This is a genomic window from Schumannella sp. GW821-FHT10F01 (assembly GCF_058809295.1).
Genome location: NZ_JBXASM010000015.1, coordinates 22,860 through 67,711, shown reverse-complemented (window position 1 = coordinate 67,711; position 44,852 = coordinate 22,860). Strand labels below are relative to the sequence as shown.

Sequence of the window (44,852 nt, the reverse complement as noted above, 5' to 3'; positions counted from 1 at the left end):
GAGGCCGGCGTCGGCGGCGTGCTCGACCGGGCCGTCGGCGCGCAGCTCGACGACCGCTACGCCGCACCGCTGCCGGGGCCCACGACGGGGCGGCGGCGGTGCCGTCGGGCGCACTCGCCTCGGCGACCTGCTCCGGCGCTGCCGGGGCCTCCTGGTCGGGCTGCTGCTCCGTCGACGGGACGGGCGCGGACTGCTCGGCCGGCGCGGGCGCCCAGCTCGGCGCGGACTGCTCGGCCGGAGCCCAGCTCGGGGCGGCGGTGGCCGACGTGGGCACGGCGGACGGCGCCTCGGCAGCCGGAGCGGGCTGCTCGGCCGGGGTCTCCTGGGCCGGAGCGGGCTGCGCGGCCGGGGCCTCGGCCGCGGCGGCCGGAGCGGGCTGCGCGGTGGGCTCCTGGGCCGGAGCCTCCTCCTGAGCGGGCTGCTCGGCGGGCGCGGCGGCCTGCTCGGCCGGGGCCTCGGCGGCGGGGGCCGGAGCGGTGTCGCCGCCGCCCGAGCCGTCGCCGATGCGCACGAGGGCGGTGCCGACCTCGACGGTCTCGTCCTCGGCGACGAGGATCTCCTCGAGGACGCCCGCGATGGGCGACGGGATCTCGGTGTCGACCTTGTCGGTCGAGACCTCGAGCAGCGGCTCGTCGACCTCGACGCGGTCACCCACCTGCTTCAGCCACCGGGTCACCGTCCCCTCGGTGACGCTCTCGCCGAGTGCCGGCAGGCTGACGGATTCGCTCATCGGTGATGCTCCTTAGTGACCTTGAGGTTCAAGCTTAGTTCTGCGTTCAGATGGCGTGGAGGGGCTTCCCGGCGATCGCCAGGAACGCCTCGCCGAGCGCCTCGTTCTGCGTCGGGTGGGCGTGGATGAGGGGCGCGACGTCCTCGGGGTAGGCCTCCCAGTTGACGGCCAGCTGCGCCTCGCCGATCAGCTCGCCCACGCGGGCGCCGATCATGTGCACGCCGACGACCGGGCCGTCCTTCACGCGGACGACCTTGATCGAGCCGGACGTCTCGAGGATGTGGCTCTTGCCGTTGCCGGCGAGGTTGTAGTCGTAGGAGGAGACCTGGTCGGCGCCGTACTGCTCGACGGCCTTCGACTCGGTGAGGCCGATCGACGCGACCTCCGGGTCGGAGTAGGTGACCTTCGGGATGTTGACGTCGGCGACGACGATCGGGTTGAGGCCCGCGATCTCCTCGGCGACGAAGATGCCCTGCTGGAAGCCGCGGTGGGCGAGCTGCAGGCCGGGCACGATGTCGCCGACCGCCCAGACGCCGGGCACGGAGGTGCGGAGGCGCTCGTCGGTCAGCACGAAGCCGCGGTCCATCGCGACGCCGGCCTCCTCGTAGCCCAGGTTCGCGGTGACCGGTCCGCGGCCGACGGCGACGAGCAGGAGCTCGCCCTCGACGGTGGAGCCGTCCTCGAGCGTCACGACGACGCCGTTCTCGTGCTGCGTGACGCTCTGGAAGCGGGTGCCCACCTTGAACTCGATGCCGCGCTTGCGGAAGGCGCGCTCGAACTGCTTCGAGACGGACTCGTCCTCGTTCGGCACGAGGTGGGGGAGCGCCTCGATGATCGTGACGTCGGCGCCGAAGCTCTTCCAGACCGACGAGAACTCGACGCCGATGACGCCGCCGCCGAGCACGACGACCTTCTTGGGCACGAAGTCGAGCTGCAGCGCCTGCTCCGACGTGATCACCCGGCCGCCGAGCTCGAGGCCCGGGAGCGTGCGGGAGTAGGAGCCGGTCGCCAGCACGATGTTCTTGCCGGTGAGCACGTCCTCGCCGACCTGCACGGTCGTCGGGGAGGTGAGCCGGCCCTCGCCGGCGACGGTGGTGATGCCGCGGGCCTTGAGCAGGCCCTGCAGACCCTTCCACTTCGAGGCGATGATGCCCTCGCGGTAGGAGGTGACGCCGGCCATGTCGATGCCGCCGAACTCGGCGCGCACGCCGAACTTCGCGGCGTCGCGGGTGTCGTCGGCGATCTCGGCGGCGTGCAGCAGCGCCTTCGTCGGGATGCAGCCGATGTGGAGGCAGGTGCCGCCGACCTTGTTCTTCTCGATCAGGGCGACCGACATCCCGAGCTCGGCGGCGCGCAGCGCGGCGGCGTAGCCTCCGCTTCCGGCTCCCAGGATGACCAGGTCGTAGTTCTGCTCGGACACTCAGCGGCTCCTCGTGCGTCGATCGCGGGCGCGCGCGAAGCGGGTGTGCGACGGCGCCCGGTATGCGGCACGGGGTCCCGTGCCTCCTCGACCCTACTACGGTGCCCGGCCCGGTTCCGGGCCGCGCACTCAGGCTCCGGGGCGGTCTCCGCGGCCGTCTCCGGCGAGGTCCTCGGCGAGGGCGACGAGGCTGCGAACGGCGACGCCGGTCGGCCCCTTCGGGGTCACGCCCCAGCCGCGTCCGCCGTTGTTCGCGGCGCCCGCGATGTCGAGGTGCGCCCACGGCAGCCGCCGCTTCTCCGACCCCTCGCCGACGGTGCCGACGAAGTGCTGGAGGAAGTGGCCGGCGACCATCATGCCGCCCGCCGGCGCCCCCGGCTTCGCGTTCGCGAGATCGGCGACGTCGCTCTCGATCACGGCGCGGAGCTCGGCCGGCAGCGGCATCGGCCAGAAGATCTCCCCGGCCCGCTCGCCGGCGGCGACGATGCGCGCGCCGAGCTCCCGGTCGCCCATGACGGGGACGGTCCGCTCGCCCATCGCGACGCGCGCGGCGCCGGTGAGGGTGGCGACGTCGACGAGCGCGTCCGGCTCCTCCGCACTGGCGTCGACGAGCCCGTCTGCGAGCACGAGACGGCCCTCGGCATCCGTGTTGAGCACCTCGACGGTCGTGCCGCCGCGCATGGTGAGCACGTCGTTCGGGCGGATCGCGGACCCGGACGGCATGTTCTCCGCGAGGCAGAGGCGCGCGGTCACCCGCAGCGGCAGTCGGAGGCGGGCGGCCGCGAGCACCGTCGCGAGCACGGTGGCCGCGCCGGTCATGTCGTACTTCATGCCGACCATCGACGCCGCCGGCTTGAGCGAGAGGCCGCCCGAGTCGAAGGTGATGCCCTTGCCGACGAGGGAGAGGTGGCGCTCGGCGCCCTCCGGCGCGTAGCGGACGACCACGAGGCGCGGTCCGCGCACGGACCCCGAGCCGACCCCCACGATGCCGCCGTAGCCGCCGTCGCGGAGCGCGTCCTCCTCGAGCACCTCCACCTCGACCGGGAGGCCCTCGGCGAGCTCGCGCGCCCGCTCGGCGAAGCTCTCCGGGTACAGGTCGAGCGGCGACGTGCTCACCAGGTCGCGCACGGTGTGCACGGCCTCCGCAACGGCCTCCGCCCTGGCGATCGCCGCGGCCGCGGTCGCGTCGTCGAGCGCGCCCACGACGGTCACCCGGGCGACCGGCGCCTTGCTCGTCGTCTTGTAGCGCGAGAACGCGTACGCGCCGACGGCCGCCCCCTCGAGGATCGCCGCGAGGACCTCGGGCGCGGCCTCCTCGGGCGCGGCGATGACGACGTGGTCGAGGCCGGGCAGCTGGCGCACGGCCGAGCCGGCCGCGGCGCGCACCGCGTCGACGCCGGCCTCCGGTCCGCCGAGTCCCGCGAGGGCGAGGCCTGTGCCGTCGGCGCCCGGCACGCGCACCAGCTCGTCGGCGGCGCCGCTCACCCCGATCGAGGCGAGGGCGGCCGGGTCCGGCGCGCCGGCGGGCGCCGCGACGAGCACCGGGCCCTCCTCGGTGCGGCGCACGAGCACCACGATGGCATCGGCGTCGGAGGGGATGTCGGTCGAGAGCTCGAGGCGCGGTGCGGTCACCTGCGCCATGCTAGCCAGCCGTGCTGTTCGCTCTGAGCGTGCCGGAGGCGGGCTCCGCATCCCGGCGGGCGGTCGGAGGCCGAACCTAGAATCGACGGCATGCGCGATCCGGCCGAGCTCTACGCCCTGACCCTGGACGCGGCGGACGTGCCCATGGGGCTGCCGCTCGTCGCGGGCCTCACGGGCTTCGCCGACGCCGGCAGCGCCGTGAGCCAGTTCACCCAGCACCTCCGCGACGCGCTGCCCGCCCGCGACGTCGCCGTGTTCGACGCGGATGCGCTGCTCGACTACCGCGCACGCCGTCCGGTCGTCTACTTCGACCAGGACCACCTCGAGGAGTACACGCCCGCCCGGCTGACGCTCGAGCTGGTCGACGACGAGCTGCATGCGCCGTTCCTGCTGCTCAGCGGCTTCGAGCCGGACTTCGAGTGGGACGCCTTCACGGCCGCGGTGCTGCAGCTCATCGACCGCTTCCAGGTCTCGACCGCCACCTGGGTGCACGCCATCCCGATGCCGGTGCCGCACACGCGGCCGATCGGCGTCACGGTGAGCGGCACCCGCGCCGAGCTGACGGAGTCGATGTCGGTCTGGCGGCCGCGCACGCAGGCGCCGGCGAACGCGCTGCACCTCGTCGAGTACCGGCTGACGAAGCGGGGCTTCCCCGTGACCGGCTTCGTGCTGCTGATCCCGCACTACCTCGCCGACACCGAGTACCCGGCGTCCGCGATCACCGCGCTCGAGAGCATCAGCGCCGCGACCGGCCTCATCTTCCCGACCGACAGCCTGCGCGGCGAGAACCGCGACTTCCTGACGAAGGTCGACGAGCAGGTCGCCGGCAACGAGGAGCTCGGCCGGCTCGTGACCACGCTCGAGGGCCGCCACGACAGCTATATGGAGGACAACCCCCTCCCGTCGCCGCTGACCGGGCAGGACGGCACGGTGCCGACCGCCGACGCGATCGCCGCGGAGCTCGAGAAGTTCCTCGCCTCGCGCCGCACCGACGACGACCGCTGACGACCGCGGCCCGCGACGCCGGTCCGGCGGGAGAGCCCCTCCGCGCCGGGTAGCGTGCCTGGTGTGAACTCCGCGCGATCCTGGGTGGTGTTCGCGGGCGGCGCGCTCGCCTACCTCGTCGGCGTGACGCAGCGCACCTCGTTCGGCATCGCGGGCGTCGAGGCCGCCGACCGCTTCGGCGTGACCGCCGCCGCGGTGTCGTCCGTCGCCGTCGCGCAGGTGGTCGTCTACGCCGGACTGCAGATCCCGGTCGGCCTGCTGCTCGACCGGTGGGGCTCGCGCCGGCTGCTCCTCGTCGGCGCGGCGGTCATGGCCCTCGGGCAGACGGTGCTCGCCTTCTCCGACTCCCTCGGTCCGGCGCTCGTCGCCCGCATCCTCGTCGGCGCCGGCGACGCCGCGACCTTCGTGTCGGTCGTCCGGCTGCTGCCCGCCTGGTTCCGGGGTCCGCTCGTGCCGCAGCTCACGCAGTGGGTCGGCATGATCGGCCAGCTCGGGCAGGTGCTCTCCGCGCTGCCGTTCGCGGTGCTGCTGTCGACGCTCGGCTGGCGGCCCGCGTTCCTGCTGCTCGCCGGAGCGGCGCTGCTCATGATCGCCGTCATCGTGCCGACGGTGCGGGAGGGCGTGCTGCCGGTGACCGGCCCGATCACGGTGATCGGCACCCGCCAGCGCCTGCTCGCCGCGATCCGCCGACCCGGAACCCAGCTCGGGTTCTGGGCGCACATGGCGTCGGGCACGCCGGTGAGCGCCATCGCGATCCTCTGGGGGTACCCGTTCCTCACCGCGGCGCTCGGCTACCCGCTCGGGTTCGCGGCCCTCGTGATGTCCATGCTCGTCGTCGGCAACCTCGTGGCGGGGCCGGTGATCGGCTACCTCGTCGCGCGCTTCCCGCTGCGGCGCTCGAACGTCGTGCTCACGCTGCTCGCGATGATCTACGCCATCTGGACGGCCGTGCTGCTCTGGCCCGGGACGCCGCCGGCCGGCCTCGTCATCGCGCTGTTCCTCGCGCTCGGGGCGGCGGGACCGGGATCGGCCGTCGGCTTCGACTTCGCGCGCACGTTCAACCCGACCTCCGCGCTCGGCTCGGCCTCCGGCATCGTCAACGTCGGCGGCTTCCTCGGCGCGTTCGTCAGCATGTTCGCGATCGGCGTCGTGCTCGACGCGATCGCCGCCGCCGGGCGCGCCGCCGGGGGAGCCCCGGACCTCTACGCGCTCGACGCGTTCCGCGTGGCGTTCCTCGTGCCGTTCGCCGTCAGCGCGTTCGCCGTGGCCGGGCTGCTGGTCGCCCGCACCCGCACACGGCGGCTCCTGTTCGCCGAGCAGGGAATATCCGTGGCCCCGCTCTGGGTTGCACTGTTCCGTCGTCGCCGGCGGCGGACCTAGGCGCTCGGAGCCGCGTTCTCGCGGGATCCGCGGTGGAACGGTCGGACCATCCCGTGCGGTGTGCGATACTAGACACCGAAGACCCTGTCTCGACCCTTCTGCTCATCTCCGGATGCGCACCGCGGCCATCTCGTCGCGCGAAGGGGACTTGACAAGGGTCTTCCTACTGCCCGAAACGGCGGGGAAGGGGATCACATGGCCACCCGGACCAAGGCGACGACCACCACCGACGAGGTCGAGGCGCCCGCCACCGCGGCGCAGGCGCCCGCGTCGACCACGAAGGCGGCGCCCAAGAGCGCCGCGAAGCCGGCGGCGAAGACCGCCGCCGGGCCGGCAGCGAAGCCGGCCGCCAAGACCGCGGCCGCCGCGAAGGCGAAGCCCGCCGCGCGCGGCTCCAAGGCCGCGAAGCCGGCCGACGCCGACGATGAGGCCGGCGACGACGAGGCCGTCGAGCCCGAGGAGGGCGAGGAGGCCGAGGCGGAGACGCCCGCCGTCTCCGCCGACGACGCCGACGACTCGACCGACGCCGCCGAGTCCGGCGACGCCGAGGAGACCGAGAGCACCGGCACGGACGAGCCGCTGCCGACCGGCGCCCTCCGCCTGACCATGACGGACGACGAGGACGAGATCCCCGTCTACTCCGCCGCGATCACGGGCGCCACGGCCGACCCGGTGAAGGACTACCTCAAGCAGATCGGCAAGGTCGCGCTGCTCAACGCCGCGGAGGAGGTCGAGCTCGCGATGCGCATCGAGGCCGGCCTGTTCGCGGAGGAGAAGCTGTCGAAGATGGCGAAGGAGGAGCACCGCAGCCAGCTGGGGCGCGAGCTCACCTGGGTCGCCCGCGACGGCCAGCGCGCGAAGAGCCACCTGCTCGGCGCGAACCTCCGCCTCGTGGTCTCGCTCGCGAAGCGCTACACCGGCCGCGGCATGCAGTTCCTGGACCTGATCCAGGAGGGCAACCTCGGTCTCATCCGCGCCGTCGAGAAGTTCGACTACACCAAGGGCTTCAAGTTCTCCACGTACGCCACGTGGTGGATCCGCCAGGCGATCACCCGCGCGATGGCCGACCAGGCCCGCACCATCCGCATCCCGGTGCACATGGTCGAGGTCATCAACAAGCTCGCCCGCGTGCAGCGCCAGATGCTGCAGGACCTGGGCCGCGAGCCCACGCCCGAGGAGCTGAGCCGCGAGCTCGACATGACCCCCGAGAAGGTCATCGAGGTGCAGAAGTACGGTCGCGAGCCCATCTCGCTGCACACGCCGCTCGGTGAGGACGGCGACAGCGAGTTCGGCGACCTCATCGAGGACACCGAGGCCGTCGTGCCGGCGGACGCCGTGGGCTTCACGATGCTGCAGAAGCAGCTCGAGTCGCTGCTCGACTCCCTCTCGGAGCGCGAGGCCGGCGTCATCCGGATGCGGTTCGGCCTCGGCGACGGCATGCCGAAGACGCTCGACCAGATCGGCGACACCTTCGGCGTGACGCGCGAGCGCATCCGCCAGATCGAGTCGAAGACGATGGCGAAGCTCCGCCACCCGTCCCGCTCGCAGTCGCTGCGCGACTACCTCGAGTGAGCCGACGGTGACGGATCCGGCGCGCGAGGACGCGACCGCCAACGAGGGCAAGTCCCTCGCGGTGACCGTCGACGGGGCGCGCTTCGAGCGCGTCCCGCTGAAGACCCGCGTGCTGCTCCTCGGCGACGAGCTCGACCCGTTCGTGCAGGAGTACACGGCCGGCGCGCTCCGGGCCGGCGACTGGCTCTTCGTCACGGAGAAGATCGTGGCGATCTCGCAGGGCCGCTCGTACCCGATGGACGAGATCCAGGCCCGGCCGCTCGCGCACACGCTCTCGAAGTACGTGACGAAGACGTCGCACGGCATCGGCCTCGGCATCCCCGAGACGATGGAGTTCGCGCTCCGGGAGTGCGGCACGCCGCGCATCCTCTTCGCCGCGGCCGTCGCGGCCGTGACGAAGGCGTTCGGCCGCAAGGGCGACTTCTACCGGATCGCCGGTCCGAAGGCCCGCGGCATCGACGGCCCGACGCAGCACACCATCCCGCCGTACAACAACCACGTCGTGCTGGTGCCGGATCGGCCGGCGAAGGTCGCCGAGCACCTGCAGCGGCTGCTCGGGGCCTCGCTCGGCGGTCCGCTCGAGGTGCTGGTCGTCGACATCAACGACTTCGGCGGCAACATCCTCGGCTCGACGCTGTCGAAGGCCGACGAGCGCCTCGCGGTGCGGATCCTCGCGGACAACCCGCTCGGGCAGAAGCACGAGTCGACGCCGCTCGGCGTCATCCGCCGCGCCTAGCCCCGGTTCGGAGAGCCCGGGCGAGCTTCGACAGGCTCAGCCGTCCGGGTGCGCGTGGAGGGTGCTCAGCGCGGCCAGCGGTCGCCGATGATGGCCTTGTAGTGCGGCACCAGGCCCTCCTTGATGCCGGTGATGCTCGGCTTCATCTGGAAGACCCCGGTGTTGTAGTTGCCCTCGACGAGCACCGGGCGCTCGGCCGTGATGGCGACGTCCCAGCCGACGTAGGGGATCTCCGGCACGACGCGGGCGGCCGCGTCGACCGTCTCGAGCACCTGGTCCCACAGCGGGATCTGGAAGTCGGACCAGTCGACGCCCGACACCGGATGGATCGGGAAGATGTGCCCGAACTTGTCGAATGCGGCGTACCGGGTGCGACCGCCCTCGTAGATGGCGGTGTACATGCCGGCGCGGCCGAAGTTGTCGACCGGCTGGCCGTTGCCGGCCTTCACGACGTGCGCCAGCAGGTGCACCTCCGTGCCGTCGAAGTAGGTGATCACCCGGAGCGTGTTGACGCTCGGCGGGTGCAGCCGCGCCATCTCGGGGTGCTGCACGATGAGCTCCTCGACGAGGAACTGGCCGGTGCCGAGCAGCTTCGTGCGCAGCGCCGCCCAGTCCGAGACGCCCTCCGCCTCGACGAGGTCGACGCCCGCACCGGCGAGGGCGTCGGAGGCCTTCGCCATGAAGCGCGGATGCCGTGCCGCGAACGCCTCGAAGTCGGCGGCGTCCGCCTCGCGGAGGTCGAGCCAGTCGCGCCCGATGTACGGGGCGAAGCGGCGGTTGAACTCGCTCTTGTCGGCGAACAGCCGACGGAACTCCGTCGGGTTCAGCGCCTTCGTGAGGTGGTTGGCCTCGGGACGCGTGAGCATCGTGCGGCGCTGGCGCCCGTTGAGCAGGTGGTACTCGAACTCGTGGTAGTCGTAGTACCCGGCGTTGTACCGCGCCGCGCACCACATCATGTCCAGCACGATGACCGCGCGATTGCGGTGGAAGTCCTCGGCGATCTGCGCGGCCTTGTCCAGCATGTTCCGCACGCCGAGATGGCGGAGGCGGTTCAGCCAGTAGCCGACGCGGCCTCCTGCCACGAGCGACCGGCCCGCGTCAGCGGTCGGTGTCCTGGAGGCGGGCGCTCTCGTCGTGCCACTCGAGCGCGCTGCCGGCCAGCTTCTCCTTGAACTTCGCGCCGTGGTGGGCGCAGAAGAGCAGCTCGCCGGACTCGAGGGTGACACGGACGTAGGCCTGCGCTCCGCAGCTGTCGCAGCGGTCGAACGCGGTGAGAGTGGGGGCGTCCAGTTCGTCGACGGCGTCGGTGGTGATCTGCGACATGCTGTCCTCCTGGTCGATCGGGATGAGTCGGGAACGTCACCCGATGCAACCCATTCGACCACACGGATGTTTCCGATCCGCGACGATTGCGGGGCATTTCGCTCAGCGCGGAAGGTCCTGCGAGTCCGCCGTCGAACATGCGCGTGACGTGCCGGGTGTCGTCCGGCCTCCGGAGCCCGTCCGTCCTAGGCTCGCAAGGATGGCGAGCCCCACTGAATACTCCGCACGGCACCTCTCGGTCCTCGAGGGGCTCGAGGCGGTGCGCAAGCGACCCGGCATGTACATCGGGTCGACCGATTCCCGCGGGCTCATGCACTGCCTCTGGGAGGTCATCGACAACGCCGTGGACGAGGCCCTGGCCGGGCACGGCGAGCGGATCGAGGTCGTGCTGCATCGCGATTCGAGCGTCGAGGTGCGCGATCGCGCGCGCGGCATCCCCGTCGACATCGAGCCGAAGACCGGCCTCAGCGGCGTCGAGGTCGTGTTCACTAAGCTCCACGCCGGCGGCAAGTTCGGCAGCGGCTCCTACGCCGCGTCGGGCGGGCTGCACGGCGTCGGCGCCTCGGTCGTCAACGCGCTGAGCGAGCGCCTCGACGTCGAGGTGGACCGCGACGGGAAGACGTGGGCCATGTCGTTCCACCGCGGAGAGCCGGGCGTCTTCGACGACACGGCCGGCATCGGACCGGACTCGCCGTTCACCCCGTTCGTCAGCGGCAGCGAGCTCCGCGTCGCCGGCAAGGTCGCGAAGGCCGTCACCGGCACCCGGGTGCGCTACTGGGCCGACCGCCAGATCTTCACGAAGGGCGCCGAGTTCCAGCTGCTCGACCTCATCGGCCGGGCGCGGCAGACCGCGTTCCTCGTGCCCGGGCTCGGGATCGAACTGACCGACGAGCGCGGCGAGCAGTCGGTCAGCGAGTCGTTCCGCTACGACGGCGGCATCACCGAGTTCGTCGAGTTCCTCGCGCCGGACGCGGAGGTGACGCCGGTCTGGCGCATCACCGGCACGGGCGCCTACTCGGAGACCGTGCCCGTGCTGCAGGCGGACGGCCACATGGTGCCCACCGAGCTGCAGCGCGAGTGCGAGGTCGACATCGCGCTGCGCTGGGGGAGCGGCTACGAGACCGCGGTGCGCAGCTTCGTCAACATCATCGCGACGCCGAAGGGCGGCAGCCACCAGACCGGCTTCGAGCAGGGGCTGATGAAGTCGTTCCGCGCCGAGGTGGAGAAGAACGCGCGCCGCCTCAAGGTCGGCACCGACAAGCTGGAGAAGGACGACATCCTCGCCGGCCTCAGCGCCGTGCTGACCGTGCGCCTCCCCGAGCCGCAGTTCGAGGGCCAGACGAAGGAGGTGCTCGGCACGCCCGCGGTGCGCGCGATCGTGTCGAACGTGCTCTCGAAGGCCCTCGCCGAGCGCTTCGCCTCGACCAAGCGCGACGACAAGGCCGCCTCCGCGCTGCTGCTCGACAAGATCGTCGCCGAGATGAAGAGCCGCATCTCCGCGCGCGCCCACAAGGAGACGCAGCGCCGCAAGAACGCGCTCGAGAGCTCGTCGCTGCCGCCGAAGCTCGCCGACTGCCGCTCGAGCCAGGTCGCCGAGACGGAGCTGTTCATCGTGGAGGGCGACTCGGCCCTCGGCACCGCGAAGCTCGCGCGCGACAGCGAGCACCAGGCGCTGCTCCCGATCCGCGGCAAGATCCTCAACGTGCAGAAGGCGTCGGTCTCCGACATGCTCTCGAACGCCGAGTGCGCCGCGATCATCCAGGTGATCGGCGCGGGCTCCGGCCGCACCTTCGACCTCGAGAGCGCGCGCTACGGCAAGGTCATCATCATGAGCGACGCGGACGTCGACGGCGCGCACATCCGCACGCTGCTGCTCACCCTGTTCTTCCGCTACATGCGGCCGATGATCGAGGCCGGCCGCGTCTTCGCCGCGGTGCCGCCGCTGCATCGCGTCGTCGCCGTCAACAACGGCGCCAAGCCGAACGACATCATCTACACCTACTCGGAGCAGGAGCTGCACTCCGTGCTCGCCCAGCTCAAGAAGCAGGGGCGCCGGTACCAGGAGCCGATTCAGCGCTACAAGGGACTCGGCGAGATGGATGCCGACCAGCTGGCCGAGACGACGATGAGCCGGGCGCATCGCACGCTGCGCCGGGTGCGCATGGCCGACGCCGAGTCGGCCGCGAACGTGTTCGAGCTGCTCATGGGCAACGACGTCGCACCCCGCAAGGACTTCATCATCGCCGGGCAGGGCCTCGACCGGAGCCGGGTCGACGCGTAGCACCGGCCCCGGCGACCGCATCCGGCCGGCTCTCAGCGGCCGGTCCGCGCACGGTCGTAGCATTCCCAGCGTGGCGCGGCACGAGACGGACCTGACGGTGGAGACCGCGTCCGGGACCGTCGAGGGCGTCGAGCGCCGCGGCCTGCGGATGTGGCGCGGCATCCCGTACGCGGCGCCGCCCGTCGGCCGGCGCCGGCTCCGCGCGCCCGCCCCGCCGGTGCCGTGGGAGGGCATCCGCCCGGCCGCCGAGTTCGGCCCGATCGCCCCGCAGGACCCGCGCGGTCCCACCGCCGTGCCCGTGCTCCCCTCGGAGCAGAGCGAGGACTGCCTCACGCTCAACGTGATCGCGCCGCGTACCGCGCCCGCGAAGCTCCGCCCCGTCATGGTCTACGTGCACGGCGGCGCGTTCTCGGTCGGCTCGTCGCGCGAGATGCCCGAGCAGGGCGAGGGGCTCGTGCACGACGGCGGCGTGGTCTTCGTCAACCTCAACTACCGGCTGGCCGCCATGGGCTGGCTCGACCTGTCGCGGTACGGCACCCCCGAGCGGCCGGTCGACTCGAACCTCGGCCTGCGCGACGTCATCGCCGCGCTGCGGTGGGTGCGCGACAACATCGCCGCGTTCGGCGGCGATCCGGACAACGTGACGCTGTTCGGCGAGTCGGCGGGCGCCGCGATCGTCACCACCCTCATGACGGCGCCGGCGGCGCGCGGGCTGTTCGCGCGCGGGATCGCGGAGAGCTCCCCGGTCGAGGCCGTCTACTCGCGCGAGCTGCAGGCCGAGTGGGCCGAGGACTTCGTGCGGCTGCTCCGCGACGTCGTCGAGGCACGGCACCCGGGCGTGACGCGCGGACGCAGCGAGCTCGAGGTGCTCGAGCGCGCCACCGCATCCGCATGGGTGCTCGCCGCCCACCGTTTCGCGACGACCGCCCTCGACCGCACGCCCGGCACGGTGGCCTGGAGCGCCGTGCTCGACGGCGAGCTGCTCCCGGAGCGCCCGACCGCGGCGTTCGCCGACGGCACCGCGGCACCGATCCCGCTCATCATCGGCACGAACGACCGCGAGGGCTCGCTGTTCCGCGGCCGCCTCGACATCCTCGCGACGACGCCGGACCGCATCCGCGCCATCCTCTCGGGCACCGCGTCCGAGGCCGTCGAGGAGCTCACGGCGTCGTATCCCGGCCTCCCGCGCCAGCGCGCGTCGATGGACCTCGCCGGCGATCACGCCTTCTGGTTCCCGTCCGTGGTCGCCGCCTCCGGGCACTCCCGGCACGCGCCCGTGTACATGTACCGCTTCGACATGGCGCCGCGGCTCGCCCGGCTGCTCGGGCTCGACGCGACCCACGGGATCGAGCTGTTCGCGGTGTTCGACAAGGCCCGCTCCGCGCTCGGCCGCGTCATGGGCTCGCTCGGCGGCCTGCGCGAGTTCGAGCGGGTCGGGCGCCGCGTGCGCACGAACTGGCTGCACTTCGCCTACTCGGGGGAGGTCGATCCGGGCTGGCCGCGCTACGACGAGCGGGATCGCCTCACGCTCATCATCGACGTGGACGACCGGATCGAGTCCGATCCGCGGGGCGACCGGCGCCGCGCCTGGGAGCGGTTCGTCCCGCACGTCTGACCGCGGCTAGATCGCGCGCCCGACCGACCCGATCACGGCGTCGAGCATGGCGCCGGAGGCGTCGCGGCGAGCCAGGTCGTCCGGCAGCTGCCGCGTCGCGCCGTCGCCGCCGACCGCCAGGGCCGGACCCGGTCCCGCCCAGGCCACGACGAGCCCGTCCTCGCCCTTGAGCAGCGACTGCGCGCGCACGCCCCCCGTGGCGCGGCCCTTGCCGGGGAACTCCGTGAACGCCGACACCTTCGCGCGACCTGGATCCGCGCCCGGCAGCGTGCCGGCGGCGGTCGACACGGTCACGACGACCGCCTCGGCCTGGTCCTCGACCACGCCGAAGAAGATGGCGGCGGCGCCGTCGCCGAGCTTGATGCCCGCCATCCCGCCCGCGGCGAGCCCCTGGGGCCGTACCTCCCGGGCCGGGAAGTGCAGCAGCTGAGCGGCATCCGTCGCGAACACGAGCTCGGCGTCCTCGCCCGCCGGCGCGGCGCCGACGACCTCGTCGCCCGGCTTCAGCGCGACCGCCTCGAGCTCCGGCCGCACCGGCCAGCCGCCGGGCGCGATCCGCTTCACGACGCCCTGCCGGGTGCCGAGCGCGATCGGGGTCTCGGAGGCGGGATCCACGACCGCGAGCACGCGCTCGCTCCGGTCCGACAGCGCCAGGTACTCGTGGGCCCGGGCGCCCGCCGCGAGCTGCACGGAGTTCGCCGGCACCGCGGGCAGGTCGACGGGGGAGAAGCGCACCAGACGACCCCGGGAGGTCAGGGCGGCGAGCTCGCCGCGCGTGGTCGAGCGGACGGTGGACCGCACCGCGTCGTGCTTCGACCGGCGCGTGGGCCGCGCCACCTCGTCCGAGCCCTCGGCCAGGTCGACGCGCACGAGCCGCCCGGTCGTGGAGAGCACGACAAGGCAGGGCGCGTCGGCGATCTCCAGCGACGCCGCGGCGGCGGCCTTCCGCGAACCGGTCGTCGCGGCGGACGGCCGCGCATTCGTCAGCAGCGTGCGGCGCGGGGTGCCGAAGCGCTCGGCGACCTCGTCGAGCTCGTCGGACACGAGCGCGCGCAGGCGGACCGGGTCGGCCAGCAGCGACTCGAGCTCGGCGATCTCCTCGCGGAGCCGATCGCGCTCCGTCTCGAGCTCGATCCGGCTGAAGCGGGTCAGGCGGCGCAGCTGCAGCTCGAGGATGTAGTCGGCCTGCAGCTGGCTGAGGTCGAAGACGTCCATGAGCCGGGTGCGCGCCTGGGCCGTGTCGTCGGAGGTGCGCACGACCTGGATGACCTCGTCGATGTCGAGGATGGCGATGAGCAGCCCGTCGACGAGGTGCAGCCGCTCCTGGCGCCGCGCCAGCCGGTAGCGGCAGCGCCGCGTGACGACCTCGAGCCGGTGGTCGAGGTAGACCCGGAGCAGCTCGCGCAGCCCGAGCGTCTGGGGGAGCCCGCCGACGAGCGCCACGTTGTTGATGCTGAAGCCGTCCTCGAGCGGCGTCAGGCGGTACAGCTGCTCGAGCACCGCGTCCGGGCTGAAGCCGGTCTTGATGCCGATGACCAGCCGGAGGCCGTGCTTGCGGTCGGTGTAGTCGGAGACGTCGGAGATGCCGTTGATCTTCTTCGCCTGCACGCCATCGCGGATCTTCTCGATCACGCGCTCGGGCCCCACGCCGTAGGGCAGCTCGGTCACGACGAGTCCGCTCTTGCGCGGCGTCAGCTGCTCGGTGCGCACCTTCGCGCGCGTCTTGAACGCGCCTCGGCCGGTCGCGTAGGCGTCGCGGACGCCGTCGAGGCCGACGATCACGCCGCCGCCCGGCAGATCCGGGCCGGGCACGAACGCCATGAGGTCGTCGAGGGTCGCGTCCGGGTTCTCGAGCAGGTGCCGCGCGGCGCCGACGACCTCGATGAGGTTGTGCGGTGCCATGTTCGTGGCCATGCCGACCGCGATGCCGCTCGCGCCGTTGACGAGCAGGTTCGGGAAGGCCGCCGGCAGCACGGCCGGCTGGGTGAGCTGGTTGTCGTAGTTCGGCACGAAGTCGACGACGTCCTCGTCGAGTCCGTCCGTCATGGCGATCGCGGCCGCCTCGAGGCGGGCCTCGGTGTACCGCGCGGCGGCGGGGCCGTCGTCCGGCGACCCGAAGTTGCCGTGCCCGTCGACCAGCGGCACGCGCAGCGAGAAGTCCTGCGCCATGCGCACCAGCGCGTCGTAGATCGCGCCGTCGCCGTGCGGGTGCAGACGCCCCATCACGTCGCCGACGACGCGGGCGCTCTTCACGTGCCCGCGGTCGGGCCGGAGGCCCATCTCCGTCATCTGGAAGAGGATGCGGCGCTGCACCGGCTTGAGGCCGTCGCGGGCGTCCGGCAGGGCGCGCGAGTAGATGACGGAGTAGGCGTACTCGAGGAACGAGCCCTGCATCTCGACGGAGACGTCGACGTCCTCGATCCGCTCCCCGTCGGGGAGCGCACCGGCCAGGGATGAGCCGCCTCCGGGCGGTCGCGAGGTGGGGGGAGTCATAGGATCGCCTGCATGCTACCGGCGCGCCAGCCATCCCGGTTCCGGCTCGCGGACACGCTCGCGGATTGCCTCGCCGCCGTGCTGCCGGATGGCCCCGGGGGCGCCCTGCCGCCGGTGCGGCACGCGATCACGGTGCTCGTCGACGGGCTCGGCGCCGCCGCGCTGCGCGCCCGCTCGGGGCACTCGCGCACCCTCGCGCCGCGGCTCGTGCGCGGCGCGACGGCCGACGCCGGCTTCCCGACGACGACGGCCTCGGCGCTCGCCTCGCTGACGACCGGCGCGGATCCGGGCCGCCACGGGATGGTCGGCTACGCCGCGCTCGACCCGGTCGCCGATCGGGTGGTGAACCAGCTGGGCGGGCTCGACGGCGTCGGCGACGCCTCCGCGTGGCAGCGGATGCCGACGGTCTTCGAGCGCGCCGCCGACGCCGGCGTGCGCGCCGTCGCGATCGGACCGGAGCGCTACCGCGCGACCGCGTTCACCCGCGCCGTGCTGCGCGGCGCCGAGTACCTCGGCGGCGAGACGATCTCGGACCGCGTCGACCGGGCCCGCGAGCTGCTCAGCGGCCGCGAGCGGGCGATCGCGTACCTCTACGTGCCCGAGCTCGACGCCACCGCGCACCGCTGGGGATGGGAGTCGCCGCGCTGGACGTCGGCGCTCGAGGAGCTCGACGGCGAGCTCGGCCGCCTCGCGTCCGGCCTCACGGCCGATCAGGGCGTGCTCGTGACGGCCGACCACGGCATCGTCGACGTGCCGGCGGAGGCGCACGTGATCGTGTCGCCGCAGCTCCTGGTCGATGTGCGGCACGTCGCGGGGGAGCCGCGCTGCCTGCAGCTGCACCTGCGGCCGGGCATCGAGCCGTCGAGTGCCGCTGCGGCCTGGCAGGAGGCGCTCGGCGCCGCGGCCTGGGTGGCCACCCGCGACGAGGCGATCGCCGGCGGGCTGTTCGGGCAGGTCGACCCCGAGGTGGCCCCGCGGATCGGCGACGTGCTCGTCGGCGCCCGCGGGAAGGTCGCGTTCTACGCGGATGCGGCGGACCCGGGACGCGGCATGGTCGGGCAGCACGGCTCGGCGGACCCCGAGGAGACGCGGGTGCCGCGGATCGGCCTCGGCGCGTTCGCCTGAGCCGGCGACCGCGTCAGCTCAGCCGATGACGAGCTCAGCTGTCGACCCTTTCAGCTGTCGTCGGAGGTCCGGGCGCCGAAGACGATCTCGTCCCAGCTCGGCATCGCGGCGCGGGAGCGGCGGGCGCCGCCGACGGCCGACGGGGCGCGGTCGGCACGGTCGGCCGGCTCCTCCGGCTCGGACTGGTCGAGCAGGTCGATCGCCGAGTCGTCGTCCATGCCGTCGAGCGGCACGTCGACGATGCGGATCTGCGGGCGCGGGTCCTCCTCGGGCTCCGGCTCGGGCTCGAACGGGCGCTGGTCGCGCTCCCCGCGGCGGCGGCGCAGCGCCTCCAGCAGGTCGGCGGTCTGGTTCATCGGGGCGGCGTTCTCGGTGCGGGGGCGCGGCGACAGCATCGGGCCGTCGAGGTCGCCCTCCTCGATCCGGAATGCGCTGGAGTCGAACCGCCCGGTCTCCTGGCGGTCGGCCGTCTCCACGGCGCGGAGCCGGGGGATGAGGCTCGCGGGCATCTCGCCCTGCTGCGAGAGCGAGACGGCCTCCGCGTTCTGCGGGGACAGCGAGGCCGTGCGCGGCTCGAACGTCCAGCGCGCGTCGTGCTCGACGCCGCCCGCCTCGAACGTGAGCTTCACGATCCAGCCGCTCTCGGGGTCCTTCCACGACGCCCAGCGCTCGGCGGTGGCGCCGCCGTCGGCCAGCCGGGCGCGGATGACCGCACCGAAGCTCGAGCCGACGGACGGGTCGGTCTCGCCGGCGGTGCGCACGGCGACGTTGAGGGCCGACTCGACGATGTACTCGCGCTCGGCGAGCACGGGTCCCTCGAAGCGCTCGACGTACTCGAGGTCGGCGCCGGTCAGCGTGGCGACGTCGGAGGCCGACATGCCGGCCCGGATGTGCGCCTGGATGTCGCGGGGGGCGACCTTGCGTCCAGGCGTCGGCGCGGCGGCGCCGCGCGCACGGCGGAGCTGTGCGATCTGCACCTCGTCGACCGCGACGCGGTACCGGCTGCCGTCATCGGCGACGGCCACGAGTGCGCCGTTCTCGACGGCGACGACCCTCAGCTCCTGCATGCTCTTCTCCGACCTCTCGGGTGGCGGCTCGGCCGAGCCCAGGGTGCCACGACCGGGGCCCCGAAGCCGGGAATACCGCGGGCGTGCCGCGAGTTCTTCTGGCGGCGCGAGAACCAGGTTCCGCACCGGTTTGCCGATCCAGTCCGGATCGTGCAGACTGACGCCGCCGCGCCGGGGCATCCGGCGCAAAACACAGGGAATGGATGGGAATGGCCACCGACTACGACGCTCCGCGCAAGACCGACGAGGACACCGAGTCGATCCAGGCGCTGCAGGAGCGTGTGCCCGACAAGATGTCGGGCGTCGTGGACGCCGAGGACGCCGACAACCCGGGCAGCTTCGAGCTCTCGGGCCAGGACCTCGCCGACGTCGATCTCGACGTCGTGGTGCTGCCCGCTCAGGCCGACGAGTTCACCTGCGTCGAGTGCTTCCTCGTGAAGCACCGCTCTCAGATCGACCACGAGACCAAGCTGGGCGCAGTCTGCCGGGAGTGCGCGGCCTGATCGGCTTCAGGTGGCGGTGCTCGGTGTGAGCACCGCCGCCAGCCGCTCCGGGTGACGGGTCGAGACCAGCCAGTACGGCGTCGGATCGTCGTCGTCGCGCAGCTCGATCCGCACGACCGGACCGACCCAGCCGCGGAGCAGCAGCCAGGCCCGCGCATCGAGCCGCACCCCGCGCTCGGCGGTGGCCTCCGCCGCGCGGAAGGGCGTGACGTCGCCGACGAGGTCGAGCGGCAGGCGCGCCCGGCCGGCGCGCAGCATGCCGTCGCCCACCTCGATCGCCGGGCTCGTCGAGAGCAGCAGGATCACGATCGCCGCGTACATCGCGATCGCGACGCCGACGCCGACCGCCGGGGCGATGGGCAGGAAGACGATCAACGCGGCGGGGATGACGAGCGCCGTCGCGAGGAAGACCCACGGCGTCGGCCACAGCCGCTCTCGGTACTGCATGCCCCCATTCGACCACGGGCGCGCCTGTAGGCTCGCCGCGTGCCCGACTCCGCCGACCCTCGCGAGATCGACGTGCTGCTGGCGGGGGACGCAGCCCCGGTCTACGCGCATCCCGGCGACGCCGGTGCCGATCTCGTCGCCGCGGAGGCTGTCGAGCTGCGTCCGCTGCAGCGCGCGACCATCGGCACGGGCGTCTCCATCGCCCTGCCCGACGGCTTCGCCGCCTTCGTGGTGCCGCGCAGCGGGCTCGCCGCGAAGCACGGCATCACCATCGTCAACAGCCCCGGCACGGTCGACGCCGGCTACCGCGGCGAGATCCGCGTGACCCTGCTGAACACCGACCCCGAGGTGCCGTATCCTGTCGCGGTCGGCGACCGGATCGCCCAGCTCATCGTCATGCCGGTGACCCGGGCCCGCTTCACCAGGGTGGAGCGCCTGCCGGGCAGCCACCGCGGCGAGTCGGGGTTCGGCTCGACCGGGTACGCCGCCGGAACAGGAGCCTGAGCACGTGACTGACAGCAGCGACGACACCGCCGCCGAGATCGAGACGACCGACGAGAACCTCCCCGTCGACCAGCCGAAGTCGGCGCCGGACGACCGCGACACCAGCGGTCCGCTCGACGAGACCGAGGCGAACCCGGTCCGGCCGTACGTCGACCTGGGCGGGGTCAAGATCCTGCCGCGGGAGGGCCTCGCGCTCCGCCTCGAGATCGAGGAGGGCACGCAGCGCGTCGTCGCCGTCGCCCTCGACTTCGCCGAGTCGACGCTGCAGGTGCAGCCGTTCGCCGCGCCGCGCTCGAGCGGCCTCTGGCACGAGATCCGCGAGCAGATCGCCGACCAGCTGACGAAGCAGGGCGGCCGCGTCGACGAGGCCGACGGCCCGTTCGGCCCCGAGCTCCGCACCGAGATCCCGGCCCCGGCCGGCGCCGAGGGCGGCAGTCGCGCCGCGCGCTTCATCGGCGTCGACGGCCCGCGCTGGTTCCTCCGCGGCGTGATCAGCGGCCGCGCCGCGATCGATGCGGACACCGGCGAGCAGCTCGAGGAGCTGTTCCGCAGCATCGTCGTGGTGCGCGGCTCGCAGCCGATGCCGCCGCGCGACCTGATCCCGCTGCACGTGCCGGCGGGCGCGCAGACCGACGCCTGATGGCGTCCGACCACGACCCCGCCGAGGCGATGGCGGATGCCGCGCGCCGCTCGGCGCTCGGCCACGTCGCCCCGGGCGAGGCGCCGACCGGTACGGCCCTGCTCGGCGCCATGGGCGGCGTCCGCGGCCTGGTCGAGTCGATCCTCCCCGGGCTCGTCTTCGTCGTCGTCTTCACCACGATCACGGCAGTCGCGGGCAAAGACGCCGCGATGCCGATCTCGGTGATCGCTCCGGGCATCGTCGCGCTCGGCTTCATCGTCGTGCGCCTGATCCAGCGCCAGCCCGTGACCACGGCGGTCGCGGGCCTGTTCGGCGTGATCATCTCGGCGATCCTCGCGATCGTCACCGGCGACGTGAACAAGAGCTTCCTGCCCGGCTTCGTGATCGACGCCGTGCTCGCGGTCGTGATGATCGTCAGCCTGCTCGTGCGGCGTCCGCTCATCGGCGTCGTGGCGGGCCTGCTCACGGGCTCGGCGGCACCGTGGCGCACCGATCCGGCGAAGCGCAAGGTCGTGTTCATCGCGACCGTGCTCTGGGCCGCCTTCCCCGCCGCCCGCCTCATCGCGCAGGTGCCGCTCTACCTGGCGGGGGAGACGACGGCGCTCGGCATCGTCAAGCTCGCGATGGGCGTGCCGCTGTACGCCGGCGTGGTCTGGGTGAGCTGGCTGCTGCTCCGCAGCACCTGGACGCCGGAGGACCGCGCCGCGGCCGCGGGCGAGTCGTCGGACGACGACGCCGAGACGCGCTAAACTATCTCGACGTCAAGATAGATCGGACCGCCTCGCCCCGCTCTCCACTGGGCACCGAGGCTTAGGCTTGCCTTGCTGGACCGGCTCGCGCCGACCCGGCCAGGATGGGTCCGAACCAGCGAAGGGGACGGCACGTGTCGAAGATCGACAGTTTCAACTCGAAGAGCACGCTCACGGTCGGCGGCACGGACTACGAGGTGTTCCGGATCGACTCGGTCCCCGGCTCGGAGAAGCTCCCGTTCAGCCTCAAGGTGCTGCTGGAGAACCTGCTCCGCACCGAGGACGGCGCGAACGTGACGGCGGACCAGATCCGCGCCCTCGGCGGCTGGAACCCGCAGGCCGAGCCGGACACCGAGATCCAGTACACGCCGGCCCGCGTGGTCATGCAGGACTTCACCGGCGTGCCCTGCATCGTCGACCTCGCCACCATGCGCGAGGCGGTCGCGACGCTCGGCGGCGACCCGACGAAGGTGAACCCGCTGGCTCCGGCCGAGCTCGTCATCGACCACTCCGTCATCGCCGACCTGTTCGGCACCGAGGACGCCCTCGAGCGCAACGTCGAGATCGAGTACGAGCGCAACGGCGAGCGGTACCAGTTCCTCCGCTGGGGCCAGACCGCGTTCGACGACTTCAAGGTCGTCCCGCCCGGCACCGGCATCGTGCACCAGGTCAACATCGAGTACCTGGCGCGCGTCACCTACACGCGGACCGTCGACGGCGTCCTGCGCGCCTACCCCGACACCTGCGTCGGCACCGACTCGCACACCACCATGGTCAACGGCCTCGGCGTGCTCGGCTGGGGCGTCGGCGGCATCGAGGCCGAGGCGGCCATGCTCGGCCAGCCGGTCTCGATGCTCATCCCGCGCGTCGTCGGCTTCAAGCTCTCCGGCAGCATCCCGACCGGCGTCACCGCGACCGACGTGGTGCTGACCATCACGCAGATGCTGCGCAAGCACGGCGTGGTCGGCAAGTTCGTGGAGTTCTACGGCGAGGGCGTCGCCCAGGTGCCGCTCGCGAACCGCGCCACCATCGGCAACATGAGCCCGGAGTTCGGCTCGACGGCGGCCATGTTCCCCATCGACGACGTCACGCTCGACTACCTGCGCATGACCGGCCGCGACGAGGAGCAGATCCAGCTCGTCGAGGCGTACTCGAAGCTGCAGTCGCTCTGGCACGACCCGTCGACCGAGCCCGTCTACAGCGAGTACCTCGAGCTCGACCTCGCGACCGTCGTCCCGTCGATCGCCGGTCCCCGCCGCCCGCAGGACCGCATCGAGCTCAGCCTCGCGAAGACCCAGTTCGAGTCGGACCTCGGCGACTACGCCGACGCCGACCTCTCCCGGGTCGACGCCGCCATCGAGGGCACGTTCCCGGCCTCCGACCCGATCGGGTTCACGGCGCAGGACGAGGACTCGGCCCACGAGCACTCGCACCACCACACGAGCCACGCGCCGAGCACGGCGACCAAGCCCACGAAGGTCAGCCTGGAGTCGGGCGAGGAGTTCGTGCTCGACCACGGCGCCGTCGCGATCGCCGCGATCACGTCCTGCACGAACACGTCGAACCCGAGCGTCATGCTCGCGGCCGGCCTGCTCGCCCGCAACGCCGCCGCGAAGGGCCTCAAGGCGAAGCCGTGGGTCAAGACCACGCTCGCGCCGGGATCCAAGGTCGTCACCGACTACTACGAGAAGGCCGGACTCACCTCCGACCTCGAGGCGCTCGGCTTCTACACGGTCGGCTACGGCTGCACGACCTGCATCGGCAACTCGGGCCCGCTGCTCGACGAGATCTCGACCGCGGTGAACGACAACGACCTCGCCGTCACCGCGGTGCTCTCCGGCAACCGCAACTTCGAGGGCCGCATCAACCCCGACGTGAAGATGAACTACCTCGCGTCGCCGCCGCTCGTCATCGCGTACGCGCTGGCCGGGTCGATGAACTTCGACTTCGACACCGACGCGCTCGGCACCGGCACCGACGGCGCCGACGTCTACCTCAAGGACATCTGGCCGGATGCCGCCGAGGTGCAGAAGACGATCGACGAGTCGATCACGACCGAGATGTTCACGCACGAGTACGCCGGCGTGTTCGACGGCGACGAGCGCTGGCGCTCGCTCCCGACCCCGGAGGGCTCGACCTTCGAGTGGTCGGAGGCGTCGACCTACGTGCGCAAGCCCCCGTACTTCGACGGCATGACGCTCGAGACCACGCCCGTCTCCGACATCTCGGGCGCCCGCGTGCTCGCGAAGCTCGGCGACTCGGTCACCACCGACCACATCAGCCCGGCCGGCTCGATCAAGGCCGACAGCCCGGCGGGCCACTACCTCGTCGAGCACGGCGTCGACCGCAAGGACTTCAACTCCTACGGATCGCGCCGCGGCAACCACGAGGTGATGATCCGCGGCACGTTCGCGAACATCCGCCTGAAGAACCAGCTGCTCGACGGCGTGGAGGGCGGCTACACCCGCGACTTCACCCAGGCCGACGGCCCGCAGGCGTTCATCTACGACGCCAGCCGGAACTACCAGGCCGCCGGCACCCCGCTGGTGATCTTCGGCGGCAAGGAGTACGGCTCGGGCTCGAGCCGCGACTGGGCCGCGAAGGGCACCTCGCTGCTCGGCGTCAAGGCCGTCATCACCGAGAGCTTCGAGCGGATCCACCGCTCGAACCTCATCGGCATGGGCGTCGTGCCACTGCAGTTCCCGGCAGGGGAGAGCTGGGCGTCGCTCGGCCTCGACGGCACCGAGGTCGTATCGATCACCGGCATCGAGCAGCTCAACGAGGGCACCACCCCGTCGACGGTCCACGTCGTCGCCGCGCCCAGCGAGCAGTCGCCCGAGGGCAAGCAGACGATCGAGTTCGACGCGGTCGTGCGCATCGACACCCCCGGCGAGGCGGACTACTACCGCAACGGCGGCATCCTGCAGTACGTGCTCCGGAGCCTCGTCTGACCATCACCGCCGCCGCCGACGGCTCGGCGCTCGGCAACCCCGGACCGGCCGGCTGGGCCTGGTACGTGGACGACGAGCACTGGGCGGCCGGCGGCTGGCCGCGCGCGACGAACAACCAGGGCGAGCTCACCGCCGTGCTGGAGCTGTTCCGCGCCACCGCGCACCTCGACGACGACCTGCTCGTGTTCTGCGACAGCCAGTACGTCATCAACTCGGTGACGAAGTGGATGCCGGGCTGGAAGGCGAAGGGCTGGCGGAAGGGCGACGGCAAGCCGGTGCTCAACGTCGAGCTCATGCAGCAGATCGACGTTGCGATCGCCGGGCGCCGCTACCGCTTCGAGTGGGTGAAGGGCCACATCGGCCACGAGCTCAACGAGGCGGCGGACACCCGCGCCCGCGGCGCCGCCGAGGCGTACCAGCGTGGCACCGACGTGCCGTCCGGCCCCGGATGGGACGGCGAGGGGCGCACCGTCACGGCGCCGACCGCCGCGGCCGTCGCCGCCGACGCGCCGCGCGCGGCGGTCGCGGAGGCCGATCCGGAGGCGGACGACGACGCGCCCGAGCTGTCGCTGTTCGAGCTCGACGAGCCGGCGCTGGTGGAGGTCACCCTGACGCTGACGCCCGAGGAGCACGCCCGCCTCGTCGAGCGCGCCCGGCGGCTGGGCGTCGCCCCCGCGGACGCGCTGCGCTCCCTCATCTGAGCGCGCGCGGCGCGTACCCTGGATGCCATGTCGCTGCTCGATCGGATCTCCGGACCCCGAGATCTCGATGATCTCGACCGCGACCAGCTCGCGGAGCTCGCCGCCGACATCCGGCGGTTCCTCGTCACCGAGGTCTCGAAGACGGGCGGTCACCTCGGCCCGAACCTCGGCGTCGTCGAGCTCACCATGGCGATCCACCGGGTGTTCGACTCGCCCCGTGACGCCATCGTCTTCGACACGGGCCACCAGAGCTACGTGCACAAGCTGCTCACCGGCCGCAAGGACTTCACGCACCTCCGCGAGCGGCACGGCCTCGCCGGCTACCCCCAGCGCTCCGAGTCGGAGCACGACATCGTCGAGTCGTCGCACGCCTCCAGCTCGCTGAGCTGGGCCGACGGCATCGCGCGCGCGTTCGCGATGACCGGCCAGGGCGACCGCTACGTCGTCGCCATGGTCGGCGACGGCGCGCTCACGGGCGGGATGACGTGGGAGGCGCTGAACAACATCTCCGACGACAACAGCCGCCGGCTCGTGGTCGTCGTCAATGACAACGGCCGCTCCTACGCGCCGACGATCGGCGGCATGGCGCGCTTCCTGAACACGGTCCGGACGCGCCGCGCCTACCGCGACCTCTACCACTCGAGCCGCCGCTTCGCGGGGATGTTCGGGGCCCCCGGCCGCGCGATCTACCGCGGCCTCCGCGGCGGCATGCACGGCTTCCTGGCGCGCTTCTCGAACAACGAGGCGCTGTACTCGAACCTCGACATCAAGTACATCGGGCCGGTGCACGGCCACGACCTGCGCGGCCTCGAGGAGGCACTGACCCAGGCGAAGGACTACGACGCCCCGGTGATCGTGCACGTCATCACCGAGAAGGGCCACGGCTTCGAGCCGGCCGTGCGGGATGCGGCCGACCAGTTCCACAGCGTCGGGCAGATCGATCCCGACACCGGGGAGCCGATCGAGGCGCCGTCGAAGCCGTCGTGGACGAGCGTGTTCGCCGACGAGATCGTCGAGCTCGCCGAGCGCGACCCGCGGATCGTCGGCATCACCGCCGCGATGCTGCGCCCGACGGGCCTGCACCGCTTCGCCGAGCGCTTCCCCGAGCGGGTGTTCGACGTCGGCATCGCGGAGCAGCACGCCGTGACCAGCGCCGCCGGCCTCGCGTTCGGCGGACTGCACCCGGTCGTCGCGCTCTACGCCACGTTCGTGAACCGCGCCTTCGACCAGATCCTCATGGACGTCGCGCTGCACCGCGCCGGCGTCACGTTCGTGCTCGACCGCGCCGGCGTCACCGGGCCGGACGGCCCCAGCCACCACGGCATGTGGGACCTCGCGATCCTGCAGGTGGTGCCCGGCATCCGCCTCGCCGCGCCGCGCGACGCGACCCGCCTGCGCGAGGAGCTCGCCGAGGCGGTCGCGGTCGACGACGCCCCCACCGTGCTGCGCTTCTCGAAGGGCTCCGTCGGCAGCGAGTTCGACGCCGTGCGGCGCACCGACGACGGCGTCGACGTGCTGCGGGAGGCGCCGCACCGCGACGTGCTCATCGTGACGGTCGGGCCGATGGCGAAGCTCGGGATGCAGGTCGCCGAGCGGCTCGGCGCGCAGGGGATCGGCGCCACGGTCGTCGACCCTCGCTGGGTCGTGCCGGTGCCGCGCAGCGTGATCGAGCTGGCCGGGCAGCACCGGCTCGTCGTCACGATCGAGGACGGCACCCGAGTCGGCGGCATCGGCACCCGCGTTCGGCAGGACCTCCGCGACGCCGGCGTCGACACCGCGGTCTCGGAGCTCGGCCTGCCCGACGAGTTCCTGCCGCACGGCTCGCGCGACGGGCTGCTGGCGGAGGTCGGACTCACCGATCAGCAGATCGCCCGCGACATCGTGTCGCAGGTGCTCGGCACTCGCCTGCCGTACGCGCGGCCGCTGCCGGGGGAGCGCGAGCTCACCATCGAGCCCAGCGAGACCGCCGCCCCCCTCGAGGACTGAGCCCGGACGCTCCTCCGCCGTCGGCAGATCGGCGGTTGCGATGTCGGACGTCCGCGATAGCATATGTGGACAGTGTGAACATCGGCGACGGGGCCCGACTCGCGACCGGCGGATGAAATCTCCGTCGGTTCGGGAATCCGTCGCCGATCAGCTGTGTTGCCCCACGAGCCGCGCGGGACTCCATGCCGGAGCCCGCCCAGCCGCCCCGATCTCCCGCCGACCAGAGGAGGACCGCGTGTCCGAGAAGACCGTCGACGACCAGCCGGACACGTCAGCCGTGCCGGTGCAGAGCGCCGAGGCCGTGTCGGCCGCCGCGGATGCCAAGGCCATCGCGCGGCGCAACGCCACCGCGATCGGGCTGCTGCTCGCCTCCGTGTTCGTCGTCTTCCTCAACGAGACGATGATGAGCGTCGCCGTGCCGGACATCATGAAGGACCTCGGCATCACGCCGAGCCAGGGCCAGTGGCTGACGACCGCGTTCGCGCTGACCATGGCGGTCGTGATCCCGATCACCGGGTTCCTGCTCCAGCGGCTCAACACGCGGCCGGTGTTCATCACCGCGATGACGCTGTTCGGCCTCGGCACCCTGCTCGCCGCGACCGCGCCGACGTTCGGCGTGCTCGTCATCGGCCGCGTGGTGCAGGCGAGCGGCACGGCGATCATGATGCCGCTGATGATGACGACAGTGCTGAACCTCGTGCCGCTGTCCGACCGCGGCCGCATCATGGGCCGCATCTCCATCGTCATGTCGATGGCCCCGGCGATCGGCCCGGCCGTCTCCGGCCTGCTGCTGCAGGTCGTGCCGTGGCGCGGGCTGTTCTGGGTGATGCTGCCGCTCGCGATCGCGGCACTGGTCGTCGGCCTGGCCCGCATCCCGAACGTCGGCGATCCCCGCAAGGTGCCGCTCGACGTGCTGTCGGTCATCGTCTCGGCGATCGGCTTCAGCGGCTTCGTGTTCGGCCTCAGCGAGTTCGGCGCGGCGGCCGAGGGCAAGGAGATGCTGCCGGCCGGCATCCCGCTCGCGATCGGCGTCGTGTTCCTCGTCGCCTTCGTGCTCCGGCAGCTCCAGCTCCAGCGCACCGACTCGGCGTTCCTCGACCTGCGCACCTTCACGTCGTCGACGTTCACGAAATCGGTGCTCGTGCTCTCGGTCTCGATGATCGCGCTGTTCGGCGTCGTGATCGTGTTCCCGATGTACGTGCAGACGGTGCTGAAGCAGGACACCAGCGTCGTCGGGCTCATCCAGCTGCCCGGCGGACTCGTCATGGGACTGCTCGGACCGCTCGTCGGCCGGCTCTACGACCGGTTCGGCGCGCGGCCGCTGCTCATCCCCGGCTCGATCATGGTCAGCGCCGCGTTCTGGGTCATGACGACCTTCGGCGCCGAGACGCCGCTCTTCATGGTGCTCATCGCGCACATCATGCTGAGCCTGGGGCTCGCGTTCCTGTTCACCACCGTGTTCACGCTCGGCACGTCGGCGCTGCCGCCGCACCTGTACTCGCACGGCAGTGCGACGATCGGCACCATCCAGCAGGTGGCCGGCGCGGCCGGCGCGGCGATCTTCATCGCGTTCCTCGCGATGGGCACGGCCGCGGCGGGCGCCGCGACCCCGGAGACGGCCACGCCGCTCGAGCTCGCCGACGGCGTGCACCTCGCGTTCCTCACCGGCGCGATCATCTCGCTCGTGCCGATCGTGATCGCGTTCTTCACCCGCACGCCGAAGACGCCCGAGCTGTCGGATGAGGAGCTGGCCGCCCGCGGCGGCGCGCACCACTAGCCGCGGCGAGCACCGCCGGCCCGGCGCCCCGCAACGAGAGAGCCCGGGATCCGCCAGGATCCGGGGCTCTCTCGTGCTCGCGCCGCCCGGTCAGTCGACCCCGACGATGCGCGGGTGGTGGAAGGTGTCGCCGAACACCCGCTCCGAGGCGCCGACGCGGTCGAGGTACGGCGTCAGGCCGCCCATCTGGAACGGATAGCCCGCGCCGAGGATGAGCCCGAGGTCGATGTCCTCCGGCGCGCCGACGACCGCGTCGTCGACGAGCATCCGGTGGATCTCGTCCGCCAGGCCGTCCTCGAAGCGCAGCCGCAGCTCCTCCGCGGTGTACGGGGTGGCGCCCTTCGGCACGTGCCGCTTCACGATCGCGGCGGCCTTCGGGTCGACGCCCTTGACGCGGCCCTTGCCGTCCTTCTCGTAGATGCGGCCGAGCTCCGCGAGCTCGTGCAGCGCCGGGCTGTCGAAGAACCGGTCGGGGAACGCGGCGTGGTGCGTGTCGAGCACGTGCGCGCCGACCGTGAGGCCGACGAGCTCGAGCAGCACGAACGGGTCCATCGGCAGGCCGAACGGCTTCTGCGCCTCGACGACGGTCTCGAACGGCGTGCCCTGCTCCACGGCGTGCATCGCCTCGCCGAGCACCTTCGCCAGCACGCGGTTCACGACGAAGCCGGGGGTGTCCGCGGTGATGATCGCGGTCTTCCGGAGCGCGGCGGCCGTCACCATGGCGGTGCTCAGCGCCTCGTCGGTGGTGTGCACCGTCCGCACGACCTCGATGAGCGGCATCACCGCGACGGGGTTGAAGAAGTGGAAGCCGACGAGCCGCTCCGGATGCGCCAGCTCCGCGCCGATCTGCTCCACCGACAGCGACGACGTGTTCGTCGCGAGGATCGCGTCGGGGGAGATGTGCTGCTCCACCTCGGCGAACACGGCGCGCTTGACGCCGAGCTCCTCGAAGACCGCCTCGATGACCCAGTCGCAGTCGGCGAAGTCCGCCTTGTCGACGGTGCCGCTGACGAGCCCGCGCAGCTTGCCAGCCTCGTCGGAGTCGATGCGCCCCTTCGCGAACAGGGCGTCGATCTCGCCGCGGATGTAGTCGAGCCCCTTGTCGACGCGCGCCTGGTCGAGGTCGGTGATGACCACGGGCACCTGGAGGCGGCGCACGAACAGCAGCGCGAACTGCGAGGCCATGAGGCCGGCGCCGAGCACGCCCACCTTCGTGATGCGGCGGGCGAGCGACTTGTCCGGCGCGCCGGCCGGCCGCTTGCCGCGCTTCTGCACGAGGTTGAACGCGTAGATGGAGGCGCGGAACTGGTCGCCCGAGATGAGGTCGGCGAGGGCCTCGTCCTCCGCGGCGAAGCCGGTCTTCCGGTCGGTGCCCGCCGCGGCCCTGAGCAGCGCGAGCGCGCGGTACGGGCTCTTCGGCACCGTGCCGATGCGCTCCTTGAGCATCTTCTCGGCGACGCCGATCGCGATGGGCCACTTGGTCTTGCGCTCGATCAGACCCGGCTCGTTCTTGCGCTTCACCTTGATCGCGCCGGAGAGCACCTGGTCGGCCCACACCAGCGAGTCCTCGAGGAAGTTCGCCGGCCCGAACATCGCGTCCGCGATGCCGAGCTCGAACGCCTGTGGGCCCTTGAGCATCCGGTTGTTCTTCAGCGGGTTCGAGATGACGACCTCGAGGGCGTTCTCGATGCCGATGAGGTTCGGGAGCAGCCAGGCGCCGCCCCAGCCCGGGATGATGCCGAGGAACACCTCGGGCAGCGCGAACGCCGGCACCGACGAGTCGATCGTGCGGTACGTGGCGTTGAGCCCGATCTCCACGCCGCCGCCGAGCGCCAGCCCGTTGATGAACGTGAAGGACGGCACGCCGAGGTCCGCGAGCCGGCCGAGCGTCTGATGCCCGAGCTGCGCCATCGCGAGACCGGTGTCGCGGTCCGGGATCTCGCCGACCTTCGACAGGTCGGCGCCGGCGGCGAGGATGAACCGCTTGCCGGTGATGGCGACGCCGTCGATCTCGCCGGCGGCCGCGCGGGCCTTCAGCTCGTCGAGCCGCTCGCCGAGCTCGAGCATCGTGTTCGGGCCCAGCGTCGACGGGCGCGTGTGGTCGCGGCCGTTGTCGAGGGTGATCAGCGCGAGAGTGCGTCCGGAGGGGAGGGGGATGTCGCGCACGTAGGAGTGCGTGACCACCTCGTCCGGGTCGAGCTCCGCCAGTCGAGTGAAACGGGGGTCGGTCACGCTCAGCCCTTCTTCTTCCCGGTGTAGTGCGGGTTCTCCCAGATCATCGATCCGCCCTGGCCGAGGCCGACGCACATCGCGGTGAGGCCGTAGCGCACCTCGGGGTGCTCGGCGAACTGGGCCGCGAGCTGGATCATGAGCCGGACGCCGGACGACGCGAGCGGGTGGCCGATGGCGATCGCGCCGCCCCACTGGTTCACCCGCGGGTCGTCGTCGTCGATGCCGAAGTGATCGAGGAACGAGAGCACCTGCACGGCGAACGCCTCGTTGAGCTCGAACAGCCCGATGTCCTCGATCGAGAGCCCGGCCTTCCTCAGCGCCTTCTCGGTCGACGGGATCGGCCCGATGCCCATGACCTCGGGCTGCACGCCCGCGAAGGCGAAGCTGACGAGCCGCATCTTGACCGGCAGGCCGAGCTCCTTCGCGGCGGCGGCGGAGGCGATGAGCGAGACCGTCGCGCCGTCCGTCAGGGGCGACGCGTTGCCCGCGCTGACCCGGCCGTGCGGGCGGAACGGCGTCTTCAGCGCCGCAAGGCCCTCCATCGTCGTCTCCGGGCGCATGCCCTCGTCGCGGGTGGCCAGGCCCCAGCCGGCCCCGCTCGCGATCGCGACGGGGACGAGATCCGGCTGGATCTTGCCGGCGTCGTAGGCCGCGGCGACCTTCTGCTGGCTGCGCATGCCGAAGCGGTCCGAGCGCTCCTTCGTGAGCTGCGGGAACCGGTCGTGCAGCCGCTCGGCCGTCATGCCCATGTTCAGGGCGTCGGCCGAGACGAGCTTCTCGGCGAGGAACCGCGGGTTCGGGTCCGCGTCGAGGCCCATGGGGTGGCGCCCCATGTGCTCGACGCCGCCGGCGATGCCGAGGTCGTAGGCGCCGAACGCGATCGCGCCGGCGATCGTCGAGACCGTCGTCATGGCGCCGGCGCACATCCGGTCGACCGCGTAGCCGGGCACGCTGAGCGGCAGGCCGGCGAGGATCGCGGCCGTCCGGCCGAGGGTGAGCCCCTGGTCGCCCTGCTGCGTCGTCGCGGCGATGGCCACGTCGTCGATGCGGTCCTTCGGGAGGTCGGGGTGGCGCTCCAGCAGCCCGATCATCGCCTTCACGATGAGGTCGTCAGACCTGATGTTCCAGAACTGACCCTTCTCTCCGGCGCGTCCGAACGGGGTGCGTACCCCGTCCACGAACACGACGTCCTGCGATGCGGCCACGGTGCCTCCAAGTCGTCTCGAGATCGAGATCCAGCCTAGGAAGACCGCTGAGAGCGCGCTGAATCGGTTGGGCCGTTCCTACGAAGCCTCGTCGGCCTCGTCCTCGACCGTTTTGTGGGCTTCCGCAAAGGCACGGGCGATCGACTGTGCGGTTGCCTCAATCTGCCACGGTCGCGCGCCCGCCGCCGCGAGGGCCTCGCCGATCGCCTCGGGGGTGGACGGCTCCGGCGGCTGCCAGGCGAGCCGGCGGAGGAGCTCGGGCGTGAGGAGGTTCTCAACCGGGATCGCGAGCCCGGCCGACAGCTCCGTCATGGCGCCGCGCGCGGTCTTGAGGCGGGCATCCGCGTCGGGGTTGCGATCCGACCAGGAGCGGGGCGGCGGCGGTCCGTGCTCGCCGGGGGCGCGCAGCGGCGGCACCTCCTCGATCACGTGCCCGGCCTCGATCGCCGACCACCAGCGGTCGATCTGCGACCGGCTGGCGCGGCCGGAGAAGTCCTTCATCGCGGCCAGGTCGCGCTTGCTCGCCGGCATGGTCCGGGCCGCCGCGGTGATCGAGGCGTCGGGTACCAGGCGGCCGGGCGCGGTGTCGATCTCCTGCGCGTACGAGTCGCGGGCCTCCCACAGCGACTTCGCGACGGCGAGCTGCCGGCTCGTGCGGAGGCCGTGGATGCCCGACAGCCGGCGCCAGGGCTCCGGTCGCACGGGGGCGCCGCGCTCGAGCGTCGCCTGGAACTCCTGCCGGGCGAACTCGAGCTTGCCCTGCTCCTCGAGCAGGCCGGCCACCGCGTCGCGGAGGTCGACGAGCAGCTCGACGTCGAGCACGGCGTAGAGCAGCCAGCTCTGCGGCAGCGGCCGGGTCGACCAGTCGGCGGCCGAGTGCTCCTTGGCGAGGTGGATGCCGAGCAGCTCCTCGACGACGGTGCCGAGGCCCACCCGCGGCAGGCCCGCGAGGCGCGCGCCGAGCTCGGTGTCGAAGATGCGCACGGGATCGAGGCCGACCTCGCGGAGGCAGGCGAGATCCTGGCTCGCCGCATGGAGCACCCACTCCTCGTCGCGGATCACGTCGGCGAGGGCGGAGAAGTCGCCGATCGCCGGCGGGTCGAACAGGAAGCTGCCGGAGCCGCGGCGGAAGACCTGGATGAGGTAGGCGCGCTGCGAGTAGCGGAAGCCGGAGGCCCGCTCGGCGTCGACCGCGACCGGCCCCTCGCCGCCCCGGATCGCCTCGACGGCGGCCGCGAAGCCGTCGGCATCGGCGATGACCTCGAGCGGCGGACGCGGCTCAGCGGGTCCGTCGATCACCGACTCCGGCTCATCTGTCACCGCTTCAGGCTACTCACGACCCGCGCGGCGCGGGGACAGCATGCTCACGCCGTCGGTCGTGGGGGGCAGGCCGGCCAGCATGCAGAGCAGATCGCTCCACGCCTCGACGTGCGCGCCGGCGAAGTCGTCGAGCGGCGTCCAGGAGGCGCGGAGCTCGAGCTCGGCGCCGTCGCCCTGGCCTGAGAGCTCCCCGTAGCCCGTCGACAGCGACTTCGTCGCGGTGCCGCTCGCGTTGGTGTAGCGCGCACCGCGGGCGTCGAGCGCATCCTCGAGCCACGACCAGGCGACGTCCGCGACGAACGGGTCGTTGCCGATGTCGGTCTCCAGCGGCGCCTGCGCGTAGGCGACGACTCGGAATGCGCCGCCCCAGGCCGCCGGCTCCTCCGGATCGTGGAGCAGCACGAGCCGTCCGGTGCCGAGCACCGAGTCGACGGCGTGCCGGGAGGGGCGCACGTCGGCCGAGAGCGCGAACGCGCGCGGGGCGAGCGAGGTCGGCGCCGCGATCTCGGTGATCGTCAGCTCGGGGCGCGTCAGTGCCGCACGCACCCGGCCGACGGCCGCGTCGAAGCGGTCCTCGGCGATCAGGCTGTCCTCCACGGGGGAAGACTAGGGTTCTGACGGGGGAGCGGCCCCGTGACACACCGGCGGCCGCCCGGGGAGGACGACATGGCACGACGAGCGCGCCGCGCTGCGGCCGTCGTCGGCACCGTCGCACTTGGGCTCGCGGGCGCCGCGGCCCTGACCGGCGCCGCCGCCGCGGCGGTCAGCGTGATCGTCGCGCGCACGATCGTCACCCCGCCGGTGCGCCGTCCCGACGACGTGCGGATCCTGGCCTCCGGCCGCGCCGGCGTCACCCTCTCCGCCGACGCGGAGACGGTCGTACCCGGGCGCTACGGGCTCTTCTTCTCGCACGGCACCGGCTACGCCCGACTCGGCGAGGTCGTGGGCCGCGGACCGGACTGGGTCACCCGCGCCGTCGACGAGGTCGTCACCGGCGACCTCGACACGGCCCGGGGCGGGCGCTGGAGCGGCTGGTACCACCTCGGACCGGCCGACCTCGGCTTCCCGTGGGAGGACGTGGCGATTCCGACCGAGTTCGGCGACCAGCCCGCGTGGCTCGTCCCGGCGGAGCCGGAAGATGGGCATGGTCCGGCGGAGCGGGACGATGGGCATGGTCCGGCGGAGCCGGATCCGACCGGCCGCTGGGCGATCCTCGTGCACGGCCGCGCCGTGACCCGCGCGGAGACCCTGCGTGCCGTGCGGCCGCTGCGCGAGGCGGGCTGGACCACGCTGCTCATCAGCTACCGCAACGACCCGGAGTCGCCCGCGAGCCGGGACGGCCGCTACGCCCTCGGCGACCGCGAGTGGCACGACGTCGACGCCGCGATGCACTGGGCCGTCGAGCGGGGCGCCGAGGAGCTGCTGCTGCTCGGCTACTCCATGGGCGGCGCCACGGTGCTGCAGGCCGCCGCGCGCTCCGAGCTCCGCGACCGGGTCTCGCGGCTCGTGCTCGACTCGCCCGTGATCGACTGGAAGGACGTGATCGCCCGCCAGGGCGAGGTGCGCCGCCTGCCGCCGGCCGTCATCCGCTCGGTGCCCGGGCTGCTCGGCACGCCGCTGACCGGCCGCGCGACCGGCCTCGCCGCGCCGGTCGACCTCGCTCGGCTCGACTGGGTGTCGCGCGCGGCGGAGCTCCGACTCCCGACGCTGCTGCTGCACAGCCGCGGCGACGGCTTCGTGCCGTCCGGCCCGTCGGAGCGGCTCGCCGCCGCACGGCCGGACCTCGTCGAGCTCGAGCTGTTCGACACGGCGCAGCACACCCGGCTCTGGAACTTCGATCCCGAGCGGTGGGAGCGGGCCGTGCGCGAGTTCGCGACCGGCGACGCTCAGGCCCCGACGGGCCGCCAGCGGGCGTAGAGGCCGCCGGCGTCGTCCGCGAGGAGTGCGGCGAGGGCCAGCTCGCGAGCCTGGGCGCCGCCGAGGACCGGAGTGCCGGTGGCGGCGATCCGCGGGCTGGTCGACAGGCAGATCTCGTCGACGAGCCCGGCGTCGAGCAGCTGCGCCGCCAGGTTCGGGCCGCCCTCGCAGACGATGGACTCCCGGCCCTCCGTGCGCAGCGCCTCGAGGGCGGTGGCCGGGTCGACGCGGCCGGCGTCGTCGGGCAGCCGGAGGAACTCGACGTCGACACCGGCCGGCAGCGTCTCGCGGGCGCGCTCCTCCGCCGCCGCCGGACCGAGCACCGTGAGCCGGAGGTCCGGCCGGTCCTCGGGCACGCGCGCGCCGCGGAGGTCGCCGGATCCCGTCAGCACCGCGAGGGCGCAGGTGCGGGGGATGAGGTAGCCCTCGGCGCGGAACGACTCCGCGCCGATGAGCACGGCGTCCGCGACGGCGCGATACGCCCGCAGCAGCGCGCGGTCCGCGGCGTTCGAGAGCGTCTCCGAGGTGCCGTCCGAGCCTCGCGCGCTGCCGTCCACGCTCGCGATGAGGTTGAGGCGCGTCCAGGGCGTGCGCGGCGGGGCGCAGAGCGCCCGGACGCGGTCGCGCGCGCCGTCCGCGGCCAGGTCGACCGGCGCGCGGTCGGCGCCGTCGGCCGGCAGCAGCGGCGTGAGGATCACGCGGCGGCCCGCTCGCGGACCTGGCGCTGGATGCGGCCGAGCATGCCGAGCATGCCCCGGATGCGGAGCGGGCTGACCGCCTCCGAGAGCCCGAGCGTCAACGGGTAGTCGGCCGGAACGGCCAGGGCCTCGTCGACCGTGAGCCCGTCGAGGCCCTGGGCGAGGATCGAGGCGAAGCCGCGCGTCGTCGGCGCCTGCTCGGGCGCCGTCGCGTGGAGGTGGATCCGCCGCTCGTCGTCGATCTCCGTGAAGATGAACACCGGCGACTGGCACTCGACCACCCGCTCGAGCAGGTCGGGGTGGTCGGCGTAGCGCTCCGGCAGGGGCGGCAGCTCCCGCGAGAACTCGAGCAGGAGCTGCAGGCGCTCGGGCACCGGGATCGCGAGGAAGTCCTCGCGGATCTCCGTCAGCGCCTCGGGCAGCGGCGCTGCCGCGGCGCCCGTGTCGTCGCTCATCGCGGCCTCAGCGCGCCGCGAGGGCGCCCGGCTCGGATCCCGTCACGATCGGCACCCGCACGGCGCTGCCCCACTCGGTCCAGGAGCCGTCGTAGTTGCGCACGTCGTCGAAGCCGAGCAGGTGCTTCAGGGCGAACCAGGTGTGCGCGCTCCGCTCGCCGATGCGGCAGTAGGCGATCACCGGGCCGCCGGGCTGCAGGCCGGCGCCGTCGAGGTAGATGCCGCGCAGCTCGTCGACGCCCTTGAACGTGCCGTCCTCGGCCACCGCCTTCGCCCACGGCACGTTGCGCGCCGTCGGGATGTGGCCGCCGCGCAGGGCGCCCTCCTCCGGATACGCGGGGGCGCTGGTCCGCTCGCCCGAGAACTCCTCCGGGGAGCGCACGTCGATGAGCGGCACCTCGCCGATCACGGCGAGCACGTCGTCCCGGTAGGCGCGCAGCACGCGGTCGTCGCGCTCGACCACCGGGTACTCGACCGCGGCCGGGGCGGAGGCCTCCGTCGTGTACTCGCGGCCCTCGGCCTCCCACTTGGCGCGGCCGCCGTCGAGGAGGCGCACGTCGTCGTGGCCGAACAGGCTGAACACCCAGAGCGCGTACGCCGCCCACCAGTTGTTCTTGTCGCCGTAGATCACGACCGTGCTGTCGCGGGCGATGCCCTTGCCGCCGACCAGCGCGGCGAAGCCGGCGCCGTCGACGTAGTCGCGCACGACCGGGTCGTTGAGATCGGTGTGCCAGTCGATCTTCACCGAACCGGGGATGTGGCCGGTCTCGTAGAGCAGCACGTCCTCGTCCGATTCGACGACGACGAGACCCGGGTCGCCGAGGTGCTCGGCGAGCCACTGGGTGGTCACGAGCCGCTCGGGGTGCGCGAAGCTCTGCAGGGCGGGGGAGGCGTCGGCGGGGACGGGCATGGGTGCTGCCTTCTGATCGATGGGGCTCCTGGCCCCGCGGGTACAGTTGATCCGCGATCCAACCTAGCCAGTGCGTCTGAGGCCCGCCGGAGTGCCGTAAGAGTGCGACATCGATCCCGATCGGGAAGCGCGGAACATGACATCCGACCAGCAGGTCTCCTTCCCGTCGCTGCGCGACCGCTCCTCCGCCATGACGGGCGAGGAGATCGCCGCGTCGCTCGTGCCGCCGCGGCAGTTCCAGGACGCGAGCCTCGAGAACTACCGCCCCGACGACGAGTACCCGTCGCAGGCGCAGGCCGTGGAGCGGGTGCGGGAGTTCGCGTCCACCTGGACCAGCCCGCGGGGCTTCTTCGCCCGGCGCCGCGCCCGTGAGACCAAGCCGGGCCTCTACCTCGACGGCGGCTTCGGCGTCGGCAAGACCCACCTGCTCGCGGCGCTCTGGCACCTCGCGCCCGGTCGCAAGTACTTCGGCACGTTCATCGAGTTCACCGCGCTCGTCGGCGCGCTCGGCTACCAGAAGACGGTCCGCACGCTGAGCGGCGCCTCGCTGCTCGCGATCGACGAGTTCGAGCTCGACGACCCGGGCGACACGATGATGATGTCGCGGCTGCTCGGCGAGCTGGTCGAGTCCGGCACCCGCATCGCCGCCACCTCGAACACGCCGCCGAACGCGCTCGGCGAGGGGCGGTTCGCCGCGAGCGACTTCCTCCGCGAGATCTCCGCCATCGCCGACCGCTTCGACATCCTCCGCATCGACGGCGTCGACTACCGACGTCGCGAGGTGTCCGGCTCCGCCCTCGCGCTGCCGGACGACGCGGCCGTCGACGCGGCGCTGTCCGCGGACGGCGGCGAGCTCGCGGCCGACCGGTTCGACGACCTGCTCCACGCCCTCGCAGCGATCCACCCGTCGCGGTACGTGCGCCTCGTCGACGGGCTCGACGCGATCGGCATCCGCGACGTCCGCACGCTCGAGGACCAGTCGGATGCGCTGCGCTTCGTCGCGATGGTCGACCGCCTCTACGACGCGCAGGTGCCCATCCGCGCGAGCGGCGTGCCGCTCGACGAGGTCTTCGGGGCCGACATGCTCGCGGGCGGCTACCGCAAGAAGTACCTCCGCGCGGTCTCGCGGCTCGTCGCGCTGACGGCAGGGGATTCCCGGGCGCCTCGCGCCTGACCGGCACCGTCCCGAAATCTGCTTTTTACCTGGGCGACCCTCGCGTAACACGCGCGAAACACGGGGACGACGGCGGCGAAACACCGCGCCGGGAGACTGCCTGCGTACCAAGAGCGGTCCGCCCGATCCCGTTCAGCACCAGATCTGCACCCCCGGGCGTCGCTACCCCTGACGAGAGGTGAAAGATCGATGTTGTCCCAGGTGGTGAGTGCGGCGGCCTATGAGACGCCGCTGAACTCGCTGTGGCTGCTCGTCGCGGCTGCGCTCGTGCTGCTGATGACCCCCGGTGTCGCGTTCTTCTACGGCGGCATGGTCCGCGCGAAGAGCGTGGTCTCCATGATGATGATGAGCTTCGGCGCCATCGCGCTCGTCGCGGTGCTGTGGGTGCTCTACGGCTACTCGATGGCGTTCACGTCGGGCAGCGACTGGCTGATCCCGCACGTGCTCGGCAACCCGTTCACGAACGCGGGCCTGATCCCGCAGCTGACGGCCGTCGACGGCGGACCGGACCTCAACGCGCTCGCGTTCGCCGGCTTCCAGGCGACCTTCGCGATCATCACGGTGGCCCTGATCTCCGGCGCCATCGCCGACCGTGCCAAGTTCGGCTCCTGGATGATCTTCGCGGGCATCTGGGTCACGATCGTCTACTTCCCCGTCGCGAGCTGGGTGTTCAACTTCACCCTCGGCGACAAGGGCCTCACCGACGGCGGCTGGATCGTCTACGGCCTGGGCGTGAACGACTTCGCCGGCGGCACGGCGGTGCACATCAACGCCGGTGCCGCGGGTCTCGCACTGGCGCTCGTGCTCGGCAAGCGCGTCGGGTTCGCGAAGGGCATGGCCAAGCCGCACAACGTGCCGCTGACCCTGCTCGGCGCCTCGCTGCTCTGGTTCGGCTGGTTCGGCTTCAACGCCGGATCCGAGGCCGCCGTCGACGGCATCGCCGCCCTGGCGTGGATCAACACCCTCGCCGCCCCGGCCGCCGCGACGCTCGGCTGGCTCATCGTCGAGAAGATCAAGGACGGCAAGCCCACCTCGATCGGCGCCGCCTCCGGTGCCGTCGCGGGCCTCGTCGCGATCACCCCGGCGTGCAACATCCTCACGCCCTTCTGGGCCATCGTGCTCGGCATCCTCGCCGGCGCGGTCTGCGCCCTGGCGATCGACCTCAAGTTCAAGCTCGGCTTCGACGACTCGCTCGACGTGGTGGGCATCCACCTCGTCGGCGGCATCATCGGCACGCTCTACATCGGCATCTTCGGCACCGGCATCGGCCTCATCGACACCGGCAGCCTGAAGCAGCTCGGCGCGCAGGCCGTCGGCGCCTTCGCCGTGCTGATCTTCTCCTTCGTGGTGACGTTCATCATCGGCTGGGTCATCCAGAAGACGATCGGCTTCCGCATCACGAACGAGGACGAGGTCGCCGGCGTGGACACCATGGTCCACGGCGAGGAGGGCTACGCCCTCGCCGAGTGAGCACGATCGGATGAGCGCGGCCGGGTGAGCCCGGTCGCGTGAACCCGGCGGAGCGATCCGCGAACACAGCACGCATCGGGGTGCCGTCTCTCAGGAGGCGGCACCCCGATAGCGTGTGCGAGGAGCACGGGAGGCGCGATGGATCCGGCAGCAGCGGTGGCCGCCGCCGCGGCGATCGCGCTCGCGGCACTCGGGGCCGTGCTGCTCCGGGTCGGGCCGCGGCAGGTGCTCTGGACGGCCGTGCTCACGCTCTGCGCCGTCGTGATGACGACGGCGCTCGGCGGCCTCACCGGCGTGCTGGCGCCGACGATCGCCGTGTCGATCTCCGTCGGCGCCGCCCCGATCGGCATCGCGCTCTCGGCCGCCGCCCGCGCCGCCGAGGTGCCCCGCGTGCTCGCACTCGTCGCGGCCGGGCTGTGGGGCGGCATCCTCGTGCCCGCGGCGCTGGTCGGCCCGCAGGCCGCCGTGCGGCTCTGCCCGCCCACCACCTGCGTCGTGTCCGACTTCGGCGGTGCGCTGGCGCTCGTCGTCGGCCTCGGCGCCTTCCTGCTGGTGCCGGCCTCCCTCATCCGGATGCCGGACTCCGCCGCGATCGCGCCCCGGCCGCGCGGTACGCAGCTCGCGCTGGCGCTGGCGGCGTGGGCGGCGTTCGCCGTGTGGCTCGCCGCGCTCGAGGGCGCCGTCGACGAGTACACGCCCCGGCTGCTGCTGGCGGCCGTGCTGGCCCCGGCGGCCGGCGCGATCGGCTGGCTGCTCGTCGACCGCATCCGCGGCATCGACGCCACGCTGGGCCGCGCGCTGCGGCTGGGGCTGCTCGCGGGGGCCGGGGGAGTGATCGGCCCCGTCGCGGACATCACGACGCCCTATACGCCCCTGCTCGGGCTCATCTGCGGCGTCGCCGGCGCGCTGACGCACGACGCGCGCGGCCTCGCCCGCGCGCGACCGGCCGTCCGGGGCGCGGTCACCGCGATCGTCGTCGGCACCATCGGGCTGGCGGGCACCGGCATCCTCGGCCAGGCGCTCGGCTTCGTCTTCGCCGCGCGCGTCGATGTGCTCGGCACGCAGCTGCTCGCCGTCATCGCGACGATCGCGGTCGGCGTGCTGCTCTCCGCACCGGTGACCGTGCTGGCCGGACTCGCCCGGCCGGCGTCGCCGGACCCCGCGCGCCCTGGGCGTCGCCGGGGAGCCGGAGGAGCGTCGTCCGCGTCCCGGTAGACCGGACGCATGACCGGAACCCGGGACCGCAACCTCCAGGCCCAGCAGCACGTCGGCGAGCTCCTCGTCGCCCGCGAGATCGATCGCCTCGGCGAGGTGTTCGCCGAGGACGTGGTCGATCACGATCCGGCTCCCGGCGCGCCGTCGGGCGTCGCCGGCATCCAGGCGTTCTGGCGGGACTTCTTCGCCGCCTTCCCCGACGCGGAGGTCGAGCCGCTCGTGGTGTCGGCCGACGACGAGCACGTCACGGCCGTCTTCGACATCTCCGCGACGCACACCGGCGACTTCCAGGGCCACGCGCCGACCGGCCGGCGGTTCCGCATCCGGGGTATCCAGGTCGGCCGCTTCGAGGACGGGAAGCTCGTGGAGCGGTGGGGCTCCAGCGACGAGCTCGGCCTGCTCGGGCAGCTCGGACTGCTCCCGGCCTGACCTCCGGCGCTCCGCACACGACGAAGCCCCCGGGCACCGCTCTCACGAGCGCTGCCGGGGGCTTCTGCGGTGGGCGATACCAGACTCGAACTGATGACCTCTTCGGTGTGAACGAAGCGCGCTACCAACTGCGCCAATCGCCCGCTCCGGACGATTCTGCCACATCCGGAGCCCGGTCCGAGACGCGGACACCGGGCGGCGGGACCGCGGCGACGCGCCGCGTCGTCACCGGTTTTGCGTCGCTCTGGCGATCGGGTACAGTCGTTCGAGCACCGGGAAACCGGCGCGAAATGCGGATGTGGCGCAGTGGTAGCGCATCACCTTGCCAAGGTGAGGGTCGCGAGTTCGAATCTCGTCATCCGCTCGAGTGAAGGCTCACCGGTCCTTCGGGCCGCTCCTGGTGGCGTGGCCGAGAGGCGAGGCAGCGGCCTGCAAAGCCGTCCACACGGGTTCGAATCCCGTCGCCACCTCACTCTGTTGAACGGCATCACGCTGAACGACACGGACAACTCAATTGCTCTTGATGAGCGCGATTGGCGCAGCGGTAGCGCGCTTCCCTGACACGGAAGAGGTCACTGGTTCGATCCCAGTATCGCGCACTGATCAAAACCCCCGACGTTCCGGGGGTTTTGTCGTATCCGGGCACGTATCGCCGGTCGCGTGCAATCCACGTGCAATCCGGGCGCGAAGTTTTGGTCTGCAACATGCGGATCGACCGATCGGTAGCGCCGGGTGCCGCCGCCGGATGACAGCCCGGCTATGAGGGCTTCGCTGCTTTGGATCGGTGCTCCCGCGGGACTCACCGATCGAGCGGGTGCGGCCAACCCGCGGCTCCGGCCCGCGCCAGGATCAGGTCGCGCACGAAATAGATCATCGGCCCGCCTAGGTCACGGACGGTGTCTGTCGACGGGCGGGCTGCGCCGACGCTTGCGTGCACGAGCTTGCTCCGCACACGGTAGGCGTGACGGAAGAAATCGGCGGCGGACTGCTCGCCATATCGACGCGGATCGAGCGTCGCTGCGAGCTTGCGGCCTGCCGCGCTGATCGACTCCAAACGCAGATCCTTGATCGCGCCCTGCAAGCTCGCGCGTTCGCTGGGATCGACGTCTGTCCGAGCGGCGAGCTGTGTGGCGAACCCCTGCACCAGATCGAGCGCGACTCCTTCGCGCGGCGCTCGTTCGATCAGGGCCTCGACCGCGGACATGAGCATGAGGAATCGAGCGTCCGCGTCGCCGGCGACGCTCTCCGCGATGCAGTAGAGGTCGAACGCGAGCATCGCGCGCTCGTCCGGGACTAGCCGCTCGTGGTACGCGCGCCGGATCGCTGCCGTGGTCGCGGGTCCATTCCGAATCGCGGTTCCGTTTGCCTCGAACCGGCCCCAGACCGGAGTGGGATCCTCGGGAACGACCAGCAACCCGGGCTGATCGCCGTAGACGCGCACGGCACCACCCACTGCATCTGCTGCGGCCTGCATGAAGCTCTCCGAGAGCGTGGTGCCACCGCGGGGTGATCGCGATTCGAGGTTGGCAGGAGTCAGCTCCGCCATACAGCCGATCGCCAGCGCGTGAACCCAGCGCTGCCCCTCAGAGCGCGCATCGTCCTCGGAGGCGTAGCCCTCGCCGCGGAGAGCGAACCGCTCCGCGTCTACGACGTTCCCGTCATGCGCGCCCCGGATCACCACGCGACCGACAGGTCCCTCGCTGAGCACGATCTCGCGCTCGGGATGCCCGATCCTGTTGCCTTCGGCGATTTGGAACCGGTGGCGAAACATGAACGTCATGCGAGTCTCACGAGCCCGCACGACGGGCATTCCTAGCGCGGCGCGGCCGACGTGCCGGCGACCTCCATCTGCACAAGGCACTGCGGGCGGCTCGGCGTCTCGGGCAGATCGTCCATGACCTCTACGTACGATCGCGCCGTGGACAGTCGCTACATGCGCGAGCACATGGACGTTTCGAGGAGCCTCGAGAGAGTACTTATGGAGCGTCGGCCGCTCCCCGTGCGGCTGTGGGTCGCATCCGGCGTGCTGGCAGCGATCGCAGTCGCACTCGGCCTGGGTCTCTGGTGTCTCTGGTACGTCGACGCCGTGGCGGCTGCCCTCGCGACCTATGTCGCCGGTTTGATCGCCGACGAGACCATGCGTCGCCGAAAGCGACGCGCGGAGGAGCGAGGGCTACGCGACCAGCTGCGCTACTACGAGTCCCGCTAACGCTTCCCGTTAGGCGCGCTTGATCGGCTGCGCTGCGGCATCGTCGCGAGGTGCGCCTGCCAGGCGGCGACGGATGCCTCGTCGCCAGTCGGCCATTCTCCGATCGGCTCGCGCGCACCGCGCAGCGTCACCTCGTATCGGCCCGGCCCGCGCCACCGGATGTGCGCGTAGGGCTCCGCGCTGCGACCGTTCCGGCAGGCCCACATGATTGGGAATGCGTTGCCCCGCGGGTGCCAATCGACCGGCACGCTGACCTCCATCTATTGATGCCCCGGCCAGCGCTACCACCGTAGTCGTGCGCGCCGACGGTGCGACATGATGCTTGTCGCACGTCGGAGATGTCAGGGAGAGTGACCGCCCATGGCCCTGTTTGGGTTCGGTAAGAAGAAGAAGATGCCCACGGATGCGAAGTCCGTGGCATTCCGTGGTGCCTGGGTTGCCGCCAACGCGATCCAGGCAACCTACGACCACGAGGTCACATTCGTGATCGATGACATCGAGTACGTCGACCGCGCGACGTCTGATCTCGCAGCGACGGGCACCGTCGACGACAAGCGCGACACTCTCGCCATGTTCGCGATGCTGCTCGGCGAGATCATGGTGCGGAACGACGGTGCCGAGTGGGTCGACCTCGACAAGAAGCAGCGCGCCGAGTACGGAGTGGCGGTCATGCTGAAGCTCCCCTCGGGTCTCCTCGCGAATCCGATCGGTGCGGTCTTCCGGAACGCGGAAGACCCGACGCGTTCGGCTGTCGCGTTCCGTGAGCAAGCTCTCCAGCTCAAGAAGTCCTGATCTAGAGCAAGCTCTTCCACTCCTCTGCGACGCCCGCGCGCACCTCGGCCGGGAGCGACGCACCGCTGGTGCCGACGCACCGCTGATGCCGACGCACCGCTGATGCCGACGCACCGCTGATGCCGACGCACCGCTGATGCCGACGCACCGCTGATGCCGACGCACCGCTGATGCCGACGC

The 44,852-nt window shown here is 72.2% G+C and carries 38 protein-coding genes and 4 tRNA genes; 25 read left to right on the top strand and 17 right to left on the bottom strand.

The window, feature by feature from the left end; all coding sequences use genetic code 11:
* From AC1RSJ_RS15035 to AC1RSJ_RS15025, 3 genes are all read right to left on the bottom strand, one after another.
* Window positions 1-730 (bottom strand): biotin/lipoyl-containing protein (locus AC1RSJ_RS15035; protein ID WP_493119247.1); only part of this gene is annotated, 730 nt, incomplete at its 3' end.
* Between the two features lie 46 nt (window positions 731-776).
* Window positions 777-2,150, bottom strand: a complete 1,374-nt coding sequence (gene lpdA / locus AC1RSJ_RS15030) for a dihydrolipoyl dehydrogenase (protein WP_493119246.1) — start codon at window positions 2,148-2,150, stop codon at window positions 777-779.
* A 129-nt stretch (window positions 2,151-2,279) separates the two neighbouring features.
* Entirely contained in the window at window positions 2,280-3,791 is a 1,512-nt protein-coding gene (locus AC1RSJ_RS15025; RefSeq protein WP_493119245.1) for a leucyl aminopeptidase, read from the bottom strand.
* Between the two features lie 90 nt (window positions 3,792-3,881).
* Here AC1RSJ_RS15025 and AC1RSJ_RS15020 point away from each other — a divergent pair, with 90 nt between their 5' ends.
* The 4 genes from AC1RSJ_RS15020 to AC1RSJ_RS15005 all read left to right on the top strand — a co-directional run bounded on the left by AC1RSJ_RS15020 (window position 3,882) and on the right by AC1RSJ_RS15005 (window position 8,484).
* The gene (locus AC1RSJ_RS15020) at window positions 3,882-4,796 is read left to right on the top strand and encodes a proteasome assembly chaperone family protein (RefSeq protein WP_493119244.1); all 915 of its coding nucleotides are present in this window, start codon (window positions 3,882-3,884) and stop codon (window positions 4,794-4,796) included.
* Window positions 4,797-4,859: 63 nt separating this feature from the next.
* The gene (locus tag AC1RSJ_RS15015) at window positions 4,860-6,176 is read left to right on the top strand and encodes an MFS transporter (RefSeq protein ID WP_493119243.1); all 1,317 of its coding nucleotides are present in this window, start codon (window positions 4,860-4,862) and stop codon (window positions 6,174-6,176) included.
* A gap of 195 nt (window positions 6,177-6,371) precedes the next feature.
* Window positions 6,372-7,748 carry an RNA polymerase sigma factor gene (locus AC1RSJ_RS15010; RefSeq protein ID WP_493119242.1) on the top strand — a complete coding sequence of 459 codons (1,377 nt, stop codon included), beginning with the start codon at window positions 6,372-6,374 and terminating at the stop codon, window positions 7,746-7,748.
* A 7-nt stretch (window positions 7,749-7,755) separates the two neighbouring features.
* Window positions 7,756-8,484, top strand: a complete 729-nt coding sequence (locus AC1RSJ_RS15005; RefSeq protein WP_493119241.1) for a coenzyme F420-0:L-glutamate ligase — start codon at window positions 7,756-7,758, stop codon at window positions 8,482-8,484.
* 65 nt (window positions 8,485-8,549) lie between these two features.
* On the opposite strand, the gene AC1RSJ_RS15000 is transcribed toward AC1RSJ_RS15005, so the two are convergent.
* Window positions 8,550-9,566 carry a sugar-transfer associated ATP-grasp domain-containing protein gene (locus AC1RSJ_RS15000; RefSeq protein WP_493119240.1) on the bottom strand — a complete coding sequence of 339 codons (1,017 nt, stop codon included), beginning with the start codon at window positions 9,564-9,566 and terminating at the stop codon, window positions 8,550-8,552.
* 16 nt (window positions 9,567-9,582) lie between these two features.
* Window positions 9,583-9,807 (bottom strand): DUF7455 domain-containing protein, encoded by a 225-nt coding sequence (locus tag AC1RSJ_RS14995; RefSeq protein ID WP_493119238.1) that lies wholly within the window; start codon window positions 9,805-9,807, stop codon window positions 9,583-9,585.
* Between the two features lie 199 nt (window positions 9,808-10,006).
* On the opposite strand from AC1RSJ_RS14995, the gene AC1RSJ_RS14990 reads away from it, so the two are divergent.
* Window positions 10,007-12,088, top strand: a complete 2,082-nt coding sequence (locus tag AC1RSJ_RS14990) for a DNA gyrase/topoisomerase IV subunit B (protein WP_493119237.1) — start codon at window positions 10,007-10,009, stop codon at window positions 12,086-12,088.
* Window positions 12,089-12,158: 70 nt separating this feature from the next.
* A complete protein-coding gene (locus tag AC1RSJ_RS14985) occupies window positions 12,159-13,703 on the top strand; it encodes a carboxylesterase/lipase family protein (RefSeq protein ID WP_493119236.1) in 1,545 nt (514 codons plus the stop codon).
* Window positions 13,704-13,709: 6 nt separating this feature from the next.
* On the opposite strand, the gene AC1RSJ_RS14980 is transcribed toward AC1RSJ_RS14985, so the two are convergent.
* Complete coding sequence (locus AC1RSJ_RS14980) at window positions 13,710-16,196, bottom strand: DNA gyrase/topoisomerase IV subunit A (protein ID WP_493119235.1); 2,487 nt, start codon at window positions 16,194-16,196, stop codon at window positions 13,710-13,712.
* A gap of 12 nt (window positions 16,197-16,208) precedes the next feature.
* On the opposite strand from AC1RSJ_RS14980, the gene AC1RSJ_RS14975 reads away from it, so the two are divergent.
* Window positions 16,209-17,321: an alkaline phosphatase family protein gene (locus AC1RSJ_RS14975; RefSeq protein ID WP_493119233.1), complete on the top strand. Its 1,113-nt coding sequence runs from the start codon at window positions 16,209-16,211 to the stop codon at window positions 17,319-17,321.
* 50 nt (window positions 17,322-17,371) lie between these two features.
* Here AC1RSJ_RS14975 and sepH read toward each other — a convergent pair whose 3' ends face one another.
* On the bottom strand, window positions 17,372-18,388 hold the full coding sequence (gene sepH / locus AC1RSJ_RS14970) for a septation protein SepH (RefSeq protein ID WP_493119232.1): 1,017 nt from the start codon (window positions 18,386-18,388) through the stop codon (window positions 17,372-17,374).
* Between the two features lie 209 nt (window positions 18,389-18,597).
* Here sepH and AC1RSJ_RS14965 point away from each other — a divergent pair, with 209 nt between their 5' ends.
* Complete coding sequence (locus AC1RSJ_RS14965) at window positions 18,598-18,891, top strand: DUF4193 domain-containing protein (protein WP_493119231.1); 294 nt, start codon at window positions 18,598-18,600, stop codon at window positions 18,889-18,891.
* A gap of 6 nt (window positions 18,892-18,897) precedes the next feature.
* Here AC1RSJ_RS14965 and AC1RSJ_RS14960 read toward each other — a convergent pair whose 3' ends face one another.
* Window positions 18,898-19,338 (bottom strand): DUF3093 domain-containing protein, encoded by a 441-nt coding sequence (locus tag AC1RSJ_RS14960; RefSeq protein WP_493119230.1) that lies wholly within the window; start codon window positions 19,336-19,338, stop codon window positions 18,898-18,900.
* A 66-nt stretch (window positions 19,339-19,404) separates the two neighbouring features.
* On the opposite strand from AC1RSJ_RS14960, the gene dut reads away from it, so the two are divergent.
* The 7 genes from dut to AC1RSJ_RS14925 all read left to right on the top strand — a co-directional run bounded on the left by dut (window position 19,405) and on the right by AC1RSJ_RS14925 (window position 28,646).
* Window positions 19,405-19,842, top strand: a complete 438-nt coding sequence (gene dut / locus AC1RSJ_RS14955) for a dUTP diphosphatase (RefSeq protein WP_493119250.1) — start codon at window positions 19,405-19,407, stop codon at window positions 19,840-19,842.
* A gap of 4 nt (window positions 19,843-19,846) precedes the next feature.
* On the top strand, window positions 19,847-20,482 hold the full coding sequence (locus tag AC1RSJ_RS14950) for a DUF3710 domain-containing protein (RefSeq protein ID WP_493119229.1): 636 nt from the start codon (window positions 19,847-19,849) through the stop codon (window positions 20,480-20,482).
* Window positions 20,482-21,231: a DUF3159 domain-containing protein gene (locus AC1RSJ_RS14945; RefSeq protein ID WP_493119228.1), complete on the top strand. Its 750-nt coding sequence runs from the start codon at window positions 20,482-20,484 to the stop codon at window positions 21,229-21,231. Before AC1RSJ_RS14950 ends, AC1RSJ_RS14945 begins: the two co-directional genes overlap by 1 nt.
* A gap of 134 nt (window positions 21,232-21,365) precedes the next feature.
* Complete coding sequence (locus tag AC1RSJ_RS14940) at window positions 21,366-24,182, top strand: aconitate hydratase (RefSeq protein ID WP_493119227.1); 2,817 nt, start codon at window positions 21,366-21,368, stop codon at window positions 24,180-24,182.
* The gene (locus tag AC1RSJ_RS14935) at window positions 24,179-24,883 is read left to right on the top strand and encodes a ribonuclease H family protein (RefSeq protein ID WP_493119249.1); all 705 of its coding nucleotides are present in this window, start codon (window positions 24,179-24,181) and stop codon (window positions 24,881-24,883) included. The genes AC1RSJ_RS14940 and AC1RSJ_RS14935 overlap by 4 nt, the downstream gene beginning before the upstream one ends.
* Window positions 24,884-24,910: 27 nt before the next feature.
* Complete coding sequence (dxs, locus tag AC1RSJ_RS14930; RefSeq protein WP_493119226.1) at window positions 24,911-26,869, top strand: 1-deoxy-D-xylulose-5-phosphate synthase; 1,959 nt, start codon at window positions 24,911-24,913, stop codon at window positions 26,867-26,869.
* Window positions 26,870-27,104: 235 nt separating this feature from the next.
* A complete protein-coding gene (locus AC1RSJ_RS14925; RefSeq protein WP_493119225.1) occupies window positions 27,105-28,646 on the top strand; it encodes an MDR family MFS transporter in 1,542 nt (513 codons plus the stop codon).
* Window positions 28,647-28,736: 90 nt separating this feature from the next.
* Here the strand turns inward: AC1RSJ_RS14925 and AC1RSJ_RS14920 are convergent, their stop codons facing one another.
* The 4 genes from AC1RSJ_RS14920 to AC1RSJ_RS14905 all read right to left on the bottom strand — a co-directional run bounded on the left by AC1RSJ_RS14920 (window position 28,737) and on the right by AC1RSJ_RS14905 (window position 34,000).
* Window positions 28,737-30,878 (bottom strand): 3-hydroxyacyl-CoA dehydrogenase NAD-binding domain-containing protein, encoded by a 2,142-nt coding sequence (locus AC1RSJ_RS14920; RefSeq protein ID WP_493119224.1) that lies wholly within the window; start codon window positions 30,876-30,878, stop codon window positions 28,737-28,739.
* Between the two features lie 2 nt (window positions 30,879-30,880).
* Entirely contained in the window at window positions 30,881-32,083 is a 1,203-nt protein-coding gene (locus tag AC1RSJ_RS14915) for a thiolase family protein (protein ID WP_493119223.1), read from the bottom strand.
* 78 nt (window positions 32,084-32,161) lie between these two features.
* Entirely contained in the window at window positions 32,162-33,403 is a 1,242-nt protein-coding gene (locus tag AC1RSJ_RS14910) for a ribonuclease D (RefSeq protein ID WP_493119222.1), read from the bottom strand.
* A 9-nt stretch (window positions 33,404-33,412) separates the two neighbouring features.
* Window positions 33,413-34,000, bottom strand: a complete 588-nt coding sequence (locus tag AC1RSJ_RS14905; protein WP_493119220.1) for a DUF3000 domain-containing protein — start codon at window positions 33,998-34,000, stop codon at window positions 33,413-33,415.
* A 69-nt stretch (window positions 34,001-34,069) separates the two neighbouring features.
* On the opposite strand from AC1RSJ_RS14905, the gene AC1RSJ_RS14900 reads away from it, so the two are divergent.
* The gene (locus AC1RSJ_RS14900) at window positions 34,070-35,320 is read left to right on the top strand and encodes an alpha/beta hydrolase (RefSeq protein WP_493119219.1); all 1,251 of its coding nucleotides are present in this window, start codon (window positions 34,070-34,072) and stop codon (window positions 35,318-35,320) included.
* Here the strand turns inward: AC1RSJ_RS14900 and AC1RSJ_RS14895 are convergent.
* The 3 genes from AC1RSJ_RS14895 to AC1RSJ_RS14885 are packed head-to-tail and all read right to left on the bottom strand — an operon-like array spanning window position 35,290 to window position 37,383.
* On the bottom strand, window positions 35,290-36,018 hold the full coding sequence (locus AC1RSJ_RS14895; protein ID WP_493119218.1) for a dihydrofolate reductase family protein: 729 nt from the start codon (window positions 36,016-36,018) through the stop codon (window positions 35,290-35,292). The two genes, AC1RSJ_RS14900 and AC1RSJ_RS14895, sit on opposite strands and share 31 nt — an antisense overlap.
* Window positions 36,015-36,473: a SufE family protein gene (locus AC1RSJ_RS14890; protein ID WP_493119217.1), complete on the bottom strand. Its 459-nt coding sequence runs from the start codon at window positions 36,471-36,473 to the stop codon at window positions 36,015-36,017. Before AC1RSJ_RS14890 ends, AC1RSJ_RS14895 begins: the two co-directional genes overlap by 4 nt.
* 7 nt (window positions 36,474-36,480) lie before the next feature.
* Window positions 36,481-37,383, bottom strand: coding sequence for a sulfurtransferase (locus AC1RSJ_RS14885; RefSeq protein WP_493119216.1), 903 nt, complete (start codon window positions 37,381-37,383; stop codon window positions 36,481-36,483).
* Between the two features lie 136 nt (window positions 37,384-37,519).
* Between AC1RSJ_RS14885 and zapE the strand changes: the two genes are divergently transcribed.
* The 4 genes from zapE (at window position 37,520) to AC1RSJ_RS14865 (ending at window position 41,671) form a co-directional block, all read left to right on the top strand.
* A complete protein-coding gene (gene zapE, locus AC1RSJ_RS14880; protein WP_493119215.1) occupies window positions 37,520-38,557 on the top strand; it encodes a cell division protein ZapE in 1,038 nt (345 codons plus the stop codon).
* Window positions 38,558-38,746: 189 nt separating this feature from the next.
* On the top strand, window positions 38,747-40,027 hold the full coding sequence (locus AC1RSJ_RS14875; RefSeq protein WP_493119214.1) for an ammonium transporter: 1,281 nt from the start codon (window positions 38,747-38,749) through the stop codon (window positions 40,025-40,027).
* A 138-nt stretch (window positions 40,028-40,165) separates the two neighbouring features.
* Window positions 40,166-41,242 carry a hypothetical protein gene (locus tag AC1RSJ_RS14870; RefSeq protein ID WP_493119213.1) on the top strand — a complete coding sequence of 359 codons (1,077 nt, stop codon included), beginning with the start codon at window positions 40,166-40,168 and terminating at the stop codon, window positions 41,240-41,242.
* 9 nt (window positions 41,243-41,251) lie between these two features.
* Window positions 41,252-41,671, top strand: coding sequence for an ester cyclase (locus AC1RSJ_RS14865; RefSeq protein WP_493119212.1), 420 nt, complete (start codon window positions 41,252-41,254; stop codon window positions 41,669-41,671).
* Between the two features lie 70 nt (window positions 41,672-41,741).
* Here the strand turns inward: AC1RSJ_RS14865 and AC1RSJ_RS14860 are convergent.
* Window positions 41,742-41,814, bottom strand: a tRNA-Val gene (locus AC1RSJ_RS14860).
* A gap of 149 nt (window positions 41,815-41,963) precedes the next feature.
* On the opposite strand from AC1RSJ_RS14860, the gene AC1RSJ_RS14855 reads away from it, so the two are divergent.
* The 3 genes from AC1RSJ_RS14855 (at window position 41,964) to AC1RSJ_RS14845 (ending at window position 42,270) form a co-directional block, all read left to right on the top strand.
* Window positions 41,964-42,035, top strand: a tRNA-Gly gene (locus tag AC1RSJ_RS14855).
* A 35-nt stretch (window positions 42,036-42,070) separates the two neighbouring features.
* Window positions 42,071-42,141 (top strand) — tRNA-Cys (locus tag AC1RSJ_RS14850).
* Window positions 42,142-42,198: 57 nt separating this feature from the next.
* Window positions 42,199-42,270: transfer RNA gene (locus AC1RSJ_RS14845), tRNA-Val, on the top strand.
* A gap of 200 nt (window positions 42,271-42,470) precedes the next feature.
* On the opposite strand, the gene AC1RSJ_RS14840 is transcribed toward AC1RSJ_RS14845, so the two are convergent.
* On the bottom strand, window positions 42,471-43,451 hold the full coding sequence (locus tag AC1RSJ_RS14840; RefSeq protein ID WP_493119211.1) for a hypothetical protein: 981 nt from the start codon (window positions 43,449-43,451) through the stop codon (window positions 42,471-42,473).
* A gap of 153 nt (window positions 43,452-43,604) precedes the next feature.
* Between AC1RSJ_RS14840 and AC1RSJ_RS14835 the strand changes: the two genes are divergently transcribed.
* Complete coding sequence (locus AC1RSJ_RS14835; protein WP_493119210.1) at window positions 43,605-43,880, top strand: hypothetical protein; 276 nt, start codon at window positions 43,605-43,607, stop codon at window positions 43,878-43,880.
* Between the two features lie 360 nt (window positions 43,881-44,240).
* The gene (locus AC1RSJ_RS14830) at window positions 44,241-44,672 is read left to right on the top strand and encodes a hypothetical protein (protein WP_493119209.1); all 432 of its coding nucleotides are present in this window, start codon (window positions 44,241-44,243) and stop codon (window positions 44,670-44,672) included.
* Window positions 44,673-44,852 lie beyond the last annotated feature (180 nt).

Coding starts and splice junctions, on each gene's coding strand:
- AC1RSJ_RS14975 (WP_493119233.1), top strand. CDS start 16,209: ATGCTACCGGCGCGCCAGCCATCCCGGTTCCGGCTCGCGGACACGCTC.
- AC1RSJ_RS14885 (WP_493119216.1), bottom strand. CDS start 37,383: ATGCCCGTCCCCGCCGACGCCTCCCCCGCCCTGCAGAGCTTCGCGCAC.
- sepH (WP_493119232.1), bottom strand. CDS start 18,388: ATGCAGGAGCTGAGGGTCGTCGCCGTCGAGAACGGCGCACTCGTGGCC.
- AC1RSJ_RS15010 (WP_493119242.1), top strand. CDS start 6,372: ATGGCCACCCGGACCAAGGCGACGACCACCACCGACGAGGTCGAGGCG.
- AC1RSJ_RS14890 (WP_493119217.1), bottom strand. CDS start 36,473: ATGAGCGACGACACGGGCGCCGCGGCAGCGCCGCTGCCCGAGGCGCTG.
- AC1RSJ_RS14995 (WP_493119238.1), bottom strand. CDS start 9,807: ATGTCGCAGATCACCACCGACGCCGTCGACGAACTGGACGCCCCCACT.
- AC1RSJ_RS14865 (WP_493119212.1), top strand. CDS start 41,252: ATGACCGGAACCCGGGACCGCAACCTCCAGGCCCAGCAGCACGTCGGC.
- AC1RSJ_RS14870 (WP_493119213.1), top strand. CDS start 40,166: ATGGATCCGGCAGCAGCGGTGGCCGCCGCCGCGGCGATCGCGCTCGCG.
- AC1RSJ_RS14835 (WP_493119210.1), top strand. CDS start 43,605: ATGCGCGAGCACATGGACGTTTCGAGGAGCCTCGAGAGAGTACTTATG.
- AC1RSJ_RS15025 (WP_493119245.1), bottom strand. CDS start 3,791: ATGGCGCAGGTGACCGCACCGCGCCTCGAGCTCTCGACCGACATCCCC.
- AC1RSJ_RS14875 (WP_493119214.1), top strand. CDS start 38,747: ATGTTGTCCCAGGTGGTGAGTGCGGCGGCCTATGAGACGCCGCTGAAC.
- AC1RSJ_RS14840 (WP_493119211.1), bottom strand. CDS start 43,451: ATGACGTTCATGTTTCGCCACCGGTTCCAAATCGCCGAAGGCAACAGG.
- AC1RSJ_RS14945 (WP_493119228.1), top strand. CDS start 20,482: ATGGCGTCCGACCACGACCCCGCCGAGGCGATGGCGGATGCCGCGCGC.
- AC1RSJ_RS14830 (WP_493119209.1), top strand. CDS start 44,241: ATGGCCCTGTTTGGGTTCGGTAAGAAGAAGAAGATGCCCACGGATGCG.
- AC1RSJ_RS14965 (WP_493119231.1), top strand. CDS start 18,598: ATGGCCACCGACTACGACGCTCCGCGCAAGACCGACGAGGACACCGAG.
- AC1RSJ_RS14960 (WP_493119230.1), bottom strand. CDS start 19,338: ATGCAGTACCGAGAGCGGCTGTGGCCGACGCCGTGGGTCTTCCTCGCG.
- AC1RSJ_RS14980 (WP_493119235.1), bottom strand. CDS start 16,196: ATGACTCCCCCCACCTCGCGACCGCCCGGAGGCGGCTCATCCCTGGCC.
- zapE (WP_493119215.1), top strand. CDS start 37,520: ATGACATCCGACCAGCAGGTCTCCTTCCCGTCGCTGCGCGACCGCTCC.
- AC1RSJ_RS14990 (WP_493119237.1), top strand. CDS start 10,007: ATGGCGAGCCCCACTGAATACTCCGCACGGCACCTCTCGGTCCTCGAG.
- AC1RSJ_RS15020 (WP_493119244.1), top strand. CDS start 3,882: ATGCGCGATCCGGCCGAGCTCTACGCCCTGACCCTGGACGCGGCGGAC.
- dxs (WP_493119226.1), top strand. CDS start 24,911: ATGTCGCTGCTCGATCGGATCTCCGGACCCCGAGATCTCGATGATCTC.
- AC1RSJ_RS14900 (WP_493119219.1), top strand. CDS start 34,070: ATGGCACGACGAGCGCGCCGCGCTGCGGCCGTCGTCGGCACCGTCGCA.